The 57,671-nt window shown below is 71.7% G+C and carries 44 protein-coding genes; 23 read left to right on the forward strand and 21 right to left on the reverse strand.

Annotated elements, in window-relative coordinates; genetic code table 11:
* A partial coding sequence (locus ACWD38_RS11050) for a hypothetical protein (RefSeq protein WP_450123994.1) occupies window positions 1-203 on the forward strand: 203 nt, incomplete at its 5' end.
* A 291-nt stretch (window positions 204-494) separates the two neighbouring features.
* Here ACWD38_RS11050 and ACWD38_RS11055 read toward each other — a convergent pair.
* On the reverse strand, window positions 495-2,813 hold the full coding sequence (locus ACWD38_RS11055; protein ID WP_450123995.1) for a DUF2339 domain-containing protein: 2,319 nt from the start codon (window positions 2,811-2,813) through the stop codon (window positions 495-497).
* A 211-nt stretch (window positions 2,814-3,024) separates the two neighbouring features.
* On the opposite strand from ACWD38_RS11055, the gene ptsP reads away from it, so the two are divergent.
* The gene (ptsP, locus tag ACWD38_RS11060; RefSeq protein WP_184484062.1) at window positions 3,025-4,662 is read left to right on the forward strand and encodes a phosphoenolpyruvate--protein phosphotransferase; all 1,638 of its coding nucleotides are present in this window, start codon (window positions 3,025-3,027) and stop codon (window positions 4,660-4,662) included.
* A gap of 176 nt (window positions 4,663-4,838) precedes the next feature.
* Here the strand turns inward: ptsP and ACWD38_RS11065 are convergent, their stop codons facing one another.
* The 7 genes from ACWD38_RS11065 to macS all read right to left on the reverse strand — a co-directional run bounded on the left by ACWD38_RS11065 (window position 4,839) and on the right by macS (window position 10,328).
* Complete coding sequence (locus ACWD38_RS11065; RefSeq protein ID WP_184484064.1) at window positions 4,839-5,609, reverse strand: AfsR/SARP family transcriptional regulator; 771 nt, start codon at window positions 5,607-5,609, stop codon at window positions 4,839-4,841.
* 116 nt (window positions 5,610-5,725) lie between these two features.
* On the reverse strand, window positions 5,726-7,222 hold the full coding sequence (locus ACWD38_RS11070; RefSeq protein WP_450123996.1) for a hypothetical protein: 1,497 nt from the start codon (window positions 7,220-7,222) through the stop codon (window positions 5,726-5,728).
* Window positions 7,223-7,298: 76 nt separating this feature from the next.
* Window positions 7,299-7,466: a hypothetical protein gene (locus ACWD38_RS11075; protein WP_184484068.1), complete on the reverse strand. Its 168-nt coding sequence runs from the start codon at window positions 7,464-7,466 to the stop codon at window positions 7,299-7,301.
* 76 nt (window positions 7,467-7,542) lie between these two features.
* Complete coding sequence (locus ACWD38_RS11080; protein WP_184484070.1) at window positions 7,543-7,728, reverse strand: hypothetical protein; 186 nt, start codon at window positions 7,726-7,728, stop codon at window positions 7,543-7,545.
* Between the two features lie 130 nt (window positions 7,729-7,858).
* On the reverse strand, window positions 7,859-8,047 hold the full coding sequence (locus ACWD38_RS11085; RefSeq protein WP_184484072.1) for a hypothetical protein: 189 nt from the start codon (window positions 8,045-8,047) through the stop codon (window positions 7,859-7,861).
* 281 nt (window positions 8,048-8,328) lie between these two features.
* Window positions 8,329-9,003, reverse strand: coding sequence for a response regulator (locus ACWD38_RS11090; RefSeq protein WP_184484074.1), 675 nt, complete (start codon window positions 9,001-9,003; stop codon window positions 8,329-8,331).
* Window positions 9,000-10,328: a MacS family sensor histidine kinase gene (macS, locus tag ACWD38_RS11095; protein WP_450124021.1), complete on the reverse strand. Its 1,329-nt coding sequence runs from the start codon at window positions 10,326-10,328 to the stop codon at window positions 9,000-9,002. Before macS ends, ACWD38_RS11090 begins: the two co-directional genes overlap by 4 nt.
* Window positions 10,329-10,608: 280 nt before the next feature.
* Here macS and ACWD38_RS11100 point away from each other — a divergent pair, with 280 nt between their 5' ends.
* A complete protein-coding gene (locus tag ACWD38_RS11100) occupies window positions 10,609-11,817 on the forward strand; it encodes a diguanylate cyclase (protein ID WP_450123997.1) in 1,209 nt (402 codons plus the stop codon).
* A 120-nt stretch (window positions 11,818-11,937) separates the two neighbouring features.
* Here ACWD38_RS11100 and ACWD38_RS11105 read toward each other — a convergent pair whose 3' ends face one another.
* Window positions 11,938-13,170: an AI-2E family transporter gene (locus ACWD38_RS11105; protein WP_450123998.1), complete on the reverse strand. Its 1,233-nt coding sequence runs from the start codon at window positions 13,168-13,170 to the stop codon at window positions 11,938-11,940.
* Between the two features lie 250 nt (window positions 13,171-13,420).
* Here ACWD38_RS11105 and ACWD38_RS11110 point away from each other — a divergent pair, with 250 nt between their 5' ends.
* The gene (locus ACWD38_RS11110; protein WP_450123999.1) at window positions 13,421-14,482 is read left to right on the forward strand and encodes a hypothetical protein; all 1,062 of its coding nucleotides are present in this window, start codon (window positions 13,421-13,423) and stop codon (window positions 14,480-14,482) included.
* A 326-nt stretch (window positions 14,483-14,808) separates the two neighbouring features.
* Window positions 14,809-16,050 (forward strand): hypothetical protein, encoded by a 1,242-nt coding sequence (locus ACWD38_RS11115; RefSeq protein ID WP_184484082.1) that lies wholly within the window; start codon window positions 14,809-14,811, stop codon window positions 16,048-16,050.
* An 81-nt stretch (window positions 16,051-16,131) separates the two neighbouring features.
* Here the strand turns inward: ACWD38_RS11115 and ACWD38_RS11120 are convergent, their stop codons facing one another.
* Window positions 16,132-17,442 (reverse strand): glycosyltransferase 87 family protein, encoded by a 1,311-nt coding sequence (locus ACWD38_RS11120; protein ID WP_343071643.1) that lies wholly within the window; start codon window positions 17,440-17,442, stop codon window positions 16,132-16,134.
* A gap of 334 nt (window positions 17,443-17,776) precedes the next feature.
* Here ACWD38_RS11120 and ACWD38_RS11125 point away from each other — a divergent pair, with 334 nt between their 5' ends.
* Window positions 17,777-18,625: a GGDEF domain-containing protein gene (locus tag ACWD38_RS11125; protein ID WP_184484084.1), complete on the forward strand. Its 849-nt coding sequence runs from the start codon at window positions 17,777-17,779 to the stop codon at window positions 18,623-18,625.
* Window positions 18,626-18,846: 221 nt separating this feature from the next.
* On the opposite strand, the gene ACWD38_RS11130 is transcribed toward ACWD38_RS11125, so the two are convergent.
* Window positions 18,847-19,935, reverse strand: a complete 1,089-nt coding sequence (locus tag ACWD38_RS11130) for an inositol-3-phosphate synthase (protein WP_184484086.1) — start codon at window positions 19,933-19,935, stop codon at window positions 18,847-18,849.
* 727 nt (window positions 19,936-20,662) lie between these two features.
* Between ACWD38_RS11130 and ACWD38_RS11135 the strand changes: the two genes are divergently transcribed.
* From ACWD38_RS11135 to ACWD38_RS11145, 3 genes are all read left to right on the forward strand, one after another.
* A complete protein-coding gene (locus tag ACWD38_RS11135; protein ID WP_343071644.1) occupies window positions 20,663-21,067 on the forward strand; it encodes a DUF5318 domain-containing protein in 405 nt (134 codons plus the stop codon).
* A 102-nt stretch (window positions 21,068-21,169) separates the two neighbouring features.
* Window positions 21,170-24,670: a transglycosylase domain-containing protein gene (locus ACWD38_RS11140; RefSeq protein WP_450124000.1), complete on the forward strand. Its 3,501-nt coding sequence runs from the start codon at window positions 21,170-21,172 to the stop codon at window positions 24,668-24,670.
* 79 nt (window positions 24,671-24,749) lie between these two features.
* Window positions 24,750-26,420, forward strand: coding sequence for a glycosyltransferase family 87 protein (locus ACWD38_RS11145; protein ID WP_450124001.1), 1,671 nt, complete (start codon window positions 24,750-24,752; stop codon window positions 26,418-26,420).
* Here the strand turns inward: ACWD38_RS11145 and ACWD38_RS11150 are convergent.
* Window positions 26,396-27,778: a glycosyltransferase family 87 protein gene (locus tag ACWD38_RS11150; RefSeq protein ID WP_450124002.1), complete on the reverse strand. Its 1,383-nt coding sequence runs from the start codon at window positions 27,776-27,778 to the stop codon at window positions 26,396-26,398. The genes ACWD38_RS11145 and ACWD38_RS11150 overlap by 25 nt on opposite strands.
* A gap of 92 nt (window positions 27,779-27,870) precedes the next feature.
* Window positions 27,871-28,641, reverse strand: a complete 771-nt coding sequence (locus tag ACWD38_RS11155) for a deoxyribonuclease IV (protein ID WP_184484094.1) — start codon at window positions 28,639-28,641, stop codon at window positions 27,871-27,873.
* A gap of 229 nt (window positions 28,642-28,870) precedes the next feature.
* On the opposite strand from ACWD38_RS11155, the gene ACWD38_RS11160 reads away from it, so the two are divergent.
* From ACWD38_RS11160 to dnaB, 6 genes are all read left to right on the forward strand, one after another.
* Entirely contained in the window at window positions 28,871-29,863 is a 993-nt protein-coding gene (locus ACWD38_RS11160) for a hypothetical protein (protein WP_184484096.1), read from the forward strand.
* A 234-nt stretch (window positions 29,864-30,097) separates the two neighbouring features.
* On the forward strand, window positions 30,098-30,463 hold the full coding sequence (gene rpsF, locus ACWD38_RS11165; protein ID WP_184486008.1) for a 30S ribosomal protein S6: 366 nt from the start codon (window positions 30,098-30,100) through the stop codon (window positions 30,461-30,463).
* Window positions 30,464-30,562: 99 nt separating this feature from the next.
* A complete protein-coding gene (locus ACWD38_RS11170) occupies window positions 30,563-31,060 on the forward strand; it encodes a single-stranded DNA-binding protein (protein WP_184484098.1) in 498 nt (165 codons plus the stop codon).
* A gap of 47 nt (window positions 31,061-31,107) precedes the next feature.
* Window positions 31,108-31,347 carry a 30S ribosomal protein S18 gene (gene rpsR, locus ACWD38_RS11175; protein WP_184484100.1) on the forward strand — a complete coding sequence of 80 codons (240 nt, stop codon included), beginning with the start codon at window positions 31,108-31,110 and terminating at the stop codon, window positions 31,345-31,347.
* 90 nt (window positions 31,348-31,437) lie between these two features.
* On the forward strand, window positions 31,438-31,890 hold the full coding sequence (rplI, locus tag ACWD38_RS11180; protein ID WP_184484102.1) for a 50S ribosomal protein L9: 453 nt from the start codon (window positions 31,438-31,440) through the stop codon (window positions 31,888-31,890).
* 637 nt (window positions 31,891-32,527) lie between these two features.
* Window positions 32,528-34,912 carry a replicative DNA helicase gene (gene dnaB / locus ACWD38_RS11185; protein ID WP_450124003.1) on the forward strand — a complete coding sequence of 795 codons (2,385 nt, stop codon included), beginning with the start codon at window positions 32,528-32,530 and terminating at the stop codon, window positions 34,910-34,912.
* A 133-nt stretch (window positions 34,913-35,045) separates the two neighbouring features.
* Here the strand turns inward: dnaB and ACWD38_RS11190 are convergent, their stop codons facing one another.
* Window positions 35,046-35,798, reverse strand: a complete 753-nt coding sequence (locus ACWD38_RS11190; protein WP_450124004.1) for an SDR family oxidoreductase — start codon at window positions 35,796-35,798, stop codon at window positions 35,046-35,048.
* Between the two features lie 138 nt (window positions 35,799-35,936).
* Here ACWD38_RS11190 and ACWD38_RS11195 point away from each other — a divergent pair, with 138 nt between their 5' ends.
* On the forward strand, window positions 35,937-36,854 hold the full coding sequence (locus ACWD38_RS11195; protein WP_450124005.1) for a LysR family transcriptional regulator: 918 nt from the start codon (window positions 35,937-35,939) through the stop codon (window positions 36,852-36,854).
* A 330-nt stretch (window positions 36,855-37,184) separates the two neighbouring features.
* The gene (locus tag ACWD38_RS11200; protein ID WP_450124006.1) at window positions 37,185-39,563 is read left to right on the forward strand and encodes an ATP-binding cassette domain-containing protein; all 2,379 of its coding nucleotides are present in this window, start codon (window positions 37,185-37,187) and stop codon (window positions 39,561-39,563) included.
* 3 nt (window positions 39,564-39,566) lie between these two features.
* On the opposite strand, the gene ACWD38_RS11205 is transcribed toward ACWD38_RS11200, so the two are convergent.
* Window positions 39,567-40,055: a GNAT family N-acetyltransferase gene (locus ACWD38_RS11205; protein WP_184484110.1), complete on the reverse strand. Its 489-nt coding sequence runs from the start codon at window positions 40,053-40,055 to the stop codon at window positions 39,567-39,569.
* A 189-nt stretch (window positions 40,056-40,244) separates the two neighbouring features.
* Here ACWD38_RS11205 and ACWD38_RS11210 point away from each other — a divergent pair, with 189 nt between their 5' ends.
* Entirely contained in the window at window positions 40,245-42,047 is a 1,803-nt protein-coding gene (locus ACWD38_RS11210; RefSeq protein WP_450124007.1) for a HEAT repeat domain-containing protein, read from the forward strand.
* A 67-nt stretch (window positions 42,048-42,114) separates the two neighbouring features.
* On the opposite strand, the gene ACWD38_RS11215 is transcribed toward ACWD38_RS11210, so the two are convergent.
* On the reverse strand, window positions 42,115-43,608 hold the full coding sequence (locus ACWD38_RS11215; RefSeq protein ID WP_450124008.1) for an alpha/beta hydrolase: 1,494 nt from the start codon (window positions 43,606-43,608) through the stop codon (window positions 42,115-42,117).
* Between the two features lie 94 nt (window positions 43,609-43,702).
* Window positions 43,703-44,350: an HAD family hydrolase gene (locus tag ACWD38_RS11220; protein WP_450124009.1), complete on the reverse strand. Its 648-nt coding sequence runs from the start codon at window positions 44,348-44,350 to the stop codon at window positions 43,703-43,705.
* Between the two features lie 249 nt (window positions 44,351-44,599).
* Here ACWD38_RS11220 and ACWD38_RS11225 point away from each other — a divergent pair, with 249 nt between their 5' ends.
* The 4 genes from ACWD38_RS11225 to ACWD38_RS11240 all read left to right on the forward strand — a co-directional run bounded on the left by ACWD38_RS11225 (window position 44,600) and on the right by ACWD38_RS11240 (window position 49,654).
* A complete protein-coding gene (locus ACWD38_RS11225) occupies window positions 44,600-45,826 on the forward strand; it encodes an MFS transporter (RefSeq protein WP_184484118.1) in 1,227 nt (408 codons plus the stop codon).
* A 335-nt stretch (window positions 45,827-46,161) separates the two neighbouring features.
* Window positions 46,162-48,219 carry a PhoX family protein gene (locus tag ACWD38_RS11230; RefSeq protein WP_450124010.1) on the forward strand — a complete coding sequence of 686 codons (2,058 nt, stop codon included), beginning with the start codon at window positions 46,162-46,164 and terminating at the stop codon, window positions 48,217-48,219.
* A gap of 370 nt (window positions 48,220-48,589) precedes the next feature.
* Window positions 48,590-49,273 carry an SDR family oxidoreductase gene (locus ACWD38_RS11235; RefSeq protein ID WP_450124011.1) on the forward strand — a complete coding sequence of 228 codons (684 nt, stop codon included), beginning with the start codon at window positions 48,590-48,592 and terminating at the stop codon, window positions 49,271-49,273.
* A gap of 48 nt (window positions 49,274-49,321) precedes the next feature.
* Window positions 49,322-49,654: a YnfA family protein gene (locus tag ACWD38_RS11240; protein ID WP_184484124.1), complete on the forward strand. Its 333-nt coding sequence runs from the start codon at window positions 49,322-49,324 to the stop codon at window positions 49,652-49,654.
* Between the two features lie 82 nt (window positions 49,655-49,736).
* On the opposite strand, the gene ACWD38_RS11245 is transcribed toward ACWD38_RS11240, so the two are convergent.
* Window positions 49,737-50,276, reverse strand: a complete 540-nt coding sequence (locus ACWD38_RS11245) for an OmpA family protein (RefSeq protein ID WP_184484126.1) — start codon at window positions 50,274-50,276, stop codon at window positions 49,737-49,739.
* 323 nt (window positions 50,277-50,599) lie between these two features.
* On the opposite strand from ACWD38_RS11245, the gene ACWD38_RS11250 reads away from it, so the two are divergent.
* A complete protein-coding gene (locus tag ACWD38_RS11250; protein ID WP_184484128.1) occupies window positions 50,600-52,444 on the forward strand; it encodes an acyl-CoA dehydrogenase in 1,845 nt (614 codons plus the stop codon).
* A gap of 214 nt (window positions 52,445-52,658) precedes the next feature.
* Here ACWD38_RS11250 and ACWD38_RS11255 read toward each other — a convergent pair whose 3' ends face one another.
* The 3 genes from ACWD38_RS11255 to ACWD38_RS11265 form a co-directional block, all read right to left on the reverse strand.
* Window positions 52,659-55,022, reverse strand: a complete 2,364-nt coding sequence (locus ACWD38_RS11255; protein ID WP_343071645.1) for a VanW family protein — start codon at window positions 55,020-55,022, stop codon at window positions 52,659-52,661.
* A gap of 146 nt (window positions 55,023-55,168) precedes the next feature.
* Entirely contained in the window at window positions 55,169-55,489 is a 321-nt protein-coding gene (locus ACWD38_RS11260; protein WP_184484130.1) for a GroES family chaperonin, read from the reverse strand.
* Between the two features lie 50 nt (window positions 55,490-55,539).
* Entirely contained in the window at window positions 55,540-57,435 is a 1,896-nt protein-coding gene (locus tag ACWD38_RS11265) for an NHL domain-containing thioredoxin family protein (protein WP_450124012.1), read from the reverse strand.
* Window positions 57,436-57,671: the final 236 nt, after the last annotated feature.

The following is a 57,671-nucleotide window of genomic DNA, read 5'->3' on the forward strand; positions in this document are numbered from 1 at the left end:
CCTCAGCGTTCTTCTCGCTGCGGGATCTTTTTCCCAAGTGGCTCCGCCACGAGGGAAAAAGCTGTCCTCGCGAGAAGAACGCTGAGAACCCGCGGCGGTGCCGGTGGGCATGGTGGTCGCTGCTCAGCGGCTTCGCCGCTGACAAGACGAATGATCAAGAGCGCTGCTCACCTGGACTGCAGGTTGAGGCTGGTGTGAAGTAGACCAGGGCCGGCCGCACGGGGGGCGTCACGGCCGGCGCCTGGGGTTGCGATCGCCGGTGGCGCGATACCGGCGAGCAGCAACTCACCCAGTTTGACGCGCGTGCACGCCTGGTGGATGCCACTTGGTCAAGAACTACGCCCGAAAGGGTGGGAGCGGCTGGTGTTCGGCGGTCCGCGCTGCACCGAATGCTCGGCCGGAGTGCGAAGTTCGGCCCGATACGGCGATTTGTCGACATGGCGACATGTGCGCTCGCCGACAGATCGACGGGTCGACCTGTCGGCGAGCGGTCCTCATGCCTCGCGCGCGTCGCGCTCGGCGATCAACCGCGCGTAGCGCGTGCCCCCGGCCAGCAGGATGAGCCCGGCCGCGAGGAACACCAGCACCCGCACCAGCCCGGACAACGCCGCCAGGTCGAACACCAGCAGCTTCGCCAGCGCCACCCCCACCAGCACGAACCCGGCGACGCGCGCGGGCACCGAGTGGATGCCGCGCAGCAGCGACAGGAACGCCAGCACCATCCAGGACACGGTGATCAGGGCGTGGCCCGCGAGGAAACCGGTGCGGTCCGGCGCGACCAGCAGGCTCAGCGTCAGGACCGCACCGCCCCCGCCGTAGAGCAGGCCGGCCGCGGCGGGCAGCACGGCCCGCGGGGTGCGCGCCAGCACGCCCAGCCCGATCGCGGACCAGGTGGTGGCGGTGGTGCTCGCCCCGATCAGCAGGAACGCCGCCAGCCCGGAGAGCATCGCCGAGATCCCGCCCGACGCGTACGGCTCGGCGGCGAACGCGAGGAACAGCGTCGGCGGCGCTGGCGAGACCAGCGCGATCAGCACCCCGGCCGCGCCGAACAGCGCTGCGCCCAGCAGCAGTCCCCGGCCGCGCAACCGGTGCGCGAGCAGCGCCAGCAGCAGCGCTTCCACCAGCAGGCTCAGCGAACGGCCCGAACCACCGGCCACCAGCAGCGTCGCCTGGAAGGCGGTGGCCGCGCCGACGCCCCCGGCCACGACGCCGAGCGCGGCGGGCAGGCCGCCCGCGCGGCCCGCGCACCAGACGGCGGAATACAGCGCGGCGACCAGCGCCAGGACTCCCAGCGCGGCGAAGCGGTCCAGCATCGGCGCGGCCAGCAGCGTCGGGGTCGCGGCGGTGATCAGCAGCGCGATCGCGAGCGGGTCGCGGGGACGGCGGCGCGCGGTGATCACGGCGAGCGCGAGACCGGTGGCGGTGACCGCGAGCGCGGCGCACGCCGCGGGCCACGGCGCTCCCGTGACCAGCGCGTGCCCGTCGCCCACGAGGGCGGCGATGATCGCCGGGACGGCGGAGGCCGCGGTGAGCCCGCGCCAGGACCGGCGCACCTGCACCGGCGTCGCGGCGATCTTCAGCACGACAAGGAACGCGGTCAGCAGCGCGGTGGCGGCGGGTTCGCGCAGGACCGGGCCGAACAGCAGCGGCGCGCACAGCGCGCAGCCGAGCACCACGCCGACCGCCAGCGCCTGCGACCGCCAGCGGTCGGCGAGCCACAACCCGAGCGCGCCCAGCACCAGCGCGGTCGCGAGCCCGGCCGGGGCGGGCAGGAAGCCGTAGAGCGCGGTCGCCGCGAGCACGTCCAGGTACAGCACGGCGATCCCGGTGGCGGCCAGCGCGAAGGCACCGGCGACGGCCGAGCGGTGCCGGACCCGGAACGCGCTGCCGAGCAGCACCGCGCCGAGCGCGGCACCACCGGCGACCCGTCCGAGCGGGCCGATCCACCCGTTCTGCACCGCCATCACCATCAGCAGCACGACCCCGAGCAGGGTGATCGCGGCGCCGGACCAGGCGAGCACGCGGGTGCCTTGCCGGGACGTCCAGTTCGCGAGCCGGTCCAGCATCGGTGGTTTCGGCGGGAACAGCGGCGGCGCGGGTGGCATCGCGGGGCCGGGCGGCGGTGCCTGCTCGCCACCGCCGACGGGCCGGTTCAGCCAGGTCAGGAGGCCGTCGGGCGGCGGCCCGGGGTACGCGGCCGCCGCGTGCTGCGGGAACGCGCGCTGTGCGGCGAGATGTTCAGAGCCGGGCGCGCGCGGGTGCGGTGCGGTGCCGGGCAGGGCGTGCGCGGCCTGCGGCGCGACCGCCGCACCGCCGTCCTGGTGCGCGCGGTCCTGCTGGGCGGGAACGGGCCCCGAATACGGGGCAGCCCCGGCCGCTTGCGCGGCCGGGGTCTGCGTCGGTTCTGCGAAACTGGTGTCGACGGGCTCGCCGGGGATCGGTGCCGATCCGGTGCGGATCGTCGCCTCCGGGAGCGGGAGCGGGAGCGGGATCCGGTCCGGGACGGCCGGTCGCGTCCGTCTGCTCCCCGGCGCCGGGCCGGGTGGTGCTGGTCGGTCGGGTGGTGCGGCGGCGGGGCCGCCGTTGCTGGTGCTGCGTTCCCCAGTGATCACGGTGTCACCCTCGGTGTTCGTCGTGTCTTCCCCAGTGGTTGTTGCGCGCTCCGCGTTCGGCCCGCGAAGCTGCTCCCCGAGCACGCCGAGCTCAGTGCCCAGTTCCGCGAACATCACGGCGATCCGGTCGATCGGATCGGCGAGCTTGTCGAGGTCGGAAGCGGGGCCTGCGATCGTGCGTGCTGTGCGCTGTGTTGCCATGAGCACACTCTGTCGGCCCAAGGGGTCCGGCGGGATCCGTATGGCTACTCATCGGTTACTCATCGGTTAGTGGAATCGCTGGTCCGTACGGGTACGTACCGGATCGCGATTTCACCTGACGTGCCCGTTCAGGCGGTGCGTTTCCAGGCCGATCGGATGAGCGGTGCCTACGATCGAGGAGAGGCCGCAAGAGAAGGGTATGGTCTAGACCATGTCGCTGTTCACTGGTGTCGGAGTGAGTTCCGGCCGAGCATCCGGCCCGGTCGCCAGGGTCGCCGAACCCCTACCCGAACCGGCCGCGGCCCCCGCGCCCGCCGACGCCGCAGCGGAGGCGCGCCGCATCCGCCCGGCCGCCGAAGCCGTCGCGAACCGGCTGTTCGAGCGCGCGGGAGCCGTCGGCGGTGAGGCCAAGGCCGTCCTGGAGACCACGGCCGCCATGGCGCTGGATCCGGCGCTGCTGTCCCAAGCCGAGCAACTCGTCACGAACAACGCGCTGCCCGCTCCGCGCGCGGTCCACGAGGCCGCGAACGGCTTCGCCGACGCGCTGCGCAACGCGGGCGGCTACCTCGCCGAACGCGTCCGCGACATCCACGACGTGCGGGACCGGGTGATCGCCGAGCTGCTCGGCGCGACCCCGCCCGGCGTCCCCGACCTGGACCGGCCGAGCGTGCTGATCGCCCGCGACCTCGCGCCCGCCGACACCGCGGACCTCGACCCGCGGCTGGTGCTCGCGCTCGTCACCGAAGAAGGCGGGCCGACCAGCCACACCGCGATCCTGGCGCGCGCGCTCGGCATCCCCGCCGTCGTCGCCGCGCGCGGCATCCTCGCCGCCGCACCCGTCGTCGGCGTCCTCGTCGACGGCGACACCGGCAGCGTCGAGACCTCCGGCGAGCCCGTGCGCACCCAGGCCGCCGAACGCGACGTGCGGATCGACTGGAACGGCGCCGGCGGCACCGCCGACGGGCACGCCGTGTCCGTGCTCGCCAACGTCGGCTCCGCCTCGGACGCGCGGCTGGCCGTGGACGCCGGGGCGCAGGGCGTCGGCCTGTTCCGCACCGAGTTCTGCTACCTCGGCGCCGACGAGGAACCGGACGTGCGCACCCAGCGCGCCGCCTACACCGAGGTGCTCGCCCCGTTCGCCGGTCGCCCCGTCGTCGTGCGCACCCTCGACGCGGGTGCCGACAAACCGCTGTCGTTCCTGGACATGGGCGCCGAACCGAACCCGGCGCTCGGGGTGCGCGGGCTGCGGGTGTGCTTCGAACGCCCCGGCGTGCTCGACCGGCAGCTGGAGGCCATCGCCGGTGCCGAGCAGGACTCCGGCGCGACGGTGTCGGTGATGGCCCCGATGGTCGCCACCGCGGACGAGGCGGCGTGGTTCGCCGACCGGGTCCGCGCCGCCGGGCTCGGCCGGGCGGGCGCGATGATCGAGGTCCCGGCGGCGGCGCTGACCGCCGACGAGCTGCTCGACGCCGTCGACTTCGTCAGCGTCGGCACCAACGACCTCGCGCAGTACGTGTTCGCCGCCGACCGCATGTCGGGCGCGCTGGCCGGGCTCAACGACCCGTGGCAGCCCGCGCTGCTGCGGCTGGTGGCGCTGATCGGGCAGGCCGGGCACCGCCTCGGCAAGCCCGTCGGCGTCTGCGGCGAGGCGGCCTCGGACCCGCTGCTGGCGGGAGTGCTCGCCGGGCTGGGCGTCAGCAGCCTGTCGATGGCCGCCGCCGCCGTTCCCGCCGTCGGCTCGGCACTGGCGTCGCACACGCTCGTCGACTACCAGAAGGCGGCGGAAGAGGCCAAGAACGCCCCCAACGCGGCGCGAGCCCGGGAATCCGCCTTCGCCACCCTCCAGTGAGGCGCCGCCGAGCGGTGACCGCCCGACCGGGCCTCCCGCGCGACCGGGGATGAGGTGCCGAGCACCTCACCCCCGGTCACCGGCTGCGTCCCGGCGGGGCAGTACCGGGACGCGGCGGACGGCGAGCTCCATCCCCAGCGGAGCCCGTCGTCCGCGGATGCCGCGAGGCACCCGCGTCAGGCCCGGACGTGGTCGCCGAGCATCGGCCGCACCAGCTCCCGCAGGCGCCGGGACGGTTCGATGCCCAGCTCCCGGTCCAGCAGCTGCTCGTAGCGCCGGTAGTGGCGCAGCGCCTGCGCCGGGTTCGACTGCTTGAGCAGCACCTCCACCACCGCGCAGTGCGCGGTCTCGCGGAACGGTTCGACGACGGTCGCCGCCTGCGCGACCTCCAGCGCCGTCGCCAGCTGGCTGGACTGCACCAGCCGCTCCGCGGCGATCTCCAGCGCGTGCACCTGGAGCTGCTGGAGCCGTTCCCGCTCGGCCAGCACCCAGTCCTCGTACCAACCCGGCAGCAGCGGGTCCTGCTTGGCCAAGGTGTGCCCGATCGCGGCCCAGTCCGCGATCGGCTCCACCGGGTCCTCTCGCAGCAGCCGCTCCCCCGTGGACGTCAGCTCGTGCACGTCCACCGAGAGCTGGCCGCCCAGTTCGACCTCCGCGCCGTTGCCGACGATGGCTCCCGGCACCCGCCTGCGCACCCGCCACAGCGTGGTCCGCAGGTTCGCCAGCGCGCTCTGGTCGTCGTTGGCCGGCCACAGCGTTCCGGCGACGAGGTCCCGCTGCGTGCGCCCGCGCAGCGCCAGCAGCGCCAGCAGCCGCTGCCCGTTGCTGGAGACGGGCACCCCGACGCCGTCGCAGTGCAGCGACCACCCGCCGAGCAGTGCCAGCCGCAACCGCTCCCCGGCGTGCGGCCGTGGGAGCGGGATCGGGCGCGCAGGTCCCTCGCTCATGGTTCCCCCTTCGTCCGGCAAAGACCGGCCGCACCCGAGGCGCGGCCCGTCACCGGTGGCGTCGCAGGCGTGACGGCGTGCCGTTACAGGCCTACGCACCGTGACAGATCCGCAGGTCACGAGGTGCGGAGGCCGAATCGGTTGCGGGTGACCGGGGCGCGGTGGCGCGGCACGTGCCGGGGGTGCTTGCGGCGGTACCACTGGCCGATCTTGCCCCCGATGCGGATGGCGAACGCGATGCCGCCCATCCACGGCAGCAGCAGCACGAACAGCGACAGGACGGCCACCACCCCGGTGAGCACGTGGCCCTGCGCGAATCCGTCGAGACCCCAGAGCCAGAACTCGTGCCCGCGTTCCAGCGCCGTGCCCAAGTAGCGGGGGATCCGCACGAACAGCGTCAGCAACGACAGGAACAGCACCGGCACCACGATCGCCACCCAGCAGGTGACCAGCAGCCGGACCTGGGGGCGCAGACCGGCGCCGACCTGCTCCCCCGGCTGCTGCTTGCCGAGCAGCTTGCGCACGAACGGCCGCACGTGCGCGAACAGGTTCGGCACCCCCACCAGGTCGCCGAGGATGTAGTAGCCGTCCAGCCGGATCAGCGGCAGCAGCTGCTGGAGCATCTGCATGTGGCTGAGCACGATGAACACCGCCAGCGGTGCGAAACCCGTCGCCCAGAACAACCCGGCCATGCCGATGATGTAGATCGCGTTGAAGTACAGGCCGCCCAGGTCGGTGCGCAACCGGCCGGCCCGGTCGAGCCGGTAGGCGTCGGTGACGTTGGTGTAGAACGCCGGGAAGATCAGCAGGATGCCGAAGCCGATCGCGCCGGGCCTGCCGCCGCCGTAGTGGCACCCGGCGGCGTGCCCGCTCTCGTGGAACAGGGTGGACGTGACGATCAGCAGGATCAGCACGAGCACGTGCGCCGGGTCGCCCACGGACGCGTGGAACGCCGCGTCCAGCGAACCGGAGGCCACCAGCGCCACGTCCGCCACGACCATCGCGCACAGCACGGTGACCACGATGACCGGCTGGAACAGCGGGGCCAGCACGGCGGCCAGCACGCGCACCACGCCCGCGGGCAGCAGCACGCCGCGCATCGCCAGCGAGATCAGCGGGTCCGCCTTCGGCGCCTCCGCCACCGGTTCGTCCAGCTCCGCCACGCCCAGCTTGTGCAGCTTGTCGCCGATCAGGAAACCCACCCCGGCCGCGGAGATCTCCGAGCCGCAGGCCGCGGTGACCCGCTCGGCGATCTCGCGCAGGTCCCGGTGCCCGTCGATCTGCGAGGCGACCAGGTGCAGGAGCTCGGACACCAGGATCATCTGCCCGTCGGCGCGGGCGATGAGGAACCGCGGATCGGTGTACCCGGCGCCTTCGTACCGGCCGCACAACGAGACGCCGTCCGCGAGCTGCGGAACGGAGCGCTCGTCCACCTCGGCGATCTGGGCGGGGTCTCCGGCGGTGGTGGCCACCGGCGCGACCTCCGCGCCGGTGCGGTCCGCGTCCGGCCGCTCGGGTGCGGCGCCTTGCGCGGGCACGACGGGCAGGGCGGGCTCGGTGGGAAGGTCGGGCTCGGCGGGTGCCGCCCGCCCTACCTGGGTCGCTTCTGACATGGTTCCCCTCCAGGAAAACCGGCCGGGGACGGAAGAGTTCCCGTCCCCGGCCGGCCGGCACGTCCGATATCCGCTTTTACTTTCCGTATCCGTACTGGTTGGCCAGCGCGAGTGCGTCGCCGCCGACGGCGGTCGCGACGGCGATGTTCACCGGCACGTTGACGTTGACGTTGACGAGGCCGCCCAGGGCCTCCCGGGCGGGCAGCAGCTCGGCCGGTTGCGCGGCCAGCTCCAAGCGGTCCATTCATCCTCCTCAGTGGTGTCCGGCCGCGCGCCACTGGTTTTCAACGGCGCACGGCCGGGAACTCGGTCAGGACAGGTCAGTCCTGGCTGAGGTCGACGTGCTGGTTGGCGGTGGCCCCGGCGTCGCCGCCCAGGGCGACGGCGGTGGCGGTGTTCTGCGCGGCCACCAGGCCGAAGTACTCGTTGACGTTGAAGCCGCCCAGCGCTTCGCGCTTCGGCAGCAGCTCGGCGGAGACTTGCAGCTCGGAGATCTCGAACTTCACGATGCGCTCCTACGAAGTAGAGATGGTGAGAACAGGTCGCGGCGCCAACGCCGCGGGAAAGGTGCCTCGGGGCAGGGGCCCCGAGGTCACCCCACGGCCCTGACCACGGAGTCCGTGGTCACTGACCAGGTCAGCCCTGGTCGAGGTCGATGTCCTGGTGGGCGGTCGCGCCGGCGTCCCCGCCGATGCCGACGGCGGTGGCGTTGTTCTCCGCGGCCACCACGGCGAAGTACTCGTTGAAGTTGAAGCCGCCCAGGGCCTCGCGCTTCGGCAGCAGCTCGGCGGACACTTCCAGCTCGGAGATCTCGAAAACGCTCACGGTCGTACTCCTCATCGAGTTGACGAACTTTTCGAACGGCGGCGTTGTTCGCCGCTGCCGCGAAGTACGCCAGACCCGGCGTCACCGGCCCGTCACCTGGCCGTCACGGTGCGCGGTCGGCACTCGCGTGGGCTACCGGCAGGGCGCGTTCGGTCACCTGCGGTGAAACGTGCTGGTGCGCAGGGGAAATCGCGGGGCTCGGCCGGGAACGACAAGACCCGGCGACCGTCGTGGTCGCCGGGTCGGGTGAATCGGGCGGGATCTTGCGGAAGGACCGCCGGTCAGTCCTGAGCGGCCTCGCCGTCCGCGTCCAGGCCGTGCTCGATGGCGTAGCGCGCCAGCTCGACGCGGTTGTGCAGCTGCAGCTTGCGCAGCGTGGACTGCACGTGGTTCTCCACCGTCCGGTGCGAGATGACCAGCTTGTTCGCGATCTGCCGTGCGGTGAGGCCCTTCGCGACCTGGCGCAGCACCTCGGTCTCCCGGTCGGTGAGCTGCGGCGCCTGCGACTCCGCGCCCGGTGAGATCGCCATCCGCCGGTACTCGCCCAGCACCAGCCCGGCGAGGCCCGCGGTGAACACGGCGTCCCCGGCTGCGGTGCGGCGCACGGCGTCCACCAGCTCGTCCACCGATGCGGACTTGACCAGGTAGCCGGAGGCGCCCGCCTTCACCGCCTCCAGCACGTCGCTGTGCTCGCCGCTGGCCGACAGCACCAGCACCCGCGTGCCGGGGATCTCCTGGGTGATCTGCCGCGAGGCGTCCACCCCGGAGGTGTCGCCGAGGTTGAGGTCCATCAGCACCACGTCGGGCCGCACGGTCCGCGCGATGCGCAGCGCGGACACCGCGTCCCCGCTGGTGGCGCGGATCTCGAAGCCGCGTTCGGCGAGATCCCGCGACACCCCGTCGCGCCACATCGGGTGGTCGTCGACCACCATCACCGACACGTGCGGCTCGGTCATCCTTCTCCTCCTCCGCGCGGTGCCGGGTCGGCTCGCCGGTCCTCCGGGGCCGTCGGTTCGGATCCCGGCGATGGGTCGGGCTGCGGGTCCGCGGTGCCTTGGGCGGCCGGTGCCGTCCGCCGGGTGAACATCCGCTTCGCCGCCGTTCTCGTCCGCCCGCTCGCCGCCCGGTCGGGCGGCGTGTTCGGGTGCGGTAACCGGATCTCCCACTCGGTGCCCTCTCCCGGCGTGGTGTCCAGGGAGATGGTGCCGCCGAGGTGGTCGACCCGGCCGCGGATGGATTGGGCCACGCCCATGCGCCCCTCCGCCGCCGCTTCGTCCAGCCTGCCTTCGGCGATGCCCGGTCCGTCGTCCCGGACACTGATCACGATCTCGTTCGGCAGCTCTTCGAGCAAGACCCATGCGCGGGCATCCGGTCCCGCGTGCCGGTCCACGTTCTCCACCGCTTCCCGCACGATCGAGAGCACGTCGGATCCGACCTGCTCCGGCAACCGGACCTCGGTGGCGGGGACGGACACCTGGACCTTGCCGGTGCGCAGCACCTGGAGGCGCGCGACCAGGTCGATCTCGCCGCCCGGATCGTGGTCCGGCGGCCCGGCCGCCACCAGCGACCGCAGCGCGATCTCCTGCTCCCCGGCGAGCCGGGCGAGTTCGGCGGCCTCGCCGCCCATCTCGACGCCGCGGTTGCGCACCCGGGCCAGCACCTGCAGCACGCTGTCGTGGATGGAGCGGGCGAGCCGTTCCCGCTCGGCGGTCGCCGCTTCGGCGCGCAACGCCTGGCTGAGCCGTTCGGTGGAGCGGCGGGCGGTGTCGGCGGCCAGGCCGAACAGCAGGCCGCAGCCGATGAGCAGCACCGCGTCCTGGAACATCAGCGGTTCGACGCTGTCCCGGATCAGGAAGTTGATCAGCGCCGAGACCGCGCCGGACACGCCACCGCCGAGCCAGCCCCACTGCACCGCCGCCAGCGTCACCATCGACGGCTGCCACATGGTCGTCACCGAGGGGATGAGCGCGTTCATCTGCTCCTCGGTCATGATCAGCTCGTTGCCGAGGAACAGCGCGGAGATCAGCACCTGGTCGGCGAGCACCAGCGCGTTCGTCCGGCCCTCCCGGTGCCGGAACCGCCACACGGTGAACGCGGTCCAGCCGATCATGATCACGAGTTCGAGGGCCGCCAGCGCCGGTCGCGCGTAGTGCGGGAGCTGCATCCCGAACCACACGATCGCGTAAACGAGCCCGACGGAGCGGAAGAAGTTGTGCGCGCGCCACAACGGCGAGCGTCCATCGGCGACGCGAGGGCGTTGTGGTGGCGTGGACTTCGGCATGGCCACGGTTGCTCCTTCCCGATCGACCATCCTGCCGTATCGATCGAGTTCCGTGGCCCGATCATCGATCAACACGCTCAGTGTTTGTCGTCACCGACAGGGATTACACGAATGGAGCCAAGAGCCGGGTTTCCGGGCAAGATCAGGCTATGCCAGGCTCAGGAGAAGTAACCCGATCCGGTAGTTGGCTGAAGTACTACACCGCCATTCGCGCGCATTCCGAATGCCATCGGATCATGGCCCGCTCGCCCGTCCAGGCGAGGAAGAGACGTGAGGAATCATGGCGCCGTGGCCCTTGTGGCGGCTCCGGGCACCAGCACTCGTCTACGTGCTGCTCATCCAAGCCGTGGCCTTCGGACTGGTCGTCCTGGTGCTGTCGCTGAATTCGCCGCCCACGCTCGAGGAGTGGTTCCGGTTCGCGATGCTCGGCGGCACCGCCGCCGCGGTCATCGTCGCCACCTCCGTGTCCATCCACCTGCGCAGCGGCATCCGGCGCGACCCGTGGACGGTGCACATCGCCTACCTGGCGGCGGGCGGCCTCGCCCTGCCGCCGAACCTGCTGTTCCTGTTGCTGCTGGGGCCCGCGCTGCACGGCGTGCTGGAGGCCCGGCCCGATCCGCACCGCTGGTTGTTCGTGACGGCGGCGACGACGCTGGCGGTGTTCGCCGGCCGCGGCATCGTCGGCTGGCACGACCCCGAGTGGAACCCGCTGCTGGTGCTGCTCGGCGGCGTCGCGCTGCTGCTGGTGCGGGCGCTGGTGGTGGCCGTCGGCCTGCGGTTGCGCGAGCCCGCCGCCGCGCGCGAGGACGTGTTCGGGGACATGTTCGGGGAACCGATCGACGTGCTGCTGGGCATCGTGGCCGCGAGCTTCGGCGGGGTGCTGGGCATGGCGATGCTGCGCGAGCCGACCGTCGCCGTGCTGGGCGGGCCGGTGCTGGCGCTGCTGGACCTGGCGGGTCAGCTGCCGCACTGGCGGCGGTCGGCGCAGCGCGACGGCAAGACGGGACTGGCGAACGCGCTGCACTGGGACCGGGTCGCCCGCGTGGAGCTGCGGCGGGCCCGCTCGCGCCAGCGCGGCGCGGTGGTGCTGCTGCTGGACCTCGACCACTTCAAGCGCGTCAACGACGAGGTGGGGCACCTGGCGGGCGACGCGGTGCTGGCCGCGGTCGGGGTGATGCTGCGCGACAGCGTGCGCAAGGAGGACCTGGTGGGCAGGTTCGGCGGCGAGGAGTTCGTCGTGCTGCTCCCGAACGCCTACCTGGAAGTGGCGCACGCCGTGGCGGAGCGGGTGCGGCTGTCGACCGCGGCGCTGTCCGTGCCCACCCACGACACCTTGGGCGCGCCGCGCGAACTCGGCGGCTTGACGGTGAGCATCGGCGTGGCCACCACGACGCGATTCGGCTACGAATTGCCCGACCTGCTGGTGGCGGCGGATGCCGCGCTGCTGACGGCGAAAGCCTCCGGGCGCAATGCGGTCATGTTCGCTTGAGTTCGAGATTCTCGGCGAACGGACATTCTCACGAGTGGAATGCACGGTCGTTGAAACAGTTCGAGTCCGGGTCGAGAGGGCATCCGCCTTTTCGACCCGGACTCGTTTCGAATGTGGGGGTTATTCGACCGCGGTCGAACCGGAACCCGAATCGGTCCGGCCGGAGTCCTCGCCGGAGTCCGCCCCCGGCTTCGCCGGCGCCTCGGCTCCGGAGTCGTCGCCGGAGTCCCGCGGTGGCTCCGCCTCGTGCGGATCGTTCGGATCGACCGGGGTCTGCGCCCCCTCCCCCGCGGCCAGCGAGCGGATCGCCGAGTTCAGCACCGCGACCATCGGCACCGCCAGCAGCGCACCGACGATGCCCGCGAGCACCACGCCCGCGCTGATCGCCAGCACAACCGCCAGCGCGTGCACCTGCACCGCGCGGCCCAGCAGCAGCGGCTGCAGCACGTTGCCCTCGATCTGCTGCACCAGCAGCACCACGAGCACGACCAGCAGCGCGTCCACCGGCCCGTTCGTGACCAGCGCGATCAGCACCGCGACCGAACCGGAGGCGACCGCACCGACGATCGGTACGAACCCGCCGAGGAACACCAGCGCCGCCAGCGGCAGCGCCAGCGGAACGCCGATGATCGCCAGGCCGATCCCGATGCCCACCGCGTCCGCGACGGCCACCAGCGTGGTCGCCCGCACGTAGCCGACCAGCGAGGCGAACCCGCGCACACCGGCGGTGTCGACCCGGTCCCGCACGTGGGACGGCACCAGCCCGAGCATGAACAGCCACACCCGGCGGCCGTCGTGCAGGAAGAAGATCAAGGTGAACAGCGCCAGCACGAGGCCGGTGAGGAAGTTGCCGAAGGTGGAGGCCGTGGACAGCGCCCCGCTGGTCAGCGCGGCCTGGTTCTCCTCCAGCCACTTCGCGGCCTGCCCGAGGTACTGGTCGATCTGCTCCTCGCGCAGGTGCAGCGGCCCCGACAGCAGCCAGCCCCGGATCTGCCCGAGGCTGCGCAGGATCTGCCGCTGCAGTTCGGGGAAGCCGTTGACGAACGCGTTGATCACGAAGGTGAGCACGCCGCCGACCAGCGCCAGCCCGCCGACGAGCACCACGGCGGTCGAGATCGCCCTCGGCACCCGCAGCCGCGCCAGCCAGGACACGGCGGGCGCCAGCAGCGCCGCCAGCAGCAGTGCGATGGCCACCGGGATGACCACTACGTTGAGCCTGCCGACGGCCTCGCTGAGCACGTACAACATGCCGAGCACCACCAGCAGGCGCCAGCACACGGCTGCGGTGACCCGCAGGACCAGCGGTACGTGGGTGGCGGCGTCGTCCGGCGCGGTGATCTTCGGATTGCTCACCAGGCCACCGTAACCGCGTCGGAGCACGCTCAGGTGAGGTCGGGCCGATCTCGTGGGCACGGCGCGACGGCCGCCTGTCACCCGATCCGGGAGTGTTCGGCGAGATCACTACCTCTGCGGCGCGGCTGCTGACAGAGTGCCCGTCGGCAGTGGACGTCGATCAAGCCGCCGAACGGCTCAATTCCACCGTTCGAACGGCCGATCTCCGCGCCGAATGCATCCGCGACGGAAAGTGGAGCCGGGCCAGCAGATGTCGGACAGCCTCCGGAGAGCAGGCGGTGGTCGCGGTTGGCGGCTGCTCGCCCGAACTCTGGTCGTGGCGGGAGCCGCCGCGGCGGGGACGTCGGCGGGCTGGTTCGCCGGGCACGCCGGAGCTGACCCCGCGGTGCTCGACCTGCCCGGACCGGTGCTCGCCGCCGCGGACGACTCCGCGGGTGAGCGTGCTGCCGAGGACCGGCCGGAACCGTCCGGTTCGTCGCCGCTCCAGCGCCCCGTCGGCACCGTCGTGCACCACATCACCGAACCGCTGACCCGCGCTGCCGCGCCGGAGCCCGCCGAGGACGAGGAAGTTCCGGACGGCACCGGCTCCGCCGGCGACGGCGGAGCGGCCGGGAGCGCGCCGGGTCAGTCCGAAGTGGACACCGGGAGTCCGGAGTCCGCGGACCCCGGCCGGTTCTCGCTCGACTCCCTCGCGCCGCAGCGCCTCGTCGGCCGGGTGGCCGAGGCCGAACCCGTGACGACCGTGGTGCACGGCGCCGGTTCGCTGCTGGAACCGGTGCGCGGCGCGCTCGTCGCGGAACCTGGCGGCGAACGCCCCGGCCCGCCGCTGGGCGGGCTGACCCGGCCGGTGGCGCACGGACTGCACCAGCTGACGAGTCCACTGTGGAACCGACCGGCCCCGGAGCCGCCCGCGACCGCACCCCAGGTGCCCGTCGACGCCGCTCCCGCCGCCGAGCTCCCGCCCGCACCGCAGGACGCACCTGCCGCGCGAGCGATCGCGCACCCGGCCGCGCCCGCGGCCGCCACGACCGCCGCGTTCACCGCCGACGACACCGGCGGTCCCGCAGCCGCGCCCGCCGCGCCGCGCCAGGACCGGCCGTGGACGCCGGGCAAAGCGGCCACCCCGCCGCTGCCCCCGGGCGGATCCACCGGGCACGCGGGCGACGGCTCCGGCGGCCCCGGCGGAGTCGGGCTGACCTGGCCGATGGCGGACGCCGCCGCGCACCTCGCGGCCCTCCGCTCGCTCGACCGGACCGCGATCGCCGCGCCCGGCAGCGCCTTCGCCGCCTCGCCCGGCGCCACCCCCGACTGATCCGCGGCGTGCGGCGCGCGTGCGCCGCAGACGACCGCACGTTGCCCCCGAGCCGCCGCGACCCCTGGTCGACATCCGATGACGGCGCGCCTCGAACCATTGCTCTTCCCGCTCGCGCGGGGGAAATATCCGAAGGAGACCGCATGCAGACTTGGGCGAAGCGAGGCGTTCGTGCCGCGCTGGTCACCGGTGGTGTGCTGGCCGTGGGAACGACCATGGCCGCAGCCGAAGGCACCGGCCCGTCCCGGCCTTCCGGAAACGGGAACCACGGCAGCCTGGGCACCCGATACGATCAGTCGCCAGCAGATCCGGGACGGGGAGATTCCGTGTTGCCCGCGTTCGACGCCGACGACGCCACTCGGCCGCACCTGGGACGAGCGTTCCCGGCGCACCGCGACGCGGACGCCGGGCGCTACCGGGCGCTGGTCCTGACCGGGAAGATCGACCCGGTGCGGGACCTGCTGCCCGCCGTCGAGCACGACATGACCCAGGAGATCCCGGTCCTGCGCGACCTGGACCGGCACGCCCCGCGGCACCCGGACATGCAGCTCGCCGGCTGGGTCGGCGACCCGGCCACCGCGCGCCCCGCGCCGAGCGACGGGCGGCACAGCCTGCGGTTCGGCAACACCGAGACGTCGCGGCACACGATGCGCACCCCGTCCGAGGGCTTCCACCGCTCGCTGAGCTGGGCCGGTCCGATCGGCGGCATCATCCGCAACGGCCACGGACACCCCGCCGAGGCGCAGGTGCCCGAGGTGACCGGCGAACTGATCACCCCGCTGGCGGACCCGGCCACGGTCGACCCCGAGGACGGCATCGTCGCCCTGTGGCACGGCGCCCTCGGCAACGGCGAAGCGGGACGCGCGACGTCCGACGCGGCCGAACCCGCCGCGACCGGCACCGGCCTGCTCGACTCCGCGGACGTCGACCTCACCTCCGGTGAGCTGCCCGGCCCGGTCACCCGGCTGCACCAGGTGCCGCCGTCGCTGCTCGCCGTCGCCCTCGCCGACGCCCCGCACGTCCCGGCCGCCCGCGCGGAGACCGTGGCGCTGCAGGTGCCCGGTGAGCACCAGGACTTCCCCGACGTGCCGCCCGCGCTGGCCGAACCGCTCGTGCTCGACGGGCCCGCGCCGCGCGACGGCGCCGACCCCGGCCTGCACGCGCCGCTGCCCGTCCTCGGCCAGCTCTCCGCGTTCGGTGGCGGTCAGCTCAGCGGCCCGACCCTCGGGCGGCTGACCGACGCGCTCGGCGAAGTGGGCCCGCGTGCCGACGACCGGCCCACGGTGTCGTTCCTCGCCGCGATCCCCCGGTTCAGCACCACGCCGGAGGACGTGCCGGTGCGCGTGGAGGTCCTCGACGAGCTCGACGCCGCCACCCCCGAGAGCCGGCGGATCCTCAGCCACCCGCTGCCGCCCGAGCCGCGGGCCGCCGCCGAACCGGCGGGCGTGGAACTGCCGGTCCTCGGCGAGCTGCCCTCGATCAGCGCGGCCCAGGGGCACACGGTCCCGATCCCCGGCATCGGCGCGCAGCGCGCCTCCGACGACACCGTCGAGTTCCAGCGCATCTGACGCACCAGCGCACCGAAACGGCCGCCGGACCACATCAGGTCCGGCGGCCGTTTCGCGTGCCGTGCGGGGTTCTCCGCCCGATCAGGCGGGGGCGGAGACCTGCGGCTCGTCCGGTTCGGGGGTCCGGCTCGCGAGCCGGTGCGAGCGCCACAGGCCGTAGGCGTAGTAGGCCAGCAGCGCCAGCCCGAAGTACACGTAGGCGTTGCCCACCAGGTGTTCCAGCACGTTCCAGCGCAGTTCCCGGCCCTTGCCCTGCGGCACCTTCCACATCGGCCCGAGGGTGAAGAACGACGCGGCCAGCCCGGACATCATCAGCAGGCCCCAGTCCTGGCGGCGCACCGCGGCCCCCGCCAGCAGCACCAGGCCGGGAATCGCCCACACCCAGTGGTGCGACCAGGAGATCGGCGAGATCATCAGCGACAGCAGCCCGTTGAGGGTCATCGCCATCGGCAGGTCCCGCTGCCGCAGCGCGTGCACCATGGCCGCGACCGCCAGCGCCAGCACCAGCAGCGCCACCACCACGAACACCATCGACACGTTGCCGACGCCCAGCTTGGTCAGCACCGACCGCACCGACTGGTTTCCGGCGTAGACCGAGGCGTTGCCGGTGAAGGTGGGGCCGAACGACACGTTCCCGGTGGCCATCACCTCGTGCAGCCAGTACCGCCGGGTGCCCTCGAAGGCCAGCACCATGCCGATCAGCACCGTGCCGAGGAAGCCCGCGATCGCCGTCGCGATCGGCTTGAAGTCCTTGCGCAGCAGGAAGAACAGCAGGAACGCGGCCGGGGTCAGCTTGATCCCGGCCGCGATGCCGATCAGCAGTCCGCGCGGGTACGGCAGCTTGCGGCCGGGTTCGGTGCGCCACAGGCAGTCCACCGCGACCAGCGCCATCAGCACCAGGTTGATCTGCGCGTAGGTGAGGGTCTCCATGACGGGCTCGGACAGCGTCGCCAGCGGCAGCACCACGGCGGTCCACAGCACGACGCGGTCCCGCTGCCCGCGCAGGAAGGTCGACGCGTTGAACACCAGGTACAAGGTCGTCAGCAGCGCGACGTGCGAGATCAGCATGATGATCACGACGGCCGGGATCTTCGGGACCAGCCCGAGCGGGCTGAACAGGATCGCGGCGAACGGCGGGTAGATGAACGGCAGCTTCAGCCCCGACTCCGTCGCGGGCAGCGGGCCGTACATGTCCTTGCCCTGCAACCAGGCGCGGGCGCCCAACCGGTAGACCTCGCCGTCGATGTGGTCGTGCGGGCTGATCGTGGAGACCATGAGCACGGCGAGCAGCTCGGCGACGCCGATCGCGATCAGCAGCCTGCGGTGCTCGTGGGCCAGTGCTCGTATCAGGTCGCCGAAGGGTCGTCGCGTCGCGTCGTCCGGTCCGCTCACGGCCACGGGGGTTCACCGTCCTGGTCATCGATGCGGGGGTGCCGCCGATCTCGAGCGGCCCGCACCAGCGTAGAGGCAGCCGGTGATCGCACCGGAGCCCGGCGGAACCGGAACGGCTCGCAGGGCGGTCCGCAATCGAAGATCATCCGTCTTCTGGACGGCTCGTTTCCCGCATCGGGTGGTCCTTTTTGGTTGACCCGGGTAGTTGCTGACGCAGCGTTATTCGCGCTCGGTAAATACCACCATTACGGGTGGTAGTGATGCTCTTGAATTCGGACCTCTCCGCAGAGGAGAGTCCAGTGGACTGCTCCGTTTGGTGGGGAGGAGGGGCCGAATGAGTGTCCTCGACGTGACCGCACCGTCCCAGCTGCCGCCGATCTGGGACGAGCTGATCACCGGGCTTACCGTGGGCGTGCTGCTCACGGACGAGCGCGGCCAGGTGCTCGCCACCAACGACGTCGCCGCGGACCTCATGCAATTGACGAAGTCCGATCTGCTCACCGGCGCGCGTCCCAGCGGCTGGAAGGTGCGCGACGACACCGGTGCGGCGATGCCGGACTGGTCCGAGCTGGCCGGGCAGGTGCTGCGCGCCGGCTCACCGCTGTCCACCCCGATGGTCGTCGAACGGGGTGGGCATCCGACCCGGCTCTGGGCCGATTACCACGCGGTGCGGGCGCAGGGGAAGCGCCGCGTGCTGATCCTGCTGCAGGCAGTGCAGACCGACGTCGGGCACAGCCGCGGCCTGCTCGACCCGCTCACCGGGTTGCCCGGCCGCGCGCTGCTGCTGGACCGCCTGGAGCAGTCCCTGGTGCGGGCTCGCACCCGCGGCATGCTCACCACGCTGGTCCTGCTCGACGTGCACCGGCTCGCGGCGTTCAACACCGAGCACGGGTTCGCCCGCGGCGACGAACTGCTCGGCACCCTCGCGGGACGGCTCCGCCAAGGCATGTCCGACGAGCACACCGTCGCCCGCTACGGCGGCGACGAGTTCGCGCTCGTGGCCGACCACCCGCACGGCAACGGCGAGGCCATCGCCCAGCAGGCCCGCCGGATGGCGAGCTGGCCGATGCGCATCGGCTCCACCCGGATCCGCCCCAACCTCCGCGTCTCCTGGGTGACCACCAACGGCAACGCCACGGCCCACGCGGTCCTCTCCAGAGCAGAACAACAACTCCAGCACTGACCGGGCGAGCAAAGCGAAGCCTGCCTTGCGGCCGAAGGCCGTGCTTGTATGCGCGTCAGCGCATAGCCCACGTCGAAAAGCCCTCACCGGCGGGTTCTCAGGTGGTCTCTCGCGAGGACAGCTTTTCCCTCGTGACGGAGCCACTCGGGAAAAAGATCCCGCAGCGAGAGACCACCTGAGGTTCCGCTACCCGGACACCCGGGCAAAACGACCGCCGGAACTCACTCCCCGCGAATAAAAGACTCAACCGCTTCGTAGGCTTCGGAGTCGGAGTACTGCTCGGGCGGCGACTTCATGAAGTACGACGAAGCGGACAGGATCGGGCCACCGATCCCCCGGTCCTTCGCGATCTTCGCCGCCCGCAGCGCGTCGATGATGATCCCCGCCGAGTTCGGCGAGTCCCACACCTCCAGCTTGTACTCCAGGTTCAGCGGCACGTCGCCGAACGCGCGCCCCTCCAGCCGGATGTAGGCCCACTTGCGGTCGTCGAGCCACGGCACGTAGTCCGACGGACCGATGTGCACGTTGCGCTTGTCGAGGTCGCGCTGGACCTGCGAGGTGACCGACTGGGTCTTGGACTTCTTCTTCGACTCCAGCCGCTCCAGTTCCTTCATGTTGAGGAAGTCCATGTTGCCGCCGACGTTGAGCTGCATCGTGCGGTCCACGTGCACGCCGCGGTCTTCGAACAGCTTCGCGAGCACCCGGTGCGTGATGGTGGCGCCGACCTGGGACTTGATGTCGTCGCCGACGATCGGCACGCCGGCCTCGGTGAACTTCGCGGCCCATTCCGGGTCGGAGGCGATGAACACGGGCAGCGCGTTGACGAACGCGACTCCGGCGTCGAGCGCGGCCTGCGCGTAGAACTTGCCCGCCTCGTCGGAACCCACGGGCAGGTACGACACCAGCACGTCGACCTCGGCGTCGCGCAGCGCCTGCGCCACGTCGACCGGGGACTCGTCGGACTCGGTGATCGTCTCGCGGTAGAACTTGCCGAGGCCGTCGTGGGTGTGGCCGCGCTGCACGGGCACGCCCAGCGGCGGCACGTCGGCGATCTTGATGGTGTTGTTCTCGCTGGCGACGATGGCTTCGGAGAGGTCCCTGCCGACCTTCTTCGCGTCCACGTCGAACGCGGCCACGAACTGGACGTCGCGCACGTGGTACTCGCCGAACCGGACGTGCATGAGGCCGGGCACGCGGGCGTCCGGGTCGGCGTCGGCGTAGTACTGGACGCCCTGCACCAGGGATGCGGCGCAGTTGCCCACGCCGGCGATCGCCACTCGAACCGCGCCCTCGCGACGGTCTGTGCTCATGGCAGGGTCCTCCTTGTTGATCATGTGTAGTCCTTCTTCTCGCTCATCCGCGCTTGGAGACCGCCGACGTGCGCGCGGGTCGTGAGGGGAGAGCGACGACGTCGGCGTTCTCCCCTCGGCAAGCCGTTGACCGGTGCCGCGTGGTCACCGCGGGCTCCCGCCGCCCTCCGGTGACCGGCGCGCGCACCGGTCTCCCCTGCGACAACCGCCGGTCGGCGCGCGCTGTTCCCGGAAATCGGGGGCTGTTCGCCGGGATCGGCCGGAATCGTCCGATCCGTCCCGTGCCATCGGTCACGTTCGCCGAGCGGCGGGCGGTGCGCCGAGCTCCGCGCGGCTCGGGACCGGTCCGATTGGTCCCGAAACCTGCGCCGCTGCCGAGTTTCAAGATCAACCCGGCGTGCGGGCGCGGAGCGGGTGTCGGGTAGAACATCCTGCAGCGCGACACCCGGCGGTCGCGGCCGTCCGGAGGGCGTCGTCGCAGTTCGGGCCCGGTCGGCCGGGCGTGCTGCGGGATCTCGGGCATGGCGAGTTCGCGCACCCGCACCTCCCGCGCTCGAGCCGTCCCAGCCGTACTTGCCCGAGAAAGGAGTATATCTTCGGCCCTCCCCTGGTCATCCCAGGTCGAGACCAACCTCGCTGCTGACGACATCCCAGGTCACGCGACGGAAGCAGGCCCTGCCCCTAACGGCGCATGGAGCACCGGCATCGGACACGTACCCTGTTCCTCGTGCGGACCCAACGGCAAGTGGTGGATTACGCGTTGCAGCGCAGGTCGCTGCTCGCGCAGGTCCACGCTGGTCGAGTCGGGGTGACAGAGGTCTGCGATGCCAATCCGTACCTGCTGCGGGCGGCGAAGTACCACGGTCAGCCCAGCGAGGTCCCCTGCCCGGTCTGCCGCAAGGAACCCCTCACGCTGGTCTCGTGGATCTTCGGCGACGAGCTCAAGCACGCGTCGGGCTCCGCCCGAGGTCCTGACGAGCTGGAACGGTTGGCGGGCCTGTTCGCTGAGTTCACCGTGCATGTCGTCGAGGTTTGCCGCACATGCAGTTGGAACCACCTGGTGCAGTCATACGTCCTCGGAAACGGCGACTTGAACAATCGCCGCCCACGGCGCAAGACTGCGGCCGAGTGAACCGGCCGTGACCGCAAGAAGCACCGCCCCGCAGGATGCGGGGTTACCCCGACGTGAATGCATCACCTGGCGTCGCACGACGCCTGTCCTGGAGGCCAACTCGTGAACGACGAGCGTGACGACCCAGCTCGTGGCCGCCACTCCCGGCAGCCCGAAGGTCGCAACCCCGGTTCCCCCGACGACCGGGCCACGCCCCCCACGTCCCGGCAGCAGGCTCCGCGCTCGCAGGGGCCGCCGCCTTCGGGCGGCACGCCGCCGGGCGCTCGGCCGCCCGGACCGCAGAACCAGAACCCCGCGCCGCCCGGCGGTCAGCGACCCGGTGGGCAGCAGCAGCGCCCGCAGGGGCCGCCGCCCGGCGCGCCGCAGAACCCCCCGCCGGGGCGCGGCGCCGGGCAGCGGCCCGCGGGCCCACCGCCCGGCCAAGGTCAGGGCGGCGCCCAGCAGCGGCCGGGTGAGGGCACGCGCCAGCAGCCTCCGCCCGGACGGCCCCGCCAGGGCGGCGACCAGCCGCAGTGGCCCGGCGAGAGCGCGCCGCCGCGCGGATCGGGCAAGGACGCCGAGGCTCCGAGCGAGCAGACCGGCGCCTGGACCCCGTCGTTCGACGACGAGGACGACGCGCCCACCGGCAAGCGCGCCGCCGCGGACTCCGGGGAGAGCGGTCGCAAGCTCGACCTGCCCACCTCGTTCACGAAGCAGCCGCCGCCCGCACCCGACCAGCGCGCGCAGCGCCAGGCCGGTGCCGGGCAGCAGGGACAGCCCGGCTCTCAGCAGTCCGGTGCCGCTCAGCAGCCCGGTTCGCCGCAGCAGCCCGCGTCGCCGGATCAGCAGAGCACCCAGCAGTTCGAGCCGCAGCGCCCCGGCCAGCAGCCGACGCGGCAGGTGCCCCCGCCGCCGCCCGGTCAGCAGAGCACCCGGCAGGTCCCGCCGCCGCCCGGCAGGCCCTCGCAGGCCGCCGTGCCTCCCGGTGAGCGGCCCACCGAGAACATTCCGCAGACCCCCGGCGACGGCAAGGACCAGGGCCGCGGCCGTGGTCGTGGAGCCGCCGCGGCCGGTGGCGTCGTGGGTGGGGTGGCCGGTGCCGCCGCGCTCGGCGGAGCCGCCGCTGCCGCAGGTGGCGGTGCCGCCGGTGGAGCCGCGGGTGCCGCCGGAGCCGGTGCCGCCGGTGCCGCGGGCATGGGCGCGGGCAGCGGTGCCTCCGGCAACGACGCCCCGCGCGAACCGCAGCTGCTGACCCACGAGGCCACGCAGAGCTCCTACGACTACTACTCGTCCGACCCGTACTCCGAGGGTGGCCGGTACGACGACTACGACGACGGCTACGACGACGGCCGGTACGGGGACGGCGGGCATGGCGATGACGGGTACGGCCCCGACGACGAGCTGCTCGACCCGGACGACGAGTTGAGCGCCCGCAAGGCCAAGCGCAAGGTGATCTGGCGTCGCATCCGCCGCAGCTGCTACGTCGCCGCGGCGGCGATGCTGCTGATCGGCATCGGCACCTTCGCCTACGGCTACGCCATGTGGCCGGTGCCGAACCCCGAGGAGATCGCCAGCAAGACCGAGCAGACGATCACGATCAACTACTCGAACGGCCAGGAGCTCACCCGGGTGGAGCCCGAGGGCGGTTCGATGACGATGATCCGGGACCTCGACGCCGAGGTCTCGAAGCCGATGCGGGACGCGACGGTCGCGGCCGAGGACGCCACCTTCTACACCAACCCCGGCTTCTCGATCCGCGGCATCATGGTCGCCGTCTACAACCAGATCGCCGGTGGCGCCGGTGGTGGTTCCACGCTGACCCAGCAGTACGTGAAGCTGGCGCTCGACGCGGACGAGTACTCGATCACTCGTAAGGTCAAGGAAGTCGTCGTCGCCTACAAGGTGACCAACCAGCAGTCGAAGGACGACATCCTCAAGGCGTACATGAACACCGCCTACTACGGCCGCGGTGCCAACGGCATCCACGCCGCGGCGGAGGCGTACTTCGGCAAGCTGCCGAAGGACCTGAACCCGAGCGAGGCCGCGGTGCTCGCCGGCATGGTGCAGCGCCCCACCGACAACGACCCGAGGGTCGACCAGGAGCAGGGCCAGTGGCGCTGGACCTACGTCGCCGACCAGATGTTGAAGAACAACTTCGTCACCCAGGACGTCCGCGCGGGCATGGCGCTGCCGGAGACCCGGGAGCGCGACGCGTGGAAGAGCAAGCCCGACGGCAACGCCTCCCAGCTGCACATCCGCAAGCAGGTCCTCGCTGAGCTGGAGCGGGAAGGCTACGACGAGCAGGCGCTGACCCTCGGCGGCTACACGATCACCACGACCATCGACCCGGCCGCGCAGAAGAGCGCGGAGGACGCGGTCACCAAGGTGCTCAACGGCCAGCCGCAGAACCTGCGCACCTCGCTGGTCGCGGTCGACCCGAAGACCGGTGGCGTCCGCGCCTACTACGGCGGTGGCAACGAGGTGTACTTCGACTACGCCGACTCGCCGCAGCCGCCGGGTTCGTCGTTCAAGCCGTTCGTGGTGATGGCCGGTCTGGAGAAGGACTACGGCATCGGCGAGTACTACGACGGCAGCGACCACCAGGAGATCCTGGGCACCACGTTCGGCAACGCTCCCGGTTCGGTGTGCGACAACCCGAAGTACTGCGGTGTCCGCGAGGCCATGGACAAGTCGGTGAACACCGTCTTCGTGCGCATGGCGGAGAAGTTCGGGACGCCGTCGGTGCGGGAGGCCGCGATCCAGGCGGGCATCCCGGCCGAGTACAACGGCGAGCCCACGCTGCAGAACTCCGAGGGCGGTGTCGACGCCGGCATCGCGCTGGGCGCCTACCCGGTGCGGACCGTCGACATGGCCGCTGCCTACGCCACGTTCGCGAACGAGGGCAAGCAGGTGCACCCGCAGTTCGTGCAGAAGATCCAGAACGCGGTCAAGACCGAGGAGTTCGCTCCGGAACCCTCCAAGCCCGCGTTCGCGGACAGCGCCTCCGAGAGCAAGAACCTCGCGGCGAACGTCATCGAGTCGATGCTCGGTGTCGCCGACCGGGCCAAGCTGTCGCTGAACAAGGACCGGCCGGTGGCGGCGAAGACCGGTACGCACCAGTACTTCGACACCGAGAAGAACCAGAACGCCTGGATGATCGGCACCACGCCGCAGCTGTCCGCGGCGGTCGGCATGCTCGCCGACCAGGACGGCAAGCCGATTCCGGTGGAAGAAGCCAGCGGCAAGATCATCTACGGCAGCGGCCTGCCAGGTGACATCTGGCAGGAGTTCATGAACAGCTACCACCAGAACCTCCCGGTGGAGCAGTTCCCGAAGCCGTCCCCGATCGGCCAGTTCGAGCAGAAGCTGCCGCCGACGCCGACGACGACGAGCGCGCCGCCGCCCCCGCCGCCGACCTCGGCACCGCCGGAGACGTCCACGCAGCCGCCGACCAGCAGCGAGAGCGAGACCTCGGAGAGCGAGTCGGAGAGCTCCGACCCGTCCGGCGACTGCGGTTGGCTCGGTTGCCCGCCCGGCAGCGGCAACGACGAGGGCGGTCCCGGCAACGACGGTCCGGGCGGCGCGAACGGCGTGGCCCCGACCCGCGGCCGCGACGGAGAATGATCCCGGCCCGCACCGGGTGGCTCGCGGAGCCACCCGGTGCGGGCGTGGGGGAACCACTCGAACGCCGTAGCATCCGGGCGTGTCCACCAAGCCCGAGCACGCCGTCACCGAGCCCGAGGAGCCCGACAAGGTGAGCGCGGCAGTGGACGGCGACTCGCTGGACGCGGCCGACCGGGTCGCACCGACCTGGACCGAGCCCCTCGCGGCGGCGTTGTCCCGCCCCCTCGGCGGCCCGCTCGGACGGCACGCGCAGGTCGGCAGGCAGTGGTTCTGGACCCCGCTGCGCGTGCTGCTGCTGCTGGCGATGATCACCCTCGCCGCGGCGTGGCTGTTCAAGGCGCCGTGCCTGCAGACCTACGACACCTCGCAGGGCACCCAGCTGGACTGGCGGGCGAACCGCCAGTACACGGCGATGTGCTACTCCGACATCATCCCCCGCTTCGGCATGGGCGACCTGGCCCCGGACGGGGTGTTCCCGTACAAGACGCCGTGGACGCAGAGCCCCGGAGCGGCGCCGCAGGACAAGCAGTACATGGAATATCCGGTGGTCACCGGCGTCTTCCAGTGGCTCAACGCGAAGATCACCGACGGCTGGGCGACGCTGGCGGGGATGGGCCTGCTGCCCGCGGCGATGGTCACCGTCCTGTACTTCAACGTCACCGCCTTCTGGCTCACCGGGGCCTGGCTCGTCGCCGTGTGGGCGGTCATGGGACTGGCGGGCCGCCGGGTGTGGGACGCGGCGCTGGTGGCGCTGAGCCCGCTCGTGTTCGTGCACGCCTTCACCAACTTCGACACGCTCGCCGCCGCGTTCGCCGTCGGCGGCCTGCTGGCGTGGTCCCGGCGACGACCCTGGCTCGCCGGGGTGCTCATCGGCCTCGGCGGCGCGGCGAAGCTGTACCCGCTGCTGTTCCTCGGCCCGCTGCTGGTCCTCTGCCTGCGGTCCGGGCGGATGCGCGCGGGCGGGCGCGCTCTCGCGGGCGCGGTCGCCGCGTGGCTCGTCGTGAACCTGCCGATCCTGCTGCTCTACCCCGTCGGCTGGGGCGAGTTCTACCGGCTCAACGCCTCGCGCGCCGCCGACCCCGACTCGCTCTACAACGCGCTGTCCTACTTCACCGGCTGGGCCGGATTCGACGGGCCGCTCGCCGCCGGGCAGACGCCGGTGGTGCTCAACGCGGTGTCGCTCGGGCTGTTCGCGCTGGCCTGCGCCGTGATCGGCTGGCTGGCGCTGGCCGCGCCGGTGCGGCCCCGGCTGGTGCAGCTGTGCTTCCTGGTCGTGGCCGCGTTCCTGCTCACCAACAAGGTGTGGAGCCCGCAGTACTCGCTGTGGCTGGTGCCGCTGGCGGTGCTGGCCGTGGCGCGCTGGCGCTGGGTGCTGACCTGGATGATCGTCGACGCCGCGGTGTGGGCGCCGCGGATGTACTACTACCTGGGCACCGGCAACAAGGGCCTGCCCGAGGGCTGGTTCCTCGGCGCCGTGCTGATCCGCGACCTCGTGGTGATCGCGCTGTGCGCGCTCGTCGTGCACGAGATCCTGAACCCGGCCACCGACCGGGTGCGCCGCGCGCTGGACCCCGCGGGTTCGCGCGGCCGGGCGGCGGTGGACGACCCGTCGGGCGGCTTCCTCGACGCCGCGCCGGACCGGGTCACGCTGCCGTGGCCGCGCGGCGCGGCGCAGCGCATCGGCGGCTGGGCGCGCACCGTCGGCGGACCCGTCGGCTCACGCGCTCAGCACGGGGAGCGCGTCGGCTGATCCGCAATCGGCGCGGCGGTGCGCTCGTCCTCGTCGACGGTGGACCTCGCGCCCAGGAACGCCGGGAACAAGCCGACCAGCAGCGCCGCCCGGCCCCAGACCCCGATCATCAGGGCCTGCGCCGTGAACCCGTCGCCGATCCCGTTCGACTCGCCCAGCCACCGGAAGATGCTGATGCCCATCGCCAGATCGGCCAGCAGGTACGCGGCGATCCAGCCCCAGCGCACCCGCAGCAGCACGAAGAACGGCAGCAGCCACAACGTGTACTGCGGCGAGTGCACCTTGTGCAGCAGCAGGAATCCGCACAGCATCGCCGCCGATACCTGGATCCACGGGTAGGTCCCGGTCCGCCGCTGCACCCACCGCCCTGCCAGGCACGCGGCGGCGAACGACAACAGCATCGCCACCGGGGAGATGACGCTCATCGCCTCCTGGAACCCGTCGACGTCGGCGAAACCGCGCGATCCCCAGTACCAGATGGAGTTCGTGCTCAGGTCGACGTCGCGGTCGGACTGGAACTGGAACGAGGCCCACCAGCCGCGGAACCCGGCGAGCGCGAACGGCAGGTTCGCCAGCACCGCCGTTCCCGCCGCGGCCGCCACGACGGCGAGCGCACCGCGCACGTCGACCCGCTTGCCCGCGGGCAGCGCCGCCCCGTCCCGGCCGCCGGTGAGCACGAACAGCGCCAACGGCAGCACGAACAGGCCCGGGTAGATCTTGAACGCGAACCCGGCACCGAGCAGCACCGCGCCCTGCACCGCCCGGCGCCGCGGGCAGGCCCCGCCGCGGTGCACCACGAGCACCGCCGCGACCGCGCACGCCACCACCGGCAGGTCCCAGTTGTGGAACGCGTAGAGCACCAGCGGCGGGCTCAACGCCCACAGCAACGCCCGCCACCCGCTCAACCGGCCCAGCCACCACGCCACCGCCAGCCCGAACGGAGCCATGATCAGCGCGGACGCGGCGAGGAACCCGGCGTCGGTGTCCACGAACACCGCGCCCAGCCAGATCAGCAACCCGGACAGCACCGGGTACTCCACGACGCCGCCGTAGAGCGAGCCGTCCTCGTCGATCCCGCCGTGCACGTACGGGAAGACGTGCCGGTCGATGTCCCGGCCGACCCACAGGTTCTGGATGTCGGAGTAGCAGGCCTCGGTGTAGGCGCGTTCCTGGTACGCCGGTTCGGACCGGCCCCACTCGTTGAACTCGGGGCCGGTGCAGCGAGCCTTGTTCGCATAGCCCGCCGCCAGCGTCAACGCGGTGATCAGGCATAACAGCGCCAGTGCCGCGAAGGTGAGGCGCCGCCCGGCGTTCCAGGGACCGTCGGCCGCCGGTTCGGCCGGGAGCTGCTCGCGCATCGGTGTCCTTCCCCGCCGGGTCCGGTCCGCGATGCGTCCGCGCCGAGTGGAGCCGCGCGTCGCGTTCCGCCGACCCTAGCGGCCGGTCCCGATCAACCGCGCACCTTGTCGCGGAGGTAACCGATGTCGTCGGCCTGGCCGTCCCCCGGCGTCTCCACCACGACCGGCGCGTCCGCCGTGTCGCACACCGCGACCAGCACGTCCGGGTCGATCTCGCCCGCGCCGATGTTGGCGTGCCGGTCCCGGGAGGAACCGAACGCGTCGCGCGAGTCGTTGAGGTGCACCAGGTCGATGCGGCCGGTGATCGACCGCACCCGCTCGGCGATGCCCGGCAGGTCCTCCCCCGCGGCGTGCGCGTGGCAGGTGTCCAGGCAGAACCCGGCGCCGAACTCGCCGACCGCGTCCCACAGGCGGGAGAGCATGTCGAAGCGGCGGGCCATGGCGTTGGCACCGCCCGCGGTGTTCTCGATCAGCACCGGGACCGCGAAGCCGCCCTCGTCGGCCTGGCGCTCGAACAGCTTGCGCCAGTTCGCGATGCCCTCGGCCGGGTCGTCGTCCTTGGTGACGTGCCCGCCGTGCACGACCAGGCCTCGCGCGCCGACCTCGGCGGCGGCCTTCGCCTGCTGCGCCACGGACTTGCGGGAGGGGATGCGGATCCGGTTGTTCAACGAGGCCACGTTGATCACGTACGGCGAGTGGATGAACACCTCGAGGTCGCTGTCGCGCAGCTCGGCGGCCTGCGGGTGCGGTTTCGGGGCTTTCCAGCCCTGCGGGTCGGACAGGAAGAACTGCACGACCTCCGCGCCCCGCTCCGCGGCCGCGGTGATCGGATCGTCGTCCCGGACGTGAGCCCCAATGCGCATTCCCGCAGCTTAACCGCCGGGGCGGGGCCTCCTCGTCCGGCGGGTGCGGGGCACGGCGGCGCGGGCTCCGCGCTCGGCGGGCTGATCGGGTTTCTCGATCGATCCGGTTTCCCAAGATGCGGATTCTGCGAAGTTTTCATGTGCAGGCCGTCACCATTGCCATGGTTCACACGTTATTTTCCTTAGAAGAGTGAACGGGTGTCACGGGGTCGTGAAGCGGGGAGGAACCATGAGTGACGAAGGCATGCGTCCTGATCGGGGTCCGTCGTCCCAGGTCAACCCGTTGATCCGCAGAAGCCGCGCGAGCCGGTCCGGCCTCGGCCGGGTGCTCGCGGCGGGCACCGTCGGCGCTCTGGTCACCGCGAGCAGCCTGCTCGGCGCCGGCAGCGCGAGCGCCGCCGGTTCGGTCGTCGTCGAGAAGTGCGGCGGGACGACCGACAGCACCGAGTTCGGCCAGAACATCCTCGCCTCCCCCGCCACGCTGGACGACAAGGTGCACCAGGCGACGCTGCTGGTGTTCCCGTTCGGCTTCGACGTCGCCGACCAGGCGAAGCAGGAGTTCGCCGGGACCGGCGCGATCTCGCTGGGCACGGTCACCGAGGAGACCCAGAAGTTCAGCGGCAAGAGCCTCGCCCAGTCGTTCACCCCGCAGATCGACGGCCTGTCGTCGTTGCAGGGCCGCGGCGCCGAGGTGAGCAAGCACGTCCGCAACCTCGCCGCGCTCGGCTGCTTCGGCGCGAAGGTCACCGGGCAGGAGCAGCCCCCGCCGCCGCCCCCGTCCCCGGAGCCCGAGCCCACCGAGCCGTCGGCGCCGCCGTCCAGCGGTCAGCCGAACGAGCCGGGCGTGCAGCCGACCGCGCCGGGATCGGCCGTGCCGAGCGGACCCGGGTACGGGACGGGCGCCCCGGTCGTCGTCGTGCCGCCGAGCTACGCCTCCGGCGCTCCCGGCATGCCCGGTGCGCTGCCGCCGTGGGCGCAGGCCCAGTTCGGCGCGGTGCCCGGGTTCACGCCGAACGTCGGCGACCTGCGCGAGCAGGCCGCGGCGCAGGAGAGGGAACGGGCCGAGCTGGCCGCGCAGGAAGAGGTCCGCGCCGCAGGCAAGGCGGAGGCGCTGCCGATGGGGCAGGGCAACCGGGTGGCGCTGCCGGTGCTGATCGCCGCGATCTCGTTGGCGGGCGTGACCGCCGCGCTGGTGCGCACCTGGGTGCTGCGCCGCGCCTGATCCCGCGCGGCGATCCGCGCGCGGGTCGCCGAATGCGTCGTGAAGATCGAATTCGACATTTCCGCTCCTCGCGATCGGAAATGTCGAATTCATCGTTTCCGCTCGTTCCGGCGGACGTTCGGCACCCGGCTCTCCAGGTCGTCGGACCAGGTTGCTAGCCTTGTCGAGTTCGTGAACGACCCTCCTGCCACGGAAAGTCCGTGGCCGTGAGTCCACAGGAGGTGAGTGGTCTTCATGCGTCATTACGAGCTCATGGTCATCCTCGACCCGAGCCTGGACGAGCGCACTGTGCCTCAGTCCCTGGAAAACTTCCTCAAGGTCATCCGCAACGACGGTGGCAGCATCGAGAAGCTCGATGTGTGGGGCCGTCGTCGCCTCGCCTTCGAGATCGAGAAGCAGGCCGAGGGCATCTACGTCGTGGTCGACCTCAACAGCGAGCCGGCCTCGGTCAAGGAGCTGGACCGCCAGCTGAACCTGAACGAGACGGTGCTGCGCACCAAGGTGCAGCGGCGCATCGCCGAACCGCGCAAGGCGGCCCGCGTCGCCCGTGCGGCGGCGAAGGCGACCAAGCACGCCAACCGCTCCGAGGCCTCGGCCTGAGCGACCGCGACCGGATCTTCCCGGTTCGCAGGCAGGCGATCCGTACTCAGGTGACCCGCATTTCAAGAGACCTCGCATGTCAAGGACGGAGTCCAGGCGATGGCCGGTGAAACGGTAATCACGGTGGTCGGCAACCTCACCGCCGACCCGGAACTGCGCTTCACGCCCTCCGGCGCGGCCGTGGCGAACTTCACGATCGCCTCGACCCCGCGCACCTTCGACCGCCAGTCCGGCGAGTGGAAGGACGGCGAGGCGCTGTTCCTGCGCTGCAACATCTGGCGTCAGGCCGCGGAGAACGTGGCCGAGACGCTGACCCGCGGCATGCGGGTCGTGGCGCAGGGCCGGTTGCGCCAGCGTTCCTTCGACACGAAGGAAGGCGAGAAGCGCACCGTCGTCGAGCTCGAGGTCGACGAGATCGGGCCAGCCCTGAAGTACGCGACCGCCAAGGTGAACAAGGTCAGCCGCAGCGGTGGCGGCGGCGGTGGTTTCGGTGGCGGCGGTGGCGGTGCGTCCGCGCCGCCCGCCGACGACCCGTGGGGTTCGGCTCCGCCCGCCGGTTCTTCCGGTGGCGGATTCAGCGACGAACCGCCGTTCTGACGCCCGCGCGCTCACTCGACTCGTATTAGCTTTTCAGGAGGAAGACCATGGCCAAGGCGCCTGTGCGCAAGCCGAAGAAAAAGGTCTGCGTGTTCTGCAAGGACCGCGCGGCGCAGAGCATCGACTACAAGGACACGACGCTGCTGCGGAAGTACATCTCCGACCGCGGCAAGATCCGTGCCCGTCGGGTGACCGGCAACTGCAGCCAGCACCAGCGCGACGTCGCCATCGCGGTGAAGAACGCCCGCGAGATGGCGCTGCTGCCCTACACCTCGACCGCCCGCTGATTCGAGACCGCTCATCCGCTCCGCGCCGCCACGTGCCGCGCGGATCCGGATGCCCGCGGCCTCGTGAGAGACGCTAGAAGGAGACACGTCGTGAAGATCATTCTGACTGCTGACGTGACCGGCCTGGGCGAGTCGGGTGACATCGTCGAGGTCAAGGACGGCTACGCACGCAACCTGCTGCTGCCGCGCGGCCTGGCGATCGTCGCCACCAAGGGCGCGCAGAAGCAGGTCGAGACGATCCGTCGCACCCAGGAGGCGCGCCGGGTTCGCAACCTGGAGCACGCGCAGGAGCTGAAGGCCCAGCTGCAGGAGCTCGGAGCGGTCACGCTGACCGCGAAGGTCTCCAAGCAGGGCAAGCTGTTCGGCTCGATCACCGCCGCCGACGTCGTGGCCGCGGTGCGCAAGGCCGGTGGCCCGAACCTGGACAAGCGTTCGGTGGACCTGCGCGGGCACATCAAGGACCTCGGCAAGCACGGCGTCGAAGTCCGGCTGCACCCCGACGTCAAGGCGTCGGTGAACGTCCAGGTGTCGGCCGCGAGCTGACCTGGCACGCATTCGGTGGACGGAAGTCCGGGCGCTGGCCCGGACTTCCGGTTCCGGTCGCTGATCCCGTTCGCCCCGGTTTCCGGGGCGGGCCGGATCAGCGTTCCGCGTGGTGCCGGGCGATCGACCCGCGAGTCCGTTCCGCCGCGCGGTGTCCGGCTGCTTCGGCCGTGACCACGGTGATCACCTGATCGTCGGCTTGACGGTCACGGAAATGGTTCGTGTGCCATCGAGCTCGACACGCCGAACAGGCAACTTCCCGGGGACACGCCGGGAGTTTTTCAACAGTTTTTTCCACAAGTAGTCCACATGGGATGACCTGCGCTTTTCGGATGATCTTGGTCGGTTGTCCCCAGGTTGTCCCCATCGGTTCCACCGAGTTGTCCCCAGGTATCCCCAACCTGTCCCCAGGTATCCACAGGTTGTCCCGATGCTTGTCCACAGCTCGGTTTGCTTGGTCCATGCGGGCGATCTAGCTTCGCCGACGCGCCCGCGCGTGACGGTTCGTGATCAGGTGGCGCGGCTCGCAGCCGCACACCGTCGGCGAGCGCGGTCGACGGCGTCGGCCATGGATCGCGCGACCAGTAAGGCCGCCCGCAGCGGTGGCGGGCGACGGTGTCGGAGGTGACGGGTACCGGTGGCGTTGGCAGACGAACGAGGCGCTCAACCCGCGTCGAACGGGGATCACGGCTTCGAACGCCAACCCCCGCAGGACTTGGCGGCGGAGCAGTCCGTGCTCGGCGGCATGATGCTCAGCAAGGACGCCATCGCCGACGTCGTCGAAGTGCTCACGCCCAACGACTTCTACCGCCCGGCGCACCAGGCCATCTACGACTGCGTCCTGGACCTCTACGGCCGCGGTGAGCCCGCCGACGCGATCACCGTCTCCGCCGAGCTCGAACGCCGCCAGGAGCTGCAGCGCATCGGCGGCGCCCCCTACATGCACACGCTGATCGCCAGCGTGCCCACCGCCGCCAACGCCGGCTACTACGCGGAGATCGTCGCCGAGAAGGCCGTGCTGCGCCGCCTCGTCGAAGCGGGCACCCGCATCGTGCAGCTCGGCTACCACGGTGCCGAGGGCTCCGCGATCGAAGAGGTCGTCGACCGGGCCCAGTCCGCCATCTACGACGTGACGGAGAAGCGCACCAGCGAGGACTACGCGGCGCTGGAAGACCTGCTGCAGCCCACGATGGACGAGATCGACGCCATCGCCTCGCGCGGCGGCGAGTCCCAGGGCATCCCCACCGGATTCACGGATCTGGACGAGGTCACCAACGGGCTGCACCCCGGCCAGATGATCATCGTCGCGGCGCGCCCCGGTGTCGGCAAGGCGCTCGCGCTGGACACCCCGCTGCCCACCCCCGGCGGCTGGACCACGATGGGCGAGGTCGCCGTCGGCGACGAGCTCATCGGTTCCGCGGGCCGCCCGGTGCGGGTGCTGCGCGCGACGGAGGTGCTCGCCGACCGCCCGTGCTACGAGATCGAGTTCTCCGACGGCGGCGTGATCATCGCCGACGCCGAGCACCAGTGGCGGCTCGCCGACGGCGGCGTGCGGACCACCGCGGACCTCGCGGCCGACGGCGCCCGCCCGGAACTGCCCGCGCACGGCGGCTTCCGGCTGCCCCAGCAGGAGCTGCCGGTGGCGCCCTACGCGCTCGGCGTGTGGCTCGCGGCCGGCGACGACTCCGGTGAGGTGCACGGCGACCAGGAGCTGCTGGAGCTCGCCGGGCTCGCGCACGCATCGGAATCGGAAGGCGCGCAGGTCACCCCCGTCGGCGCCGTCGTCGAGTTCCCGCCGGACCCGGACGGCGCCGGTGAGCCGGACGACTCCCCCGCCCCCGACGACGCCGCGAAACCCGCCTTCGGCGTCGACATCCCCGCCGCGCTCGGCCGGTTCGGCGCGTGGGACGACCACGACCTGCCGCTGGTCTACCTGCGCGCCAGCGAGGAGCAGCGCCGGGCGCTGCTGGCCGGGCTGCTCGACGCGGCCGGCTCGGTCAGCGCCGACGGCGCGCTGCGCCTGGAGATCAGCGAGCCGCTGTCGGTGCGGGTCCGCGAACTCGTGCTCAGCCTCGGCTACACCTGCGGAGCGCGGATCGCCGAATCCGAGCAGGGCGATTTCGACCGCGTCGCGCTCGTCTTCGACAGCGGCGCCGACGAGGTCTTCCGGCTGCCCGCGAAGAACACCGAGCACAAGAAGGCCCGGCAGGACCACGAGCTGCCGCTGCGCGCCGTCGTCGGCATCCGCGAAGTGCCGAGCGTGCCGGTGCGCTGCGTCGAGGTCGACGCCCCGGACCACCTGTACCTGGCCGGTCGCGGCATGGTGCCCACGCACAACTCCACGCTCGGCCTGGACTTCGCCCGCACGGTGTCGATCAAGCACGGCATGGCCAGCGTCATCTTCTCGCTGGAGATGGGCAAGACCGAGATCGTGATGCGCATGCTCTCCGCGGAGGCGCGCATCCGGCTCGGCGACATGCGCGGTGGCCGCATGACCGACGACGACTGGACCCGGCTGGCCCGCCGGATGAGCGAGATCAGCGAAGCACCGCTGTACGTGGACGACTCGCCGAACCTGACCATGATGGAGATCCGCGCGAAGGCGCGGCGGCTCAAGCAGCGCGCCGACATCCAGCTCGTGGTGCTCGACTACATGCAGCTGATGACCTCGGGCAAGCGCGTCGAATCGCGGCAGCAGGAGGTCTCGGAGTTCTCCCGTAACCTGAAGCTTCTCGCGAAGGAGCTCGAAGTCCCCGTCGTCGCGATCTCCCAGCTCAACCGTGGTCCCGAGCAGCGCAACGACAAGCGCCCCCAGCTCTCCGACCTGCGTGAATCCGGTTCGCTGGAGCAGGACGCGGACATGGTGATCCTGATCCACCGGCCGGACGCGTTCGAGCGGGACGACCCGCGGATGGGTGAGGCGGACCTGATCCTGGCGAAGCACCGGGCCGGTCCGACCAGCACGATCACCGTCGCCCACCAGCTGCACTACAGCCGTTTCGTGGACATGGCACCGGAATAGCCGCCATTTGCAGGTTCTCGTCCGGCTCGGCGCCATCAAGACCGGGAACGGGTCGTTGATCGTCAGGTCGCCGACCGCGATCTTCGAGTGTTCAGGTGTCCCGGCTCCCCCGGCCGGCTTCGGGGCGGGGCGGTCAGAGCTGGGAGCCGCCGCCGTCCACGGCGAGTTCGGCTCCGGTCGTGTAGGTGGCGTCGAACGCGAGGAACGCGACCGCCTTGGCGACCTCGGCGGGGGCACCCACGCGCAACATGGGGTTGTCCGCAGCCATCTGTGCCTTCGTTCGCGCGGCCGATTCGCGAGGCATCGTCTTCTCCAGGATTCCGGAGTCGATCGGGCCGGGGCTGACCGCGTTCACGCGGATCTTCTGCGGGAGCAGTTCCCGAGCCAGGCTGCGGGTCATCGAGCGCAGGGCCGCCTTGCTGGCCGCGTACGCGCTGAGCATCGGCATGCCCAGGACATTCGCCACCGACGTCGTGAGCACCACGCCGCTGCCTTCGGTGAGCAGCGGAGCGAGCTTCTGCACCGTGAAGTACGGGCCCTTGGCGTTGATGGCCAGCAGCTCGTCGAGGAGCTCTTCGCTCGTCGCCTCGAACGGGGCGAAACCGTTGACACCGGCGTTGGCGAACAGGGCGTCGGCCGTGCCGAACTCGGCCTTCACCCGGTCAGCCAGGGCACCGATGTCGGGCAACGACGACGCGTCGCCGCGGACCGCGATCGCGTTCTCGCCGAGCTTCTCGCGGGCGGCATCCAGGGCGGTCTGGTCGCGCCCGGTGATCAGCACGCGGGCCCCCTCGTCGACGAACAGCGATGCGGTGGCCAGACCCATGCCGCTGCTGCCTCCTGTGATCACAACGCGTCGGTCTTCATACCTGACCATGTCGGACATCCCTCGTTCTCGATGTTCTCGTGCCGGAGGGGCGGCCCCCAGCTGGATGACACCGAGTCAACAGCCGTTCGAGCCGGGCGTCCAAGACCCGTTTCGCACCCCGTCATGCAGGATCGCTATCACGCGTAGGGTTGCCGGGTGTCCGAAAATCCGCCCCCTGCGGCGCCCGATCTCGGCTCAGACCTCGACCTGCGGTTGGTTCGGTACTTCACGGTCATCGCCGAGCACCTGAACTTCGCCCGGGCGGCAGCGGCGTTGCACATCGCTCAACCTTCGCTGAGCCGCCAGATCCAGCGGCTGGAGGACGCTCTCGGGGTGCGCCTGCTGGAGCGCACCACCCAGGGCAGCAGTCTCACCGCCGCCGGCGCGGCCTTCCTCCCCCGAGCACAGGAACTCCTGCACTCCGCCCGGCGGGCGGTGCACACCGCTCGTGCCGCCGCGCCGCCGCGAACGGTCACCGTCGGATACGTGGAAGATCTCATCGTCACCCTCGCGGTGCGGGACCTGCGCCGTCGTCATCCCGACGCCCACGTCCGCACTCGTCACCTGGACTGGGACGAAACCGGCGCCCTGCCCGACCGTCGAGTCGACGTGCTGGTCGCCCGCACGCCGCTTCCGATCCCGGCCGACGACCTGGACGTGACCACGCTCTACGACGAACCCAGGTCACTGCTCGTGCCCGCGTCCCACCGCCTCGCCGGGAAGGAGTCGGTGCGCGCGGAGGACTTCGCCGACGAACCCCTCGTCGCCTGTGCCGGAATGGCGGCGGTCTGGACCGGGTTCTGGCGGCTGGAACCCCGCCCGGGTGATGGCAGGGCTCCGGTCGGCCCGATGCTCGTCGACACGTTCGAGGACAAGCTCGAAGTCGTCGCGGATGGACGCGCAGTCGCCCTCGTGCCTGCCAACGACCGGCGCTGCGCCCTCCGGGACGACCTCACCACCGTCCCGGTCGAGGGAATCGACCCCTGCCAGGTGGTCGTCGCCACCCGCGCCGGCGACCGCAGCCCGCTGGTCGCCCAGTTCCGGGAGTCCGCGACCAGGTACCTCGTCCCCTGAGGGCGATGACACGGACCTGCGACCCGATCCCAGGCTGAGAGACCGCAGTGCCGGCTGATGGCGAAGGCGAGAACCCGCAACCCGGTCGGCGACCGCGCGCGGCTGCTCGCGGTAGGCGAGCCTGATCAGCGCCCTCGAACCGATCGTTGCCGCTGGTATGGCGCCCGCGAACTGTACTGTGGACAGGCCTGCCCGCGACTCGCCGACGGTGCTGACTGCTTACGCACGCGACCGCGCGGGCCCATGCATGGGGGAACCGAGGGGACAACGCTCTACGCCCGTCCGGGCAGGACCGGCGCAGGTGCGGCCCGCGCGACGGACGGAGACGCGATGAGCAGGGCGACCACGACCACCGAGCCGCACATCGCCGACACGCACGACCTGATCCGCGTGCAGGGCGCTCGGGAGAACAACCTCCAGGACGTCAGCGTCGAGATCCCGAAGCGGCGGCTCACGGTGTTCACCGGGGTGTCCGGCTCGGGCAAGAGCTCGCTGGTGTTCGGCACCATCGCCGCCGACTCGCAGCGGATGATCAACGAGACCTACAGCGCCTTCGTGCAGGGCTTCATGCCGACGCTGGCGCGGCCCGACGTCGACGTCCTCGAAGGGCTCACCACCGCGATCATCGTCGACCAGGAGCGGATGGGGTCCGACCCGCGGTCCACGGTCGGCACCGCCACCGACACCGGCGCGATGCTGCGCATCCTGTTCAGCAGGCTCGGGCGGCCGCACATCGGCTCACCGCAGGCCTTCTCCTTCAACGTCGCCTCCATCAGCGGGGCGGGCGCGGTCACCGTGGAGCGCGGCGGGCAGACCGTGAAGGAACGGCGCAGCTTCAGCGTCACCGGTGGCATGTGCCCGCACTGCGAAGGCCGGGGCGCGGTCACCGACTTCGACCACTCGCAGCTGTTCGACGCGGACAAGTCCCTCGCCGAGGGGGCGCTCACCGTCCCCGGCTACAGCATGGACGGCTGGTACGGGCGCATCTTCATGGGCTCGGGCTTCCTCGACCCGGACAAGCCGATCCGGAAGTACACGAAGAAGGAACTCGACGACCTGCTCCACAAGGAAGCGACCAAGGTCAAGGTCGACAACGTCAACGTGACCTACGAGGGCCTGATCCCGCGGATCCGGAAGTCGTTCCTGGCCAAGGACCGCGAGGCGATGCAGCCGCACATCCGCGCCTTCGTGGACCGGGCGATCACCTTCACCGACTGCCCGGAGTGCGCGGGCACGCGGCTCAGCGCGGCGGCCCGGTCGTCGAAGATCGGCGGGATCAACATCGCCGACGCGTGCGCGATGCAGATCAGCGACCTCGCCGAATGGGTGCGGGGCCTGGACGAGCCGTCGGTGGCGCCGCTGCTGGAGAAGCTGCTGCACACGCTCGACTCGTTCGTGGAGATCGGGTTGGGGTACCTGTCGCTGGACCGGCCGTCGGGCACGCTGTCGGGCGGTGAGGCGCAGCGGACCAAGATGATCCGCCACCTCGGGTCCTCGCTCACCGACGTCACCTACGTCTTCGACGAGCCGACGATCGGGCTGCACCCGCACGACGTGCAGCGGATGAACGCGCTGCTGCTGCGGCTGCGGGACAAGGGCAACACGGTGCTCGTCGTCGAGCACAAGCCGGAGACGATCGCGATCGCCGACCACGTCGTCGACCTCGGGCCGGGCGCGGGCACGGCGGGCGGGACCGTCTGCTTCGAAGGTTCCGTCGACGGGCTGCGCGCGGGCGGCACGATCACCGGCCGCCACTTCGACGACCGGACGGCGCTCAAGGGCTCGGTGCGCGAACCCACCGGGGTGCTGGCGGTCCGCGGCGCCACCGCGCACAACCTGACCGGCGTCGACATCGACATCCCGCTCGGGGTGCTGTGCGCGATCACCGGGGTGGCGGGGTCCGGCAAGAGCTCGCTGATCCAGGGCTCGGTGTCGGGGCGCGACGGGGTGGTGACGATCGACCAGGGCGCGATCCGCGGTTCGCGGCGCAGCAACCCGGCGACGTACACGGGGCTGCTCGACCCGATCCGCAAGGCGTTCGCGAAGGCCAACGGGGTGAAGCCGGGGCTGTTCAGCGCGAACTCCGAGGGCGCCTGCCCGAACTGCAACGGCGCCGGGGTCGTCTACACCGACCTGGCGATGATGGCGGGCGTGGCCACGACCTGCGAGGAGTGCGAGGGCAAGCGGTTCCAGGCCGCGGTGCTGGACCACCACCTCGGTGGGCGGGACATCAGCGAGGTGCTGGCGATGCCGGTGTCGGAGGCCGAGGAGTTCTTCGGCGCCGGGGAGGCGCGCACGCCCGCCGCGCACAAGATCCTCGCGCGGCTGGCCGACGTCGGGCTGGGCTACCTCCGGCTGGGCCAGCCGCTGACGACGTTGTCCGGGGGCGAGCGGCAGCGGCTCAAGCTGGCGACCCACCTGGGCGACGAGGGCGGCGTGTACGTCCTCGACGAGCCGACGACCGGCCTGCACCTCGCCGACGTGGAGCAGCTGCTCGGGCTGCTGGACCGGTTGGTCGACGCCGGCAAGTCGGTGCTCGTCGTCGAGCACCACCAGGCCGTCATGGCGCACGCGGACCGGATCATCGACCTCGGTCCCGGTGCGGGGCACGACGGTGGCCGGGTGGTGTTCGAGGGCACGCCCGCCGAGCTGGTCGCCGACCGCTCCACGCTCACCGGCGAGCACCTGGCGGCTTACGTCGGAGCGTGAGCGTCAGAACGGGCAGTGCATGACGTGCAGCCCGATCCGGCCGAGCTCCGGGTCGGCGAAGGCGCCGGGGACGGTGCCGATGATCGTGAAGCCGAGGCGTTCGTAGAGCCTGATCGCGGAGTGGTTCGACTCGACGACCGCGTTGAACTGCATTCCCGCGTAGCCCTCGTCGCGCGCCCAGCGCAGCGCGTCCTCGCAGAGCGCGGCGCCGACGCCCCGCCCGCGCGCGTCGGCGGCGACCATGAAGCTCGCGGTGGAGATGTGCGCGCCCGGTCCGGGGCGGTTCGGGCCGCTCTTCGCGGTGCCCAGCACGCGGCCGTCGTCGTCGACGGCGACGACGGTGCGGCCGGGGGCGGTTTCCAGCCACAGCCCGCGGGCTTGCTCGGGGGTGAGGTCCGGGTCGTAGCAGAACGTGTCCTGGGCGCGGGCGATCTCCCGGATGATCGGCCACACCTGGGCCCAGTCGGCTTCGACGAACTCCCGGATCAGCATGCCGCGAACGCTAGTGCGGCCCGGTCGGGTGAACAATCGGATTTCCGCCACCACTGTGACCTGCGTCGACCGCGGTGAGGTGTGCGCCAGGGGGACTCGGTCCGACACGCCGACGCGGTCGCTGCCGGAGTGATCAACGCGGGCTCCCTACCCTCGACCGCATCGACTTCCGGGCGAAGGGCGGAGTAGATGCGCACCGTTTTCCTGCACGGCGACGGCGATCGCTTCGCCGCGTCCGCCGCGGCGCTGTCCGACCGGTTCGGCGCGCGTCCCGAGGCCCCGGACCTGGTCGACGTGCTGCTGCGGGACAAGTGCGCGCGGGACGGGCTGCTGGCGCGGTGGACCGCGGCGGACCTGACCCGGTTCCTGACCGAGGTGGTGCCCCGGCACCTGGTGCTGCCGCGCTGGTCGGCGGTGCCGGAACTGCTGCACGACTGGGTCGGCTTCCTCGACGCCGAGGGGCTGCTGATGGCGGGCGGTGATCCGGTCCGGGTGCTGCACGCCGCGATCGACCGGGCGGTGCCCGCCTACCTCGCGGCGATGGCCGAGCCCGCGGAGTGGGGGCCGGAGAAGTTCTGGGCGTTGAGCGCGCGGGAGCACGGCGTCGACCTCGGCGCGGAGGGCGCGTTCGAGCGGTTCGTGCGGCAGGTGGAGGACGGCGAGGCCGCGGTCGACCGGGAGCTGCTGCGCGGGATCGAGGAGCGGGCCGAGCGGGAGCCGCTGCCGGTCCCGGCGCACTGGCTGCCGCCGATGCGCGTGCCGGTGGAGGCGGCGCCGGAGGTGGAGGCGGCGCGGTCGCCGATCGCGGGGTCGATGGCGGCGCTGCACGGCTGGGCGGGTCCGGGCCGGTTGCTCGGCGAGGGCGTGGAGCTGGCCGCGGAGCTGGGCTGCGGCCCGGAGGTCGCGCTGCTGTGCGCGGCGTGGGCGGAGCGCGTGCACCTCGTGCGGATCATCGACGGCCGGGTGGTGCCGGGGGCGATCGGCACCGCGCTGCTGGCCGAGCCGGGGGTGCTGTGGACGCGGTTGTGGCAGTCCTTCGTGCTGCTCGACGAGGTCGTCGGCCGGGAGTCGGCGGCGCTGGACGGGCTGCTCGACGGGGAGGACGCGTTCCCGGAGCTGGTGCAGGCGGTCCTCACGGCCCTCTACACCCATCCCGACGCGGTGCCGTTCGAGCAGGTGGTGAGCCTGGTGCTGCACGCGCTCGCCGAGGACGGCGGCGAGGCGCGGCCCGCGGTGGCGCGGGTGGTGGAGCGGGTGCTCGACCTGTGGGAGCGGATGGGCGTGCTGCGTCGCTACCGCACCGAGCTGCCGGAGGTGGTGGCGCGGATCGAGGCGTTCGCGCCGGGCTCGGCGGATCGCACGGTGGTGGAGCTGCTGCCGCTGGGCGTGTGGGCGGCGCACGGGTCGCTGCGCGCGTTCGGCTTCGTCGCTCCGACGGTGCCGGAGGCGGTGGCGTTGCCCGCGGAGGTGGTGGTGCTGGCGTTGCCGGGCAGCCCGCCGGACGTGGTTGAGGAGGTCGTGTCGGGCTGGGTCGCGGCGCGGGGCCGGTCGGCCGCGGCGGCGGAGCTCGGGGAGCTGCTGCGCCGGGTGGACGATCCGGAGCTGCGGTTGGGCGCGTTGTGGTTGCTGGAGCACACCGGGGACGAGGGCGTCGCGGTGGTGCGCGGGTTGCGCGCGGATCCGGTGTGCGGTCCGTCGGCCCGGATGTGGCTGCGGGTGCGGCCGGACGAGCGGGAGGAGCCGCCGCTGCCCGGTGACGAGCTGGTGGTGGCGCTGGACGCGATGGCGGTGACGGCGCAGACGGACGCGGTCGCGTTCCTCGCGGACTTCCGGACCCGGTCGACCCCGGATCAGCTGGCGGTGCTCGACGAGCTCGTCCGCGCCGAGCACGCCAGGGCCGATCTGGTGCTGGGCGTGGTCGCGGCCGAGCACCCGGACGAGCAGGTCTCGCGGGCCGCCCGGCGGTGCCTGGACCGCTTGAACACCGCGTAGCGGAGCCCGCCCGGCGGGTGTGCCGGGCGGGCTCCGCGATCACTTGGGCGCGATCACTTGGGCGCGATCAGCTCGCAGCGCAGGAGACGTCCTGGTCGGGGCGGGTTCCGTCGACCAGGAACGCGGTGGTGATGGCCGCGGCGCAGGCGTTGCCGCTGTTCATGTAGGTGCCGTGGCCGGATTCGTCCGCGCTCACCAGCCGGGCGCGGTCGCCGAACTTCTCGCGGAGCAGTTCGGCGCCGCGGTGCGGGGTGACCGGGTCGCGGCGGTTCTGCAGGATGAGCACGTTGTCCGGCCCGTCGGCGAGCACGGGCACCGGCGGTTCGGCGGGTTCGTGCGACCAGAACGCGCAGGGCAGCACGTTGGCGGTGGCGGCGCCGTACAGCGGGTACTTCTCGCGGTCCTCGGCGACGCCGCGCCGGTAGGTCTCGACGTCCTCGGGCCATTGAACGTCGTTGCAGGTCACCGAGAGGAACACCGACAGCGAGTTGTCGGCCGCCGACGGCGCGACGGGGGCGGTGCCGGCGAGCTGGCGGCGCACCGCCGCTTCGTCGGACCGGTGCAGCGACTGCCAGAGCTGCGCGGTCCTGCCGTAGGCGGGTTCACCGAACAGCCCGCCGAAGGTGGCCAGCCGGAACACGCCGCCGTCGACGCCGGCCATCGGGCTCTCGTCGAGGCGTTCGGCGAGCGCGAAGTAGGTCCGGCGCACCTCTTCCGGCGTGCTGCCCAGGCCGTAGGACCCGTGGCGTTCGGCGAGCCACGCCGCGAAGTCGGGGAAGGTCTGCTCGGTGCCGAGCGCGTAGCGGCGCATCCCGTCGCGGTCCAGGACGGTGTCGCCGATGTTGCTGTCGAGCACGACGCGGTCGGTGCGTTCCGGGAACATCGAGGCGTAGGCGGCGCCGAGCGCGGTGCCGTAGGACGCCCCGTAGTAGCTGGCCTTCTCCTCGCCGAGCGCGGCCCGGACGCGGTCCAGGTCGCGGGCCATGTTCGCGGTGGTGAGGCTGCGCAGCACGCCGTCCTGGTCGTGCTGGGCGCACTGGTCGGCGATGGTGCGGGCGACCTCGGCGCGTTCGGTGACCGCCGCGTCGTCGACCGCGTAGGGCGGGATGTTGCCGTACGTGGCCTGCTCGTCGGTGAATCCGCAGCTCACCGGCGCGGAGTGCCCCGCTCCCCTGGTGTCCATCCCGATCAGGTCGTAGCCCTCCATGACCGATGCGGGCAGCCCCTGGTTGGCGAGGTCGACCGAGAAGGACAGCCCGGAGCCGCCCGGTCCGCCTTGGTTGAGCAGCATCACGCCGCGCCGCCGGTCGGGCCGTTCACTGGCCAGCCGCGAGATCATGAGGTCGATCTGCGGGCCGTCGGGGTCCGCGTAGTTCACCGGTACCGGCACCGTGGCGCACTGCAGCGGGTGGGCCCCGGCCGCGACGTCCTCGGGGCACGGGCCCCAGGTCGGTCCGGGCGGCGCCCCTTCGGCCATGCTCGGGGCCGCCAGCAGCGAGCCCGCCAGACCCACCGCGATCAGCGTGGCCGCGCTCCGGCCCGCGTTCCTTCTGAGATCCATCTCCGCCCCTCATCTCCGGGTTGGTCTCCCCGGGGAGGAACTCAAGGCCGTGCCCTCAGGTCCAGGTCAAGCGCGGCGGGCGGAGTTGCTCCGTTCAGCCCAGCCGGTCGAGCGCGGCGGGGAGCTCGGCGATGTCGCCGAGGACGCGGTGCGCGCCGGCGAGGGCGTCCTCGGCCGGTGGGAAGTGCGGGTTGGGCACGGCGAACACGGTGGCGCCGGAGGCGGTGGCGGCGCGCAGGCCGTTGCTGGAGTCCTCGACGGCGGCGCATTCGGGCGCGGTGGTGCCGAGCAGCCGCGCCGCTTCCAGGTACACGTCGGGGGCGGGTTTGCCGGCGCCGACCTGTTCGCTGGAGAGGGTGGCGCCGACGTCGAGCCCGGTGCTGTCGAGGAAGGCGCGGATGATGCGCGGCGGCGCGGAGCTGGCGATGGCGATGGGGAACTTCGCGGCGACGGCGCGCACGGTCGCCACGGCGCCGGGCAGCACGGGGGCGTCGTCGGCGTAGACGCGGGCCATCTCGGTGATGACGGTGTTGGCGGCGTCGTCGGCGGTGAGCCGGGTGCCGAGGTCGTCGACGAGGTAGCGGGCCCACTCCGGGGTGCTCATGCCCTGCATGGCTTCGGTGGCGCCGTCGGCCCACCGGCCGCCGTGCGCTGCGACGACGTCGCGGCGGATGCGGTCCCAGAGTTGTTCGGAGTCGACGAGGACGCCGTCGAGGTCGAAGAGCACGGCTGCGGGTGGCACGCCGCCGATCGTAGGAGTTCGGGTGCGGTGTTCGCGCCTGCCGGGCGGCGCGGCGCCGAATTGCTCCGATCGCGTGCCCGCGCTGCGTCGATCGGAGTCGTGTCGGTTGTGGGCCTGCTCATGGTGGCTGGCCGGAGCCTCCCGAGAAAGTTAGCATGGCGAACGAAATAGATCGGTGGGCGTTCACCCTTGCGAGGTTCGCGGCGCGGAACGGCTCACCCCGTTCCGAGAACCGAGGAGTGGCGGCCGATGAGCGGCACGCACGACGTCCGGCTGCTGGACGTCTTCAAGGGCCAGCCCAAGGCGGTGTGGATCACGGCGTTCGCCGCGGTGATCGCCTTCATGGGCATCGGGCTGGTCGACCCGATCCTGTTGTCCATCGCCGAAGCCCTGCACGCCGGGCCCGAGCAGGTGACCTTGCTGTTCTCGTCCTACCTGGGCGTTCAGGTCGTCGCGATGCTCATCACCGGCGCGTTCAGCGCCCGCTTCGGCCCGAAGCGGACCGTGGTGACCGGCCTGGTCCTGATCGTGCTGGCCACCGTCGCCTGCGCGCTCGCCGCGTCGATCGGGCAGCTCGTGGCGCTGCGGGCGGTGTGGGGCCTGGGCAACGCGTTCTTCATCGCCACCGCCCTGTCGGTGATCGTCGGGGCGGCCAGCGGCGGGCAGCAGGCGGCGATCCTGCTCTACGAGGCGGCGCTCGGCATCGGCCTGTCCACCGGCCCGCTGCTCGGCGCGCTGCTGGGCAACATCTCCTGGCGCGGCCCGTTCGCGGGCACCGCGGTGCTGATGGCCATCGCGCTGGTGCTCTCGGCCGGTTTCCTGCCCGCCGACGAGAAGGACCCGGCGAAGCGGCCGAAGGTCCGGCTGCTCGACCCGCTGCGCGCCCTCAAGCACGGCGGCCTGCTGCGCACGGCGCTCGGCTCGGCGTTCTACACGGCGGCGTTCTTCGTGGTGCTGGCCTGGGCGCCGTTCGTGCTGGAGTTCGGCGCCATCGCCGTCGGCCTGGTGTTCTTCGGCTGGGGCCTGTGCGTGGCGGTCGCCGGCGTGACGCTCGCCCCGAAGCTCGCCGCCCGGTTCGGCGACGCGGGCGGCACGGTGCTCGCGGTGCTGCTCTACGCGGTGCTGCTGGCGGTGATGGCGATCGGGCCGAAGCCGGTCGTGGTGGTCGCGGTGATCCTCAGCGGTATCGCCTCCGGCCTGCTCAACACCTTGTTCACCGGGACCGCGATGAGCGTGAGCGACGCGCCGCGCCCGGTGGCCAGCGCCGGGTACAACTTCTGCCGCTGGTTCGGCGGGGCCGTGGCGGCGACCCTGGTCGGGCACGTCGCGGACTGGTTCGGTTCGCCGCACGCCCCGTTCGCGGTGGCCGCGGTGCTGTGCGTGATCTCGGCGTGCCTGCTGGTCGCGGACCTGCGCAAGCGGGAGGACCCGCACCGCATCCCGGTGGAGGCCGCCGCCGTCGGCGAGGAGTTCTGACCCGAACCCCGGTGAACGGACCGTTCGCCCAATCCCGTTGGACGAACGGTCCGTTCACTTTTCGGCACCGGGGTGAACGGTCCGTTCGTCCGATCCGCTTGGACGAACGGTCCGTTCACTCCTGTCGCGGACCGGGTGCTCGGCGGGATCATGCTGAGTGCCGGTGATGGCGCAGAGTGAGCAAGTCACGCGAACCAGCGACCGAAACCGCCGCTGCATGCGCAACGTGAGCGACCTAGCGTCATGATTTCGGGTGCTGTTCACCTTCTTGTCCAGGAACTCTCGCCTGATCGGCATAGCGTCACGGTGTTCCTGACTGACATCTGGAGGTCCGTTTGCCTTCCCGACCGGACAGCGGGCGGGTCGTCCCGCTCCCACTTCTGTCGAACCACTCCGCGCGCCGCGCCTCGGCGACCTGCAAGTACCGCTGCGGCAACGCCTGCGCGCACGAGGCGCCGAACACCTCGGACAACGGCTACTTCGGCGACATCGTGGAGAGCGTGCTCGACCGCCGCGGCGCGCTCAAAGCGGGCGGCGTGCTGGCGCTCGCCGTCGGGGGCGCCGCCGCGCTGTCCGGCACCGCCGCGGCCGCCGCACCACCGGCGGCAGCGGGCGGACCGGTGGTGCCGGGCACCGACTTCGCGCCGGTCGCGCCGAACAAGGAAGACCGCGTCACGGTCCCCGAGGGCTACGAGCAGGGCATCGTGATCCGCTGGGGCGACCCGCTCGTCGAGGGCGCGCCGGAGTTCGACTTCCACGGCCAGACCGCGGAGGCCCAGGAGAAGCAGTTCGGCTACAACAACGACTTCGCCGGGCTCGTCCCGCTGGACGGCGAGGGCAGGCGGGGCCTGCTCGTGGTCAACCACGAGTACACCACCGAGTCGCACATGTTCTCGAACTACGACGAGGACAACCCCACCGAGCAGCAGGTCCGCATCTCGTGGGCCGCGCACGGCCTGTCCGTGGTGTACGTGGAGAAGGACCGCGCCAAGGGGCTCGTGCCGAAGCCCAGCGAGTACAACCGGCGGATCACCCTGAACACCGAGTTCGAGGTGCGCGGGCCCGCGGCGGGCAGCGACCACCTCAAGACCTCGGCGGACCCCACCGGCACCAAGGTGTTCGGCACCCAGAACAACTGCGCGGGCGGCGTCACCCCGTGGGGCACGATCCTGTCCGGCGAGGAGAACTTCCACCAGTACTTCGGGCACTCCGAGCTGATCACCGATCCGGTCGCGGCGAAGCGCTACGAGCGCTACGCCGTCGGCACCGGTGAGACCGACCGCAAGTGGGAGCGCTTCGACAAGCGCTGGGACGTCTCCCAGGAGCCGAACGAGGCGCACCGCTTCGGCTGGATCGTGGAGATCGACCCGAACGACCCCGAGTCGACGCCGATCAAGCACACCGCGCTGGGCCGCTTCAAGCACGAGGGCGCGACCATCAAGATCGCCGAGGACGGCCGGGTCGTGGCCTACTCCGGTGACGACGAGCGCTTCGACTACATCTACAAGTACGTCTCGAACGGGCGCTTCAAGCCCGGCAAGAGCGCGCACGCGCGGCGGCACAACTCGGCGCTGCTCGACGACGGCACCCTCTACGTCGCCAAGTTCAGCGGTAACAGCCCGCCCGAGGAGATCGACGGCACCGGGAAGCTGCCCGCGGACGGGCACTTCGACGGCACCGGCGAGTGGCTGAAGCTGGCCAGCGGCACCGAGTCCTTCGTGCCGGGCTTCACCGCCGACGAGGTCTACGTGTTCACCCGGCTCGCCGCCGACGAGCTGGGCGCGACGAAGATGGACCGCCCGGAGGACATCGAGCCCAACCCGGTCAACGGCCGCATCTACTGCGCCCTGACGAACAACTCCAACCGCGGCTCCGAGCGCAACGCGGCACCGGACGAGGCCAACCCGCGCGTCGGCAACAAGCACGGGCACATCCTGGAGTTCGACGACGACACCACCGGCACCGAGTTCCGCTGGAACCTGCTGCTGGTCTGCGGTGACCCGAACGATCCGGGCACCTACTTCGGCGGTTTCGACAAGTCCCAGGTCAGCCCGATCTCCTGCCCGGACAACGTGACCTTCGACCGTTTCGGCAACCTGTGGATCACGACCGACGGCAACGAGCTCGGCTCCAACGACGGCCTGTTCGCGGTGCCGGTCGACGGTCCGGAGCGCGGCAAGGTGAAGCAGTTCCTCACCGTGCCGGTGGGCGCAGAGACCTGCGGTCCCGTGGTGCTCGACGACCTGATCACGGTCAACGTGCAGCACCCCGGCGAGGACGCCGAGGACGCCCAGCACCCGACCTCGCACTGGCCGGACGGCGGCGATTCGCAGCCGCGGCCGTCGGTGGCCGTGGTGTGGCGGCAGGACGGCGGTGAGATCGGCCGACGCTGATCTCACCTGCGAGCGCGGGGGCCTTCCGAATCCGGGAGGCCCTCGTTGCGCTCGTCAGCCCCGTCGGCGCGAGCGCCCAGTGGTGCTCGTGCTCCGCCGCTCCCGTTCCTGCTCGGTGAGCCGCTTCGCCTGCGACGGCCGGTCGGCGGAACCGAGTCGCGACCGCGACCGGCATCGCGGGCACGCCGAGGTTCGGCAGGCACAGGAACGGCACCGATCGGGCCGCGGCCTCGCACTGGACGCGGTCGCGGCGACGTCGATGCTGGTCACCGGAGTGCCTTAGCCGTCCACCCGGGCGAGGTCAAGACCGTCCAGCGGAGTGGGACGACCGGCGACCGTGCGCCATCGTGCGACGGATACGATTCAGACCATGTCTGAACGTCCGATCGCCCTGGTCACGGGTGCTTCCCGTGGCGTCGGGGCCGCAGTCGCCCGCGCCCTTTCCGAAACCCACGACGTGCTGCTCGGCGGCCGGGACGGCGAGGCGCTGCGCGCGTTGGCGGCGGAGATCGACGGCGCCCGGCCGTGGCCGGTGGAACTGACCGACGCCGACGCGGTGGCCGCGGCGGTGCGCGACATCGACCGGCTGGACGTGCTGGTGCACAGCGCCGGTCTCGTCGAGCTCGGCGCGGTCGCGGACACCGGCGTGGACTCGTGGCGGCGCACCTTCGAGCTGAACCTGTTCGCGGTGACCGAGCTGACGCGGCTGCTGCTGCCGACCTTGCGCGCCGACTCCGGCCACGTGGTGCTGATCAACTCCGGTGCGGGCAAGGAGGCGAAGCCGAACTGGGGCTCCTACGCGGCGAGCAAGTTCGCGCTGCGCGCGTTCGCCGACGTGCTGCGCGCCGAGGAAGCGGCCAACGGCGTGCGGGTGACCTCGGTCTTCCCCGGCCGGATCAACACCGACATGCAGCGCGAGGTGCGCGACTCCGAGGGCGGCGAGTTCCAGCCGGAGCGCTACCTGCGTCCCGAGTCGGTCGCCGGGCCGGTCTGCTCCGCCGTGCGCGCCGCCGCCGACGCGCACCTCACCGAGATCGTCGTGCGCCCTTCCTGAACCGCACCCGACGACGCCCGGGCGGGGCGCCGCACCTAGCGTGACGTCGTGACCGTGCTGCGTTCGATCGTGCTGTTCGCCCTGGCCGCCGTGGCGGAGATCGGCGGGGCCTGGCTGGTCTGGCAGGGAGTGCGCGAGCACAAGGGCCTGCTGTGGATGGGCGCCGGAGTGCTCGCGCTCGGCGCCTATGGCTTCGTGGCCACGTTGCAGCCGGACGCGAACTTCGGACGCATCCTCGCCGCGTACGGCGGTGTCTTCGTCGCGGGCTCGCTCGGCTGGGCGATGCTGCTCGACGGGTTCCGCCCGGACCGCTGGGACCTGGCGGGCGCCGCCCTCTGCCTGCTCGGCGTCGCCGTGATCATGTACGCGCCCCGGTCCTGAGCTCGCGGTCCGAAAGCGGCCTCAGGACGCGAGAACGGGAGGGCGTCCGCGGACACCCTCCCGTTCTCGCCACCGCGAGCCGCTACTGCACGCTGATCGTCGCGTGCCGATCGGTCTCCTGCCCGCCTTCGGCGGGACCCTTGCCGACGACCTCCAGCCGCTCGGCGGGCACGCCCGCCTCCGCGAACTTGTCCGCGACGGCCTGCGCCCGCTGCTGGGAGAGCTGCTGGTCCTCCGGCGACGGGCTGCCGGTGTTGGCGACGAAGCCTTCGACGGTGAACTTCAGTTCCTGCGGCGCGTTCTTGGCCAGTTCCGCGGCCTTCGTCGCGGTCTGCTCGCCCTGCTCGGTCAGCTCCGGGCTGTCGGCCTGGAAGGTGATCGGGCTCTGCTGCAGCGCCTGGTCGATCTGCTGCTGCAGCGCGGCCTTCGCCGCGGCCGGGTCGGGGCCCGGAGGAGGCGGCGGCGCCTGTTCCTGCTGCTGCTCCTGGGCGGGCGGCGGCGGGGCGGGCACTTGGCCTTCCTGGCCCCCTTGCCCTTGGTTCCCGCCGCCGGAGCAGCCGCTGAGCAGCGCGACGGCGAGCGTGGCCGCGGCCACGCCGTAGTGGGCTTTCGTTCGGTCCATGCCGACCTCCGCAGTCGAGCTCGCCGGGCGCGTGCGGCACCCGGTGCGTGGGCGAGTCCCATTGGATGCCGCGGACGCCTGGCGGGCAGGTCGGGATCAGCGGCTCAACTCGTTCGTGTGAAACCGGTGCGGTTGCGAGATGACCCGCAGGGCCGGTGCGCGTGGCGGTCCGGCGCATGTCACACGGCGTTTCAGGTGGTTTCGGGCCCACCCGCTCGACAGAAGTTACTGCTAAGTAATACGCTGGAGTTACCGACGAGTAAGGCCATGTCCGGAGAGCGGGGCCGGCTCGGGATCATCAGTTCGGAGAGGGAGCCTGCGAAATGGGCCACTACAAGAGCAACGTCCGCGACCTCGAATTCAACTTGTTCGAGTTGTTCAAGGTGCAAGAGCGGCTGGGCACCGGGGCGTTCGAGCAGTCCGACGAGGACACCGTGCGCGGTGTGCTCAGCGAGCTCAACAGCCTCGCCACCGGGCCCCTCGCGGAGTCCTTCGCGGAAGGTGACCGCACCCCGGCGAAGTTCGACCCGAAGACCCACTCGGTGACGCTGCCCGAGTCGTTCAAGAAGTCCTACCAGCAGGTCATGGACGGGGAGTGGTGGCGGCTCGGGCTCTCCGACGAGCTCGGCGGCTACGGCATCCCGCCGACCGTGCAGTGGGCCACCTCCGAGCTGATCCTCGGCGCCAACCCGGCCGTCTACATGTACATGGCCGGGCCCCAGTTCGCCGGGATCATGCACAAGAACGGCACCGACCAGCAGAAGCGCTGGGCCGACCTGATGATCGAGCGGCTCTGGGGCGCCACGATGGTGCTGACCGAGCCGGACGCGGGCTCCGACGTCGGCTCCGGGCGCACCAAGGCCATCAAGCAGGCCGACGGCAGCTGGCACCTCGACGGCGTGAAGCGGTTCATCACCTCCGCCGACCAGGACATGACCGAGAACATCATGCACCTGGTGCTGGCCCGCCCCGAGGGCGAAGGCGTGGAGAGCAAGCCCGGCACCAAGGGCCTGAGCCTGTTCCTCGTGCCGAAGTTCCACTTCGACGAGGAGACCGGCGCCCCCGGCGAGCGCAACGGCGCCTTCGTCACCAACGTCGAGCACAAGATGGGCCTCAACGCCTCCGCCACCTGCGAGCTGACCTTCGGCCAGCACGGCACCCCGGCGCAGGGCTGGCTGCTCGGCGAGGTGCACGACGGCATCGCGCAGATGTTCCAGGTCATCGAGTACGCCCGGATGATGGTCGGCACCAAGGCCATCGCGACGCTGTCCACCGGCTACCTCAACGCGCTGGAGTACGCCAAGGAGCGCCAGCAGGGCGCGGACCTCACCAGGGCCACCGACAAGACCGCCCCGCGCGTCACGATCACCAACCACCCCGACGTGCGCCGCATCCTGCTGCTGCAGAAGGCGTACGCGGAGGGCCTGCGCGCGGTGTACCTCTACACCGCGACGTACCAGGACCAGATCGCCCAGGGCAAGGCCACCGGCGAGGACGTCGCGCTGGCCGAGCAGGTCAACGACCTGCTGCTGCCGATCGTCAAGGGCGTGGGATCGGAGCGGGCGTACGAGAACCTGACGCTGTCGCTGCAGACCCTCGGCGGCTCCGGCTACCTGCAGGACTACCCGATCGAGCAGTACATCCGGGACGCCAAGATCGACAGCCTGTACGAGGGCACCACGGCGATCCAGGCGCAGGACTTCTTCTTCCGCAAGATCGTGCGCAACAACGGCGCGGCCCTCGGCCACATCGCCGCCGAGGTGCAGAAGTCGCTGGAGGCCGAAGGCGCCGACGAGCGGCTCAAGGAGGAGCGGGCGCTGGTCGCGCAGGCGCTGGAGGACGCGCAGGGCACCCTCGGCGCCGTGTTCGGCTTCCTGACCTCCGCGCAGGAGGACGTGAACAACATCTACAAGGTCGGCCAGCACGCCGTCACGGTCCTGATGAGCATGGGCGACCTGCTCATCGGCTGGCTGCTGCTGCGCCAGGCCGAGGTGGCGCTGGCCGCGCTGGACGCGGGCGCCTCGGCCAAGGACCAGTCCTACTACCAGGGCAAGGTCGCGGTGGCGCGCTTCTTCGCGAAGAACGTGCTGCCGGAGCTGTCCTCCCGCCGCAAGGTCGTGGAGAACGCCGACAACGCGATCATGGAGCTGGACGAGTCGGTGTTCTGATCCGGACCGGCACGGCCTGACCCGACGTGGGCGCTCACTCCGAGGGAGTGGGCGCCCACGTTCGCGTTCGGGCGGGGGCACCGCCCGGCTCCACCACCGGCGGGGCGACGGCCGAACCGGCCCGCCGCGCGGGCGAACCCGCGGTCTCCGGCGGCGGTGCCGCGGACGTGAGAAGGCCCCTCCCGGTTCCGGGAGGGGCCTTCTCGGTGCTCGGTCAGCGCGGCGCGGGGCCGGGCGGAGGTCCGCAGTGGATGATCGGCTGCGGGTTGTAGACCGTCTTGCTCGGGCTCTCCGTGGTGACCTTGCCGCTCTTGACGTCCTTCAAGGTCCGGGTGTCGGTGACCGTGAACCCACCGGTGCCCTTGCTCGGGCTGCACGGCTCGCCGGGCGGGACGACCTTCTCGTGGGGCGGCTTCGGAGCGGTGCGCTCACCCGTCTTCGAGCTCACGTCGTACTGCTTGGTGCCCCAGAACTTCACCGTGATCGACGACGGCGTCCACTCCGTGGTGATCATGACACCGCTGGCGAGCGTGTTCTTGAACTTCACGTCGATGACGCTGCTGCCGTCGGGGTTCTGGAACACCGTCGCTTCCCGGCCCGCCGGGTAGCGGCTGATGTAGTAGCTGTGCTCCTTGTGCTCCACGTCCTTGACGCCGGCGAAGTACGAGGCGTTGTACAGCGTGGTCGCGAACTGCGAGATGCCGCCGCCGACGGCCTTCGCGGGACGGCCGTCCTCGATGATCCCGGACTCGACGTAGCCCTGGGCGGTGCCGCGCGGCCCGGTGTGGCCGTTGAGGCTGAACGTCTCGCCGGGCTTCACGACCGCGCCGTTGACCTGCTCGGCGGTCCGCCTGATGTTCACGCCGGAGGCCGTTTCGAAGCCCTCGGTCTTGAACTCGCTGATGACTTCCTTGATGCCGAGCCCGTTGGCCTGGTCGGTGTTGAACGCGGGCGGCTGCTGCTCGTAGATCGCCTGCAGGGTGCGGTCCTGCTTCTTGCGGACCACGTCGTCGAGCTTCTCGAAGCTCTTCTCCCAGTTCACGCCGCGGCCGTCCAGCGACGGGCGCACCACGGGCCCGCCGCCTTCGAGAACGATCTCGGCGTCCTTCGCGGGCTTCATCGTGTCCCTGAGCTGCGGGTCGAGACCGCCGATGAGGACCGGCGCGTCGAGGTGCGAGCGCAGCCCGCCCTTGCCGTCCGGTTCGAACCGCAGCGCGGCGGCGATGGTCTCGGGTGCGAGCGCGGCGTCGTGGCCCTCGCCCTTGACGTTCACCGGGCCGGACACCGCGGGCTGGGCCACGTTGCGCAACGCCTGGTGCACGCCGTCGGAGGTGGTGTTCACGGCCTGCTCGGTGAACGGGACCTGCACCGGTCCGCCCTTCGCCCAGTCCGCCATCACCTGGTCGGCGGCCACGCTCACGTCCACGGAACGGCCGGTGACCGGCTCGACCGCGACCGGCGTGGTGCCCTCGAACTTGATGGTGCCTTCCGAGGCGGCCCGCTCCAGCTTCGGCTTGACCTGCTCCACCGCGGCCATGACCTGCTGCTCGTCGCCATGGCTGACGGGGTAGATCTCGCGGTCGGTGAACAGCGAGGCGATCCGCGTGAACGGGTTCAGCGGCTGCTCACCGGCCTGCTCGATGGTGGCCGGCCAGTCCATCGTCAGCCCGGACTGCTCCGGCGAGATGGTGGCCGTCGCGTCGCCCGCCTTCAACTGCACCGGTTCCTGCAGGTTCGGGCCGAGCTCGTCGCGCAGCTTGCGCTGCGCGGCGGCCTCGGTGAGCCCGCCGACCTGCACGTCGGCGACGGTGGTGCCGCGCGGCACGGTGCCGCTGCTGAACATCAGGTCGCCCACGTAGAGCAGGCTTAACAAGCCGACCGCGACCCCGGCCGCGATGCCGCCGCGGATCAGCCCGCGACGGTCGCGCGGGGCGCTCGCCTGTTCCGGCGGGTCCTCGGCGAAGCCGCCGCCGATGCCACCGGCGAACCCGCTCGCCCACGGCGACGGCTCGGCGGGCACCTTCGGGATGTTCTGGGTGCGTTCCGCGTCGCCCTCGGGGAACCCGGTCTGCTCGGTCGGCAGCTGCGCGAACGAACCGGCGACGGCCTGCGTCGTCGGCGTCTGGTCCGCGGGCGGCTGCTCGACCCGGGTGGTGGCGGCGGCCGAACCGGGGAAGCCGGGGGCGCCGAGGAAGTCCGTGGGCGAGGCGTAGCCGGCGTCCGGCTCGGTCACCTTCGGGATCGCCTGGGTGCGCTCGGCGTCGGCCTCCGGGGGCTCCTGCCCGAGGCGCTGCGTCTCGTCGGCGGCGGGCGACTGCTGCGTCAGCGTCGGACGCGTCTGCCGCTCCGAGAGGTCCTCCGGCGCGGTGTCCGCCCCCGCGGCGAGCTGCTCCGGCGAGATCTGCATGGTCCGCTCCGCCGGGGATTCCTGGGGCGCGGAAGCCGGGGTGCTCGGCCGCGTCGCGTCCGCGGCGGACTCCCCGGACCGGGTGGAACGGTCCGCTTCACCGGTCGGGTCGTCGCCCGCCGGCTTCCGGTTCGGATCGTCCCCGGATGAGACGTCGTAGTTTTCCGGCACCGCTTCCCCTTCATCGGTCTGGTCGTGCGGTGGGGCACATCAGCGAACAGGCGCCGGGACGGTCCGTCAAGGACGCCGTGTGCGCGTCACCCCGACAACGGTTCGGCAGCGCCCGGGTGGTCGCGCCGACCGCACCTCGCGGTGGATCACAGGTAGAGGCCGGTGCCCTGTTCGATCTGTTCGCTGGCCACGGCGTGCAGATCCCGCTCGCGCATCACCAGGTACGGCTGGCCCTGCACTTCGACCTCGAACTGCTCCTCGGGGTTGAACAGCACCTGGTCGCCGACCTTGACGGCCCGCACGTGGCTGCCCACCCCGAAGACCTCGCCCCAGAGCAGCCGCTTGGCCATCTGGGCGGTCGCCGGAATCACGATGCCGCCGCTGCTGCGACGTTCTCCGGATTCCGCGGAGACCCGCACCATGACGCGGTCATGCAGCATCTGGATCTCGAGCTTGGCATCGGTCACCCGAAAAGTTTACGTGCCCGCCTAGACGGGCCTTCCGCGCAGGGGGCGGCTCACGCGCCGGTGTCCATGCCGCCCATGACGAGCGGCAGCCGGTGCGCTCCGCCGGGTGCGATCCGCACCGGTACGCCCCAGTCCTGCCTGGTCAGGTTGCACGTGGGGTGTTCGACGGCGGGGTCGTCGGTGCAGCTGGCGGCCTGCGCGACGACGTGCAGCACGCCGTGTTCGATGCCGTCGGCGAGCACGAGCCGCCTGCTCAGGTCCGTTCCGGTGCCCGCGCCCTCGACCAGCAGTTCCGGCGGCGAGGCGGTGACCTCCAGCCGGGTGGACGGCCCGTAGCGGTCGTCGAGCTTGCCGCCGGGAGGCGGCGTGAACACGACCGCGAGCTCCAGCTCGCCGCCGCCGATCTCGGTTGCCGGGCGCGTGACCTGCTGCGACGCGCCTTCGATGAGCTTCGCGGAGACGCCGGGCGGCACCGGCCGCTCCAGCCGGTGCGCGGCGGAGGACACCACGACGAGCTCGCCGTCGATCACCGCCGCACCGGACGGCTCGGCCAGCCGCGTGGCCAACGTGGCCAGTTCGTTCGATGCCGGATCGTAACGTCGGAGGGCGCCGTTGTAGGTGTCGCAGACGGCGATGGAGCCATCCGGCAACACCGCTACTCCGAGCGGGTGCTGCAGCAGCGCCCGCTCGGCGGGCCCGTCGGCGTGGCCGAAGTCGAACAATCCGGCGCCGACGGCGGTGCGGACCGCGAAACCGCCCTCGGTGGGCTCCACCCAGCGCAGCGCGGAGGTCTCGGAGTCCGCGAGCCACAGCCGGTCGCCGCCGGCGGCGAGCCCGGAGGGCTGGGCGAAGAACGCCTCGGCGGCGTCCCCGTCGCGCAGGCCTTCGACGGTGGTGCCCGCGAACCGCCGCACCCGCTCGCCGCGCGGGTCGAACAGGCCCAGGGTGTGGTTGCCGGCCATCGCGACGACCACCCCGCCCGCGGGTTCCCACCAGGCCACGTCCCAAGGGCTGGTGAGCGGGGTCTCCAGCGCGGGTCCTTCGTCGGTGCCGTCGCGCCACTGCGCGCCGGTGCCCGCCACGGTCGTCACCTCGCCGTCGGCGAGCCGCACGCCGCGCAGCAGGTGGTTCACCGTGTCGGCGACGACGAGGTCGTAGCCCACGTCCGCGGCGACCTCGTCGGGCAGCACGGCGATCCCGGCGGGCTCGGCGAACGAGGCCTCGTCGGGTCCGCCGTCGGCGCTGCCCCGCGCGCCGCCGCCGATGCGCCGCAGCACCGTCTCGCCGTCCTGGGCGAACTCGACCAGCGAGTGGTTCGCGGAGTCCGACACCAGGATCGTGCCGGGGCCGGCGGCCACCTTCGCGGGGAAGCGCAGCGTCGTGGACTCGGGTTCCGGCGGCACGTACGGCCCGCCACCGCGGTGCAGGGTGCCCTTCGCGTCGTGCTCGGCGACGAGCTCGCGCAGGACGCCGCGCAACGCCTCGACGTGGCCTTCACCTGCGGCGACGTGCACCAGGTAGCCCTCGGGGTCCACCACCGCCAGCGTCGGCCACGCCTTCACGGCGTAGTTCTGCCAGGTGCTCAGTTCCGGGTCGTCGAGCACCGGGTGGTGCACGGAGTAGCGCTCGACGGCGGCGATCAGCGCGTCCGGGTCCGCCTCGTGCTCGAACTTCGGGGAGTGCACGCCGACGGTGACCAGCTCCGCGGCGAACTCCTCCTCCAGCGGGCGCAGCTCGTCAATCACGTGCAGGCAGTTGATGCAGCAGAACGTCCAGAAGTCCAGCAGGACGATCTTGCCGCGCAGGTCCGCGAGCTGGATCTCCTTGCCGCCGGTGTTCAGCCACTGGCGACCGGTGAACTCGGGTGCGCGGACGCGGGTGCGGGACGCGGTACTCACGTGCGGAGTCAACAACACCGCCCCGATCCGCTGTTCCCACGTCCACATCCTGGAACGCCGACAGCCGCAGCACGGGGTGGGTGCTGAACCGGAGCGGGGAGAGCGGGAACAAATCGGGGCGGGCGGCGCTTGATGTCGGTGCGCGGGCGGTGATCGACCCCGGAAATTGGAAGGCCCCGCGGTGCTGCCAGGTCGGGGGTCCGACAGCACCGCGGGGTCACCATGCATATCGACGGGACCCCCCGCGTTGTTACACGGCGGCCTCATCGTGACTCAAGTCACCT

Source organism: Saccharopolyspora sp. NPDC002578, from assembly GCF_053592695.1.

What these genes read in the sequence shown, in the direction of transcription:
- ACWD38_RS11055 (WP_450123995.1), bottom strand. Translation starts at nt 2,813, where the DNA reads ATGGCAACACAGCGCACAGCACGCACGATCGCAGGCCCCGCTTCCGAC.
- ptsP (WP_184484062.1), top strand. Translation starts at nt 3,025, where the DNA reads ATGTCGCTGTTCACTGGTGTCGGAGTGAGTTCCGGCCGAGCATCCGGC.
- ACWD38_RS11065 (WP_184484064.1), bottom strand. Translation starts at nt 5,609, where the DNA reads ATGAGCGAGGGACCTGCGCGCCCGATCCCGCTCCCACGGCCGCACGCC.
- ACWD38_RS11070 (WP_450123996.1), bottom strand. Translation starts at nt 7,222, where the DNA reads ATGTCAGAAGCGACCCAGGTAGGGCGGGCGGCACCCGCCGAGCCCGAC.
- ACWD38_RS11075 (WP_184484068.1), bottom strand. Translation starts at nt 7,466, where the DNA reads ATGGACCGCTTGGAGCTGGCCGCGCAACCGGCCGAGCTGCTGCCCGCC.
- ACWD38_RS11090 (WP_184484074.1), bottom strand. Translation starts at nt 9,003, where the DNA reads ATGACCGAGCCGCACGTGTCGGTGATGGTGGTCGACGACCACCCGATG.
- macS (WP_450124021.1), bottom strand. Translation starts at nt 10,328, where the DNA reads ATGCCGAAGTCCACGCCACCACAACGCCCTCGCGTCGCCGATGGACGC.
- ACWD38_RS11100 (WP_450123997.1), top strand. Translation starts at nt 10,609, where the DNA reads ATGGCGCCGTGGCCCTTGTGGCGGCTCCGGGCACCAGCACTCGTCTAC.
- ACWD38_RS11110 (WP_450123999.1), top strand. Translation starts at nt 13,421, where the DNA reads ATGTCGGACAGCCTCCGGAGAGCAGGCGGTGGTCGCGGTTGGCGGCTG.
- ACWD38_RS11125 (WP_184484084.1), top strand. Translation starts at nt 17,777, where the DNA reads ATGAGTGTCCTCGACGTGACCGCACCGTCCCAGCTGCCGCCGATCTGG.
- ACWD38_RS11130 (WP_184484086.1), bottom strand. Translation starts at nt 19,935, where the DNA reads ATGAGCACAGACCGTCGCGAGGGCGCGGTTCGAGTGGCGATCGCCGGC.
- ACWD38_RS11150 (WP_450124002.1), bottom strand. Translation starts at nt 27,778, where the DNA reads ATGCGCGAGCAGCTCCCGGCCGAACCGGCGGCCGACGGTCCCTGGAAC.
- ACWD38_RS11155 (WP_184484094.1), bottom strand. Translation starts at nt 28,641, where the DNA reads ATGCGCATTGGGGCTCACGTCCGGGACGACGATCCGATCACCGCGGCC.
- ACWD38_RS11160 (WP_184484096.1), top strand. Translation starts at nt 28,871, where the DNA reads ATGAGTGACGAAGGCATGCGTCCTGATCGGGGTCCGTCGTCCCAGGTC.
- rpsF (WP_184486008.1), top strand. Translation starts at nt 30,098, where the DNA reads ATGCGTCATTACGAGCTCATGGTCATCCTCGACCCGAGCCTGGACGAG.
- ACWD38_RS11170 (WP_184484098.1), top strand. Translation starts at nt 30,563, where the DNA reads ATGGCCGGTGAAACGGTAATCACGGTGGTCGGCAACCTCACCGCCGAC.
- rpsR (WP_184484100.1), top strand. Translation starts at nt 31,108, where the DNA reads ATGGCCAAGGCGCCTGTGCGCAAGCCGAAGAAAAAGGTCTGCGTGTTC.
- ACWD38_RS11190 (WP_450124004.1), bottom strand. Translation starts at nt 35,798, where the DNA reads ATGTCCGACATGGTCAGGTATGAAGACCGACGCGTTGTGATCACAGGA.
- ACWD38_RS11200 (WP_450124006.1), top strand. Translation starts at nt 37,185, where the DNA reads ATGAGCAGGGCGACCACGACCACCGAGCCGCACATCGCCGACACGCAC.
- ACWD38_RS11205 (WP_184484110.1), bottom strand. Translation starts at nt 40,055, where the DNA reads ATGCTGATCCGGGAGTTCGTCGAAGCCGACTGGGCCCAGGTGTGGCCG.
- ACWD38_RS11210 (WP_450124007.1), top strand. Translation starts at nt 40,245, where the DNA reads ATGCGCACCGTTTTCCTGCACGGCGACGGCGATCGCTTCGCCGCGTCC.
- ACWD38_RS11215 (WP_450124008.1), bottom strand. Translation starts at nt 43,608, where the DNA reads ATGGATCTCAGAAGGAACGCGGGCCGGAGCGCGGCCACGCTGATCGCG.
- ACWD38_RS11225 (WP_184484118.1), top strand. Translation starts at nt 44,600, where the DNA reads ATGAGCGGCACGCACGACGTCCGGCTGCTGGACGTCTTCAAGGGCCAG.
- ACWD38_RS11235 (WP_450124011.1), top strand. Translation starts at nt 48,590, where the DNA reads ATGTCTGAACGTCCGATCGCCCTGGTCACGGGTGCTTCCCGTGGCGTC.
- ACWD38_RS11245 (WP_184484126.1), bottom strand. Translation starts at nt 50,276, where the DNA reads ATGGACCGAACGAAAGCCCACTACGGCGTGGCCGCGGCCACGCTCGCC.
- ACWD38_RS11250 (WP_184484128.1), top strand. Translation starts at nt 50,600, where the DNA reads ATGGGCCACTACAAGAGCAACGTCCGCGACCTCGAATTCAACTTGTTC.
- ACWD38_RS11265 (WP_450124012.1), bottom strand. Translation starts at nt 57,435, where the DNA reads ATGTGGACGTGGGAACAGCGGATCGGGGCGGTGTTGTTGACTCCGCAC.